Raw genomic sequence first — 55,482 nt, forward strand, 5'->3', positions numbered from 1 at the left:
CTCGATTTCCTCGCCGGCAACCTGTTGAAGAAGAAGCCGCAGCTGGTCTCGGGCACCGCCGTGTTCCTAACCAGCGATCCCTTGAGCGCACCGACCGCGCTGATGCACAGCCTGAAGCATTACAAGGTGCTGCACGAGCAGAACGTCATCCTCTCGGTGGTCACCGCTCCTCAGCCGGTGGTGCCCGACAGCGACCGGGTCAAGATGGAGACGGTCAACGAGCTGTTCATGCGGGTGACGCTGACCTTCGGCTACATGGAGCAGCCCAACATTCCGCGCGCGCTGGCGATTTGCCGCAAGCAAGGCTGGAAGTTCGACATCATGACGACGTCCTTCTTCCTGTCGCGGCGCTCGCTGAAGGCCTCGCCCAATTCCGGCATGCCGATGTGGCAGGACAGGCTGTTCATCGGCCTAGCGCGCACGGCGGCCGACGCCACCGAATATTTCCAGATTCCAACCGGACGTGTGGTAGAAATCGGTACGCAGGTGGCGATCTGACGAGGTCGATCGCCTCGGCCTGAACGGGGAGGCGGGGATGAGCGGCGAATTGGTGCTTGTCACCGGCGGGTCGGGGTTCCTCGGCGCTCACTGCATCCTTGCCCTGTTGAAGGCGGGCTATCGCGTGCGCACGACGCTGCGCTCCGCCAGGCGTGAAGCCGATGTTCTGGCCATGCTGAAGGTTGGTGGCGCCGAGCCCGGCGACCGGCTTTCCTTTGCCATTGCCGACCTCATGAGCGACGCCGGCTGGCCGCAAGCGGTTGCCGGCTGCGACTATGTCCTGCATGTCGCCTCGCCATTTCCCTTCGGCGTGCCGAAGCATGAAGATGACCTGATCATCCCGGCTCGCGAAGGCGCCTTGCGCGTGCTCAGGGCGGCGCGAGACGCAGGCGTCAAACGCGTCGTGCTGACCTCATCCTTCGCCGCTATCGGCTATGGCAAGATGCCGCCGGACGGCCGGCCCTTCACCGAAGAGAGCTGGACCGATCCGACGGCCAAGGTCAGCGCCTATGTGAAGTCGAAGACGCTCGCCGAACGCGCGGCCTGGGATTTCATCGCCGCCGAGGGTGGCAGCCTGGAGCTGGCAGTCGTCAATCCGGTCGGCATTTTCGGGCCTGTCCTGGGGGCCGACCATTCGACCTCCACCGCATTCGTCCAGCGCATGATGAACGGTGCCATGCCGGGGCTGCCGCGCCTGTCCTTCGGTGTGGTCGACGCGCGCGACGTGGCCGACCTGCATGTGCGCGCCATGACCAATCCCGCTGCCAAGGGCGAGCGGTTTCTGGCCGTAGCCGGCGATTTCATGACCGTGCGGGAGATCGCGCAGGCCGTGAAGACGCGGCTCGGCGCGGCCGCCTCGCGTGTCTCGACGCGGGAGCTTCCCGATTGGCTGGTGCGGGCGGTGGGGTTGTTCAACGCGGAAGCCGCGCAGCTGGTGACGGAACTCGGCAAGGTCAAGAACGCCACCAACGCCAAGGCGGTGCGCATGCTCGGCTGGGCGCCGCGCTCGCGCGAGGATGCCCTGGCCGCCACCGGAGCAAGCCTGGTTCGGCTTGGGCTGGTCAAGACCCCGAAATAGCGCGGCGGGACAAAGCCTTCCCGCCGCGCGGGTTTCAGCCGGCCAGCGCGGCCTTGTTGGCCTTGAGGAACTGCTTCAGCGGTACCGACTTCCGGCCGGAAAGGGTCTCCACCGAGTCCGTTACCATGCCAAGGTCGCCGGCGCGTGTGGCAGCATCGAAGGACACCAGGAGCTTGGCGATCGGCTCGGGGAGCCCGGCCGCCTTCATTCCCTCGTTCAGCGCTTCGTCGGAGAGCTGGACGACCTGGATCGGCTTGCCGGTGACTTCGGTGACGAGTGCGGCGACTTCGGCTGGTGTATAGGCCTTGGGGCCAGTCAGCGTGTAAGTCGTGCTTTCGGTGTCGTCCGAAGCCAGCCCCGCGGCTATGGCCGCGGCCAGATCGCTCCGCGCGCCGTAGGAAATGGCGCCATCGGCCGCGGACGTATACCATTGGCCCGATGCGAGGATTTGCGGCATCGCCATGAACAGGTTCTCGTCGTACCAGCCATTGCGGAAGATCGTGTAGGGAATGCCGCTCGCCTTGATCGCCTGTTCCGTGTCGTAGTGGTCGGGCGCGAAGAGCACCGGCGACCCCGGCTCGGTGTTGGGCATCGAGGTGTAAAGCAGGTGGCCGACGCCTGCCTTGCTGGCCGCAGCGACCGCCGCGAGCTGCTGTTCGCGCCGCTTTCCCTGGATCGCCAGCTCGTTGGTCGAAATGATGAGCGCCCGGTCGGCGCCGGCGAAGGCTTTGGCAAGCGAGGCCTGATCGTCGAAGTCGGCCTCGCGAACAGTGACGCCGCGCGCTGACAGGTCGGCAAGATTGGCGGGCGTGCGGGTCGTGGCGATGATTCGGGCCGCCGGTATCTCGAACGTGTCCAGTAGATGGTTGATGACGCTGCGGCCGAGCTGGCCGGACGCGCCGGTGACGAGAAGAGTTGCGGTCATGGGGGATCCTGACTTTGCGCCGGAAGGGCGGTTCGAGTGGTGGTCTCAAAAAGAGACCAGCACTAAAATAGGAATTGACCCGATGCCGTAAAGAAGGCAGTTTTTGGGGAGGTAGGCACAGGCAGGGAACCAGTCATGGACAGCCGAACCGTCAATCTGAGATCCAAACTCGAAGTCTACAAAGCGATGACCGACGGCGGAAGCATCGCCGATTGCCCGGTCCGCGACGTCATCCAGGGGCTCAATGGCAAATGGAGTTCGCTGTTGACGGCGGCCTTGGCTGAGCAGCCCTATCGCTTCGGCGAGCTGCGGCGGCTGGTTCCCGACATTTCGCAGCGCATGCTGACCCAGACGCTCTACGATCTGCAGCGCGACGGCTATGTGCGTCGCGAAGTGTTTCCGACCAAGCCGCCGAGTGTCGAATACAGCCTGACCGACCTCGGGCGCTCGATGTTCGATGCCTTGCAGTATTTGTTGCAGTGGGCTGAAAACAACCATGACGCGGTGCGCGACGCGCGCACTGCCTTCGACGCGACCCAGGCTTGAACAACCGGACAGTGCGCGGCTCCGCGGCTTGATTTCGCCCGGCCGCTGAAGGATTGTCCGGCCAGTTCGGCATGGGGGCATCGGCATTTCCTACGACATCGCAATTGCAGGCGCCGGTCCGGCAGGGCTGGCCATGGCGCTTTACCTCAAGCGCGCCGGCCACAGGGTCACCGTCTTCGAACGCTTCGAGGAACCCAGGCCGGTCGGCTCCGGCCTGATCCTGCAGCCGACCGGGCTGACGGTGCTGGCCGATCTCGGCCTGCTCGATGATGTCATGGCACTTGGTGCCCGCATCGACCGGCTGCATGGCGCCGATGCCTCGACCGGCCGCACCGTGCTCGATGTCCGCTACGACGCCCAGCAGGGCGGCCGCTTCGGCCTGGCGGTGCACCGGGCTGCCCTGTTCGGCGTGCTGTTCCGTGCTGCCCGGCGTGAGACCCTCGCCATCGAAACCGGCGTCGAAATCGAGACCCTGGAAACCGGCGAACGGGCAACGCTGATCCACAGCGGCGGGCGAAAGGCGGGGCCGTTCGATCTGGTCGTCGATGCCAGCGGCGCACGCTCGAAACTGCGGCAATGCGCCGGCAATGCCGCGGCACCACGACCACTCACCTATGGCGCGTTCTGGGCATCGCTGGATTGGCGAGGCGAGGGCTTTGACGAGCACGCGCTCTTGCAGCGCTACGACAAGGCCAGCGTGATGATCGGCGTGCTGCCGATCGGCCGGCCGGAACCCGATGCCGAAAGGATGGCGGCTTTCTTCTGGAGCCTGAAACCGGCGGATGCCGATGCCGTGCGCAACCTCGGCATCGATGCCTGGAAGGAGCGGGTGCTGCGGCTGTGGCCGCAGGCCGAGGCGTTCACCGGCCAGATCGACAGTTTCGACCAGCTCTCGCTGGCCCGCTACGGCCACCATACGATGAAATTTCCGGCTGGCCGGCGGCTGGCCGTGATCGGCGACGCCGCGCATTCGACCAGCCCACAGCTTGGCCAGGGCGCCAACATGGCGCTCCTCGACGCCGCCGCGCTCAGCCATGCGCTGGCGCGAGCGGACGGCGTGGAGGCAGCGCTGGAAGCCTATGCGAGAGCGCGGCGCTGGCATGTGCGGGCCTTCCAGGCACTGTCGCTGGCATTCACGCCCTTCTACCAGTCGGATTCGGCGGCGCTGCCCTTCATCCGCGACAGGCTGGTGGCGACGATCGCCAAAATCCCGCCGGCGCCGCGGTTTCTCGCCTCGATGGTGGCCGGCACGGTGATCGATCCGTTCAGGCGGGCAGGGCTTGCCGAAGCGCGGTGGCCGGATCGCCTTGCCGAATGAGACTCGATAGGAAAGACCCCTTCGCCCGCAGGAAAGCATGCAGGCGCTGCGGATAGTCAGGCGCCACGGCTTGCCTGATCGACGGACGGCCGCTCAACGCCTTGCGCCAGGCCTGGACAAGCGGCTTGCCTTCCAGGATGCCGAAATCGCCGATCCGGTCGAAGGCGTCGAGGTAGCGAAAGACCGGACCGTAAACGGCATCGACGAGGGAAAAGCGGCTGCCAGCGAACCATGGCCCGCGCCGCGGGGTATCGTCCGCGAGTTCAGCCTCGAGGCGGCCAAACATCGCCGACAGCGCACTAGACTCGGCGAGGAAGCCGGCCTCGCTCGGCGCTGAATAGAAGCGACCGATGGCGTTGAGGATGGCCGAGCCGTATTCGATCCAAGCCCGGTGCCGGGCGCGGGCATAGGGGTCGGCAGGGTGGAGGGGATTGGCCTGCGTCTCCTCGAGGAATTCGAGGATGACCGCCGATTCGAAGATTATCGTCTCGTCGCCAGCTTGCCGCACGCGCAGCAGCGGCACCTTGCCGAGTGGCGAGATCGCCTTGAACCAGTCCGGCTTGTCGGCGAGGTCGATGTCGACGCGCTCGAACGGGACGCCCTTCTCGGCCAACGAGATCGCGGCGCGTTGGACATAGGGGCAAAGGGGGTGGCTGACGAGAATGAGGGTGTCGGTATGTTGCACCGGGATGTGCCTTTCGATATCGATGCGGTTGCATTTATGTAGATGCATGTGCATTGATCGTCAAGCTTGATGCAATTGCATCTACCTCGTATGGTGCGGCCATGACAGAGACAGCCATGCCTTCGCCTGAAGCCATCAAGGTCTGGGCCCGCCTGATGCGGGTGTCGCGCCAATTGATGGAACGCGCCGAGGACGCTCTGAAGGAGGGCGGCCTGCCGCCGCTCGCATGGTATGACGTGCTACACGAGCTTGCCGAGGCCGGCGAGGGCGGTTTGCGGCCGTTTCAATTGATCGAGCGCACCTTGTTTGCGCAATACAACATCTCGCGGCTGTTGGCGCGGCTCGAGGCCGACGGGCTGGTCGAGAAACTGCCGGTGGCCGATGACGGCCGTGGGCAAACCATCCGCGTCACGGCCACGGGACGTGAGACGCGCCGCCGGATGTGGGCGGTCTACGGGCGCTCGATCGCGGACCTGGTTGGCGCCAAACTGTCAACCGTTGAGCTGAACACAGTCTCGGCGATGCTCGGCCGGCTGCGTGATCCGCCTGTGGACCATTGAGGTTGGATCAGTACTGAGCGGCTGTTGCGCACCGTCGCCTTTTGCCGCCAAATATTTCTACTTTTTCCCCTTGCGTCGGATGGCGGATCGCGCAATATGCCGAACCGTAACGTACGGTACGCTGTGGTTGACACCGAACTGTACCCTTCGAACAGGAACCGAACGTGTTGCAGGCCAACGCCGACATCGACAACAGCCAGACGCTGACGGAGCGGCAGCAGACCGTCCTGGACGCGGCGCTGCGGCTGCTGGTCGAGGAGGGCGACAACCTGACCATGACTGCCGTGGCGCGGCGCGCCAGCTGTTCCAAGGAAACCCTCTACAAATGGTTCGGCGACCGCGACGGGCTTTTGACGGCAACCGTGCAGTGGCAGGCCTCCAAGGTCCGGGTGGCTCCGGTCGACGGCAAGGGGCTTGACCTTGCCTCGCTGGCGGCGAGCCTAGAGCGTTTCGCTTCCGATTGGCTGAGAGTGATCTCCAGCGACACCTCGATTGCGCTCAACCGTGTCGCGGTCGGCCATGCCGGGTCGGGCAAGGACAATCTCGGCGCCGTCGTGCTGGAGAATGGGCGCTTTGCCCTGGCCAAGCGGCTGAAGCCGGTGCTTGAGGCCGGCCGGCAGGCGGGACTCCTTGAATTTTCGGATGCCGAGATGGCGTTCCGTACCTTTTTCGGACTGGTTGGCCGGGATGTGCAGATCCGTCTGCTCCTCGGTGACCGGCTGGAATTGACTGAGGCGGCGATCGGCGGCGATGCCATCCGCGCGACGCAGCAGTTTCTCGCTCTTTTCGGAGCAACAAACGGCCGCAAGGCCTCTTCATAAAAACGGGAAGGAAGTAAAGATGCGCGTCTATTACGATCGTGATGCTGATCTCAACCTGATCAAGGGCAAGAAGGTCGCCATCATCGGCTATGGCAGCCAAGGCAGGGCGCATGCGCTCAACCTCAAGGACTCCGGCGCCAAGGAAATCGCCATCGGCCTCAAGGCCGGCTCGGCGACGGCCAAGAAGGTCGAGGCCGACGGGCTCAAGGTGATGAGCGTCGCCGACGCCGCCAAATGGGCCGATCTGATGATGATGGCGACGCCAGACGAATTGCAGGCCGACATCTACAAGAACGAGATCGCGCCGAACATCCGCGACGGTGCCGCGATCGCCTTCGCGCACGGCCTCAACGTGCATTTCGGCCTCATCGAACCCAAGTCGACCGTCGACGTGGTCATGATCGCGCCGAAGGGTCCCGGCCACACGGTGCGCGGCGAATACCAGAAGGGCGGCGGCGTGCCGTGCCTGGTCGCCGTCAACCAGGACGCCTCGGGCAACGCGCTCGACCTCGCTCTCTCCTATGCTTGCGGCGTCGGCGGCGGCCGTTCGGGCATCATCGAGACCAATTTCCGCGAAGAATGCGAGACCGACCTGTTCGGCGAGCAGGTCGTGCTGTGCGGGGGCCTGGTCGAACTGATCCGCGCCGGCTTCGAGACGCTGGTGGAAGCCGGTTACGCGCCGGAAATGGCCTATTTCGAGTGCCTGCACGAGGTCAAGCTGATCGTCGACCTGATCTATGAAGGCGGCATCGCCAACATGAACTACTCGATCTCCAACACCGCCGAATGGGGCGAATATGTCTCGGGTCCGCGCATCATCACCGCCGAGACCAAGGCCGAGATGAAGCGCGTGCTGAAGGACATCCAGACGGGGAAATTCACCTCGGAATGGATGCAGGAATACCGCGCCGGCATGTCGCGCTTCAAGGGCATCCGCCGCAACAACGACAGCCACCAGATCGAGGAAGTCGGCGCCAAGCTGCGCGCGATGATGCCTTGGATTTCGAAGAACAAGCTGGTGGACAAGGCCAAGAATTGAGCGAAATCTATCCGCTCGAAGCCCCTCCAACTCTTGGTTTTTACGCAATTCCGGATGGAAAACCGCTACGCACTTTTCTGGAATTGCTCTGACTTCGAACGGTCAAAAACCAAAAACGGCGCCACGTGGCGCCGTTTTCATTTCTGGTGTCAGCCGCAGGCAGCTCAACTATAGGGCGACCAGCACTGCTGGCGCGGCCCGTTATAGGGCTGGAACGTGTTGTCGTAAGCGCGGTACGACCGGTAGCGGTTGTAGCACCACCGGACATGGGCGCTCGAAAGCCGTCCCGCGCGGTAGTAGCGGCGTGGCGCCGGCGCATAGTAGTCGTAGTTGTTATAGTTGTTGTACATGCTGCCAAGGCCGAGACCCAGGCCAAGGCCGAGGATCGCGGCGGCGCCATCGTCGTAGTAGCCGCCGTGATAGTAGCGGCGGCCATGGCGCCAGCGCCAGTCGTCGCCGCGGTTCCAGTTGCCGCCACCATTCCAGTGGCGGCCGTTCCAGTTCCCCGACCGGCGCCATCTCCAATCGTTGTTGAAACTCCGGTTGTTGCCGCCGGCCCAGCCTTCGCGGACCGGGGTAACCGTTGGCGCGGCGGTGCTGGCCGGGATCGACACATCCGGCTGTAGGATCGGCCCGGCAGCGGACGGCGCCGTGACGCCGGAGACAATACCAAGCGCTATCAGCCCGGATTTGACAGTGGAAGAAAAAAGCGCGTTCATTGCACTTCTCCAAGAGAACAGGCCCCACGCCCTACCCAGGGGAATGGGACCACTGTGGATCTTTGCGTCTGAACGGCGGATGAACGGAAAGGTTCCGTCAACCATGGCGCGAACGCCGTCAGGACCAAACGATCCCTGCTTGTGGTCTTGCGATCTTGTCTTCCGCCGCTCTTGCAGGCAAAGGTCAGCGCATGTCGCTGCGCCTTGCCACCTTCAATGTCGAGAACCTGATGAACAGGTTCGACTTTTCCGGCTATCGCAACCAACTCAACGAGGACCGGACACTGGCGCTGTTCGATATCCAGAGCGAGGCCGAATACAGGATGCTGGAACAGGCGCGCGCCATCGCGCAATCCGATGACACGCGCCAGCTGACGGCGCTGGCCATCGCCGCCACCCGCGCCGACATCATCTGCATGCAGGAGGTCGACAACATCGAAGCGCTGAAGGCGTTCGAGTACGGCTATCTGTTCAAGATGGTGGGGCAGGGTTACCGCCAGAAATACACCACGTCGGGCAATGATTCGCGCGGCATCGATGTCGCGATAATGATGCGCAACGAGACTGCGCAGGGACAGCCGATCGAATTCGTGCGCATGACCAGCCACGCCTATGTCACCTACGAGCAGTTCGGCTTGCACACGCCGGAACTCGCGGCGCTTGGCAACCAGGCCAATGAACGCATCTTCCGGCGCGACTGCCTGGAAGTCGACATCAAGGTGGGCGGCGCGCCGATAACGCTCTATCTCGTGCACTTCAAGTCGATGGGGTCGCCCCGCAACGGGCTCGACGGACGCGAGGCGACAATGCCGGTGCGCATCGCCGAGGCGCAGGCCGTGCGGCGCATCATCGAGGAGCGCTTCGGTGGGGATCACGCTGCCGACAAGCGCTGGGCGATCTGCGGCGACATGAACGATTACCGCCAGCGCGTGAAGATCGCCGGCGATGAGGTCGACGGCTACCGTTTCGAGGTGGTCGACGAGAACCTGTCCTGCATCAACGTGCTGACAGCGGGCGGCTTCTGCGAAAACGTGGTCGAGCGGCGGCCGGAAATGAACCGCTGGACCTTCTATCACACACGCGGACCCGAAGAGCGGCATTTGTGCCAGCTCGACTATATCCTGCTTTCCAGGGGACTGGCGGCCAAGAACGCCACCGCCGTTCCCGACATCATCCGCAACGGCCAGCCCTGGCGCACGATCTTTCCCGCGGGCCAGGAAGTCGAGCGCTTCCCGCGTACCGGCTGGGATCGGCCCAAGGCCTCGGACCATTGCCCGGTGGCGATCACGCTGGACATGGCCTGATGGGCAGGATCGGGACCTGAGCCGACATGAGCTTCGATCTTCCGCGCAATGTCATCCTGCCGGTCGATGCCATCGACGTCCGTCTCGATCCCGGCCCGCATCCCTTCGCGGTGGATAATGCCGAGGCGATCGCCAAGAATTGGCAGAGCGAGATCGCGGCCAATCCGGCGCTATTCGACGGCACGGTGGTTCTGCTTTCGGAACTCGCCTATCGCGACCGCAGCCTCATTGGCCGCTGTCATGCGATCAACTACTCGACCTTCATGCTTTGGCGCAAACGACGGGAGAATTCCGGCGCCGAGCACGCCTATGGGCACGCCATGCTGGTGGCCGGGGACAACGCTCTGGTGGCGATCCGCATGGGACGACACACAGTGGGTGCCGGGAGCGTCTATTTCGCCGCGGGCTCGTTCGAGCCGACCGATTTCCGCGACGGTCTCGTCGATGTCGATTTCAACATGATCCGCGAGGTGCGCGAGGAGACCGGCCTCGACCTGTCGGATGCCAGGCGCGGTGTGCGCTGGCACGCCCTGTCGACGACAAGCGGCACGGTCATCTTCCGCCGCTATCATGTCGATGAGGCGGCTGACGAGATCGCATCGCGCATCCGCGCCTTCGTCGCCTCCGAAGCCGATCCGGAGATCGAGGGGCCAGTGATCATCCGCCATGCCGGCGACCTGCCGGACGGTCTGTCGCCGCATATGAAGCCGCTGATCGAGTGGCATTTTGCGAACGAGGGCTAAATCCCCTTGCATGCGCCTTACGGAGAAGCGCCGAGAGATTGCGCTCTGATATCAATCTTTATAAAATGCTATCAACGATGTCACGTAAGTAGGTTTGCTATCGATGAGCGCTGTCACCATCCGCAATTTGCCAGAGGAAACGCTCCGCGCCTTGAAGGTGCGGGCGGCCCACCACGGCCGCAGCACTGAGGCCGAAATGCGAGAGATCCTGGAAACGGCCGTGCGGCCGGCCAATCGGGTCAAACTCGGCTCGCTGCTCGCCGCCATCGGTCGCGAGGCCGGATTGTCGCAAGAGGATGTCGATACCTTGCAAAGGCTCCGCGACAAGACACCGGGCGAGCCGGTACGGTTCGAATGATCCTCATCGATACCAATGTAATTTCCGAACCGTGGAAACCCGCGCCCGATCCGCGCGTCATCGCGTGGATCGACGCTCAGGCCGTTGAAACCCTGTATCTTTCGGCCGTCACCGTGGCCGAGCTGCGTTTCGGTGTCGCGGCGATGCCTGCCGGCAAGCGCCGCACGATCCTGCAGGATCGTCTGGAGCAGGACGCGCTGCCGCTGTTTGCTGGCCGTATTCTGCCCTTCGATCTCGATGCGTCGCGCGCCTATGCCATCCTCATGGTGCAGGCGAGGGCCGCGGGCAAGGCCATCGGCAACGCGGATGGTTACATCGCCGCCACAGCCGCTGCGCACGGCCTCACGGTCGCCACCCGCGACACCAGCCCGTTCGCGGCCGCCGGGTTGAATACCGTCAATCCGTGGGAAGTAGCGTTGTAACCGTGCCTGCCACTCGAAACCGCACGTTGTCGCCGCGGTCGGGATGAATGATCCGGGGAGAGGCGGACAGGGCTCTATGATGTCTTGCTCGTGAGTGCCTTGCGTTCGTTGCGCGCGGCGATGAAAAACAGAATGAAGCCGACGCCCAGCAACCCGCCATCGCCATACCCATGGTCTGGCCGACGACCGCTTGGAAATCCGGTTTGACGCGATCGGGGTTGGTCATCCCGTAATCGGCGAGATACCACCAGATCCCTGCCAGGACAGCTTCGATAATCACCATGGTCAGGATCACCCGCGCCTTCTTGCTCATCAGCTGCTCCTCGACCAGAAATGCCTTGGCATAACATCGCCGACACAGTGACGACAGGGGCAGGGCGGAAACGTCCAAGGTTGCGCAAAAACCGGCGCGGCGTGCCGGGCGCCTTTGCAGCTTGCTCCCTTACTCGTGCCTTAGCGCGTCGATCGGATCGAGCCTGGCGCCGCGCAGGGCCGGGAAGAAGCCGAACACCATGCCGATCAGGGCGGAGAAGCCGACTGCGAGCAGGATCACCGCGGGGCTTGGCGCAAAGGGTATGGTCAAGGTCACGGAGGCGAGGCCGGCCAGCGCCAGCCCGATCAGGATGCCGATGATGCCGCCGAGCAGCGACAGCACGGTCGCCTCGACCAGGAACTGGATGAGGATGTGCTTTTCATGCGCGCCGATGGCGAGCCTGATGCCGATCTCGCGCGTTCGCTCGGTGACGGACACCAGCATGATGTTCATGATGCCGATGCCGCCGACCAGCAGGCTGACGCCGGCTACCGCGCCCAGCATGCCGGTCATGGTGGTGGTGGCACTGGCCATGGCATCGGCGATCTGGGTCATGTCGCGAATGGCGAAATCGCTTTCGCGGTCGGGGGTCATATGGCGCGCATCGCGCAAAATGTCCTCGACGCGCGGCTGCAATTCGGTGGTCGGCGTGCGGTCGTCGGCGGCGATGTAGATGTTGTCGATGTCGCGGTTGCCGGCGATGCGGCGCTGATAGGCGGCGAGCGGCATCAGCACGACATTGTCCTGGTCCTGGCCGAAGCCGGTATAGCCCTTTGGCTCGAGCAGGCCGACGATCTTGCAGGAGGTGCGGTTGACGCGGATGATCTCGCCCTCGGGATCGCCGGCGCCGAAGAACTGCTCGCGCACCGTTTCGCCGATCAGGCACACGCCGGTGCCCGACCGGGTTTCGGAATCGCTGAACGGGCGGCCCGAGACCAGTTTCCAGTCGCGTGCGTCGAGATAGGCGCTGTCGGTGCCGGTGACGCCAGAGGTCAGGCTTTCGGTGCCGAAGATGACGCGCACCTGCTTCTGCGATGCCGGCGATATGGCGCGCGCGCCGGTGAGATGCGCAACCAGCGCCGCCAGGTCCTTTTCGGCCAGCGGCCGCACCGCCTGGTCGAGCCCGCCCGGACCGCCGGGGCCGGCCGGGCGCCCGGCACGCACGACCAGCAGATTGCTGCCGAGCTTGGAAATGTCGGCCTTGACCTTCTGCGTGGTACCGGAGCCGATGGTCAGCATGGCAATGACGGCGGCAACGCCGATGACGATGCCGAGTAAGGTCAGGAACGAGCGCAGCACGTTGCGGCGGATCGAGCGCAGCGACAGGCGTACGGTTTCCCAGATCATGGCCTATGCCACTTCCAGGTTCATGGAATCGGAGGCCACGTGGCCGTCGAGGAAGCGGATGGTGCGCTCGGCGTATTCGGCGACATCGGCCTCGTGCGTAACCATGGCGATGGTCAGGCCAAGCTCCCTGTTCAGCCGCGTCAGCAGCTCCATGATCTCATGCGTGCGCGCGGTGTCGAGATTGCCGGTCGGCTCGTCGGCGACGAGCAGTGTCGGCCTGGTGACGATGGCGCGGGCGATCGCCACGCGCTGCTGCTGGCCGCCGGAAAGTTCAGCCGGCGTGTGGTGCTCGCGGCCGACGAGGCCGACCTCGGCCAGCGCCTGCATGGCGAGGTCGCGGCGCTCGCGGGCAGCGACGCCGCGATAGATCAGCGGCAGTTCGACATTCTCCGCCGCCGTGGTGCGGGCCAGGAGATTGTAGCCCTGGAAGACAAAGCCGACATAGAGGTTGCGCAGCATGGCGCGGCGGTTGCGGTCGAGCCGGCCGGCATCGACGCCCATGAAGGAATAGGTTCCGGCCGTCGGCGTGTCGAGGCAACCGATGATATTCATCGCCGTCGACTTGCCGGAGCCGGACGGACCCATGATGGCGACGAATTCGCCGCGCTTGATGGCAAGGTCGACGCCGGCCAGCGCATGCACCTTGGCTTCGCCCTGGCCGTAGCTCTTCCAGACCTTGTCGAAGGTGATGAGGGCGGCACCGGCGGCCATGGCCTCAGCTCCGCGACTGCGAGGCGGTGATCACCTGCGCGCCTTCCTCCAGGCCGGAGGTGATCTCGGTCAGCTCGCCGTCGGTGGAGCCGATCTTGACGTTGACCGGATGCGGCCGCCCGTTATCCAGCACATAGAGCGTGCGGGAACCATCGGTCGGTGCCTTCGCGGCCTGGCGCTGGCGGTTGCCGCCGGGGCGGCCCATGCGGCCGGTGAATAGGTCGCTCAAGCTCCAGCCGCGTGCCGCTTGCTGCGCCGGGCGGTAGCGGAAGGCGGAAGAAGGCACGGTGAGCACGTCCTTGGCCTGCCGCGTGACCACCGAAACTGTGGCGGTCATGCCGGGCCGCAACAGAAGTTCGCCGTTGTCGACCTCGAGCCGTGCATTGTAGGTGACGACGCCATCCGTCGTGACCGAGGCATAGGAGATGTCGCGAATTTCGGCATCGAACGGCCGGTCGGGGAAGGCGTCGACGGTGAAGCGGGCATGCTGGCCCGACTTGACCGCGCCGATGTCGGCTTCGTCGACCGCGGCCACCAACTCCATGTTTCTGAGATCGGCGGCGATGACGAACAGCACCGGCGCCTGCAGCGAGGAAGCGACCGTCTGGCCGGGGTCGACCGAACGGGTCAATACGATGCCGTCGATCGGCGCGTAGATGGTGCTCTTGGCAAGGTCGGTCTGCTGCGCCTTGAGGTCGGCCTGGGCGATGGCGAGATTGGCTTGCGCACTGTCGAGCGCCGCCTTGGCGCGGTCGCGGGTCGCGGTTGCCGCTTCGAGCGACTGGTCGGTCGCCATGCCGCGTTTTGTCAAGGCCGCTGCGCGTACCAACGCGCTTTCGGTCTCGGCCAGCGTCACCGTGGCGTCTTCGACATTGGCTGCGGCGCCCTTGGCGGATGCCTCAGCGCGTTCGATCTGGACCTCGAGTTTCACCGTATCAAGCGTCGCCAGCACGTCGCCCTTCTTGACCTGCTGGTTCTCCTCGGCGGAGACCGAGCGGATGATGCCGGACAATTCGCTGGAAATGTCGACTTGGGTGAGCGGCTGCAGCGTGCCCGTCGCCGACACCTGGACGGTGAGGTCGGCCTTGGCGGCCGGCACTGTCGTATAGTCGATCCTGGTCGGCGTGCCGGCATACCATTGATAGCCGGCAAAAGCCGCGACGAGGACGATCAGGGTCAGCAGCGCGTAGAGCCAACCGCGGCGGCGCGTCCTGCGCCGGCCGGCATGGTCGAGCCCCAGCGCCGTCTCGATGGCGGAATCCGATTCCGTCTTTGGCAGATTGACAATCTGGTCCACCTCGGACCCCTATGATGCGCAATGTCCCTATCTGTGCACAGATCAGGCTTACCGGTTCAAATATCAAATTAAATTTCGCCCATGTTGGGATTGAGGCAGGAATGCAAACCCGGAATTACTTGCTTTACGATGTGTTCACGACCGAGCGACTGGCCGGCAACCCGCTGGCGGTGGTGTTGGATTGCAAAGGTCTGGACACCGCCGCGATGCAAGCCATCGCGCGCGAGTTCAACCTGTCCGAATCGGTTTTCGTGCTGCCGCCGGACAATCCCAAGCACCGAAACCGCATCCGCATCTTCACGCCCGACTATGAAATGCCGTTCGCGGGCCACCCGACGGTGGGCTCGGCCATTGCGCTGGCGGAATTGGCCGGTGAGGGCGGTGCCGGCATCTTCGTGCTGGAGGAAAATATCGGACCGGTGCGTTGCGCCGTGAGCCAGCACGATGGCGCCACCTTCGCCGAATTCGACCTGGCCAAGCTGCCGGAGCCGCTGAAGCTCGAAGCCGATCCGGTGGCGATCGGCGCGGCGCTTGGCCTGGCACCGCATGAAATCGGCTTCGAGAATCACCGTGTCGCCTTCTGGTCGGCGGGCGTGCCCTACGTGACCATTCCGGTCGCCAATATCGAGGCGGCGGGCCGGATCCGGCTGGACAATCAGGCGTGGTCGGAACTGGCGCCGCGCAAGAGCGAATGGGCCTTTGCCAGCCCCTATGTCTATTGCCGCGAGACGGTAAACCACGAAAGCGCTTTCCACGTGCGCATGATCGTGCCGGGCACGCCGTCCTATGAAGACCCGGCGACGGGTTCGGCGGCGGCGGCCTTCGCCGGCGCCATCATGCATTTCGACGCTCCGACCGACGGGGTTTCGCAATTGTGGATCGAGCAGGGACTGGAGATGGGGCGGCCATCGCGCATCCGCCTCGAATTGACCGTGCAGGGCGGAAAACTGGCCTCCGCGCGCATTGGCGGCAATGCGATCAAAGTCGCGGAAGGCAAGCTTTTCCTCTGATCGCCTCCGGGCTTTGTCGATTTGTCGGGAAATGATTCCGGCAGGGCTGGACAGGACCAGTATCGGCGGCTATATGGCCGCCAACGCCGGTTTTTACTGGCCGAGTGGGTGCGTAGCTCAGTTGGTAGAGCAGCTGACTCTTAATCAGCGGGTCCACAGTTCAATCCTGTGCGCACCCACCAAAAATCTAACAAAATCAATTTGTTGGACGAGGTGAGGGACCCTGACGGATGCAGGCGGAAGTCGGTATCCGCGCTATGTCTGAATATTTTGGGCAGCATCGAAGTTGCGTCCTGGTTTCTTTCCCGCTCAATCCGACCAAAAAGCCCCGTCGGCCTCTCCGGAAATTCAAAGCTTGCGAAACCCATCCGCCTCTAAATCAAAGAGATGGAGCATGATGTCGTCCGAAAACCGCGTCACACTTGTTCGGCATCATGCTCTAGATGCGCGTCATGTCATGCTTCCGGCTACCAAAATGTCGCGCTGGCGGTCGGTCGGTGCTTGCCCCTTGATCTGGTCCACAGCCCACTTCGATGATTCCCACCAGCGCGTGAACAAACTCAACCATATCGTTTGCCGTGATGGCTGCCTTGTCGGGGTTTTGCCCGATGTGCTCGGCTGCTTCGCAGCATGCGCGGCGGATGAGATCGTAGTGTACATCCCTTTCATCCTCCGGCAACGCCGCCAACTTCATGGCTCGGCTATGAATCAACCGTAGCAATAGTTCGAGAGCTGCTCCGACACTCATGCGTTTGCTCCGCATTGGTCGAGCGTCCCGGCGCTTGAGGGCGCGCGTTTGGAACGTCCGATGAGGAGGCGTTTCCCATCCCCTTATGGAAGGCTGCATCACAGCCGTTAATATATTCTTTCTTGCTAATATGCGTCCTTGGAGCCTGCAGAAGGGGCCGAGCGCGCCCGTGCCTTCTCTTGCTGTCGAAATTTCAGTCGGTTCGAGCAAGGACATCGCGCCCCCCTGTTTCGGGGTCTTCGAAAATTTAGGTAGTGGGTCAGTTTGAAATTCCGCCCCGATCACAATAGGCGCTTTCGCCTACGCTCTGTCTGGAAATAGGCTGAAGCGCATGCCATCTTCAAGCCATGACAGAGAAGCACCCAAAGCGCCCGCGCGATCCTAACCAGTTGGCGAAGTCGATTGTCTCGCTCGCCACGGGCGAGGCTGAAGATAAGGAGCCGCTCGCCTGGCGCACGCAAAGAGACGGTCGAAGGCAATCCCGATCCTAAGCACGTCAGCACGTCATTTGCCGAGCGCCAGAACCTCACCATGCGGATGCACATGCGCCGCTTCACCCGCCTGACCAATGGCTTTTCCAAAAAGGTTGAAGCTCACGCTAATGCGGTCGCTCTGCACTTCATGTATTACAATTTCGTCCGCATCCATAAGACGCTGCGCGTCACCCCGGCGATGGCCGCTGGCGTGACTGACAAGCTTTGGGAGATCGGTGATATTGTCGCGTTGATTGAAGCGAAAGAAGCCGAGAAGCCAATGGCTCGCGGGGCTTATCGAAAGAAGCTTAATTGAGACAGCGAACGTTCAGCGACAGTCAAATCGAAGAGTTTATGCATCTGCATCTGACCAAATACCCAGATGCCGTTGAACGTATGCATTTCGTCATGAAGCATCCGTTTCGGGATAATGACGAGCAAATGTCCAGAACCAGGCGGGAGATTTTGGACACCGCGAAACACCTAGCGTTCTTTCACGCCCATGCGCAGGAAATACCCAAGGATCGCCTCGCGAAGGTCGCTGATCCATATTATCACGCGCGCCACGACATCCTATCCGATGTGATCGCCCATGTCGCTGCCATGCTGGGCCCTATAGGTTCCTATGAGATCGAGGAATGATGCTCGCAATTTCAAACTGACCCACTACCAAAATTTATGAGGGTTTGTACCTCAAGGCGATCCGCGCATTACTTCTCCGACACGCCAGCCTCGGCAAAGCTCGCCATTCTCGCATGGCATTCCAGCGCCGAGCGCACGATGTTGACGGCCAGGCACGCGCCTGAGCCTTCGCCGAGCCGCATGCCAAGATCAAGCAGCGGCGGCAGGGCAAGCGCTTCGAGCAGGCCGCGATGGCCCGATTCGGCCGAGACGTGGGCGGCGATGGTGTGAGCGAGGCCGGTCGGGTGCAGCTTCGCCAGGGGTGCCGCGGCAGCGGTGCAGACGAAGCCGTCGAGCAGTACGGGTATGCCCAGATGCCGTGCGGCCAGCGTCGCGCCGAAGATCGCGGCGAGTTCGCGTCCGCCGAGGCCGGCCGCGATCCCCAGCGGATCGGCAAGGGCGGCGGCGTGGCGCTTCAGGCCGGCTTCGATGGCGACCACCTTGCGCTTCAGGCCGGCATCGTCGACGCCGGTGCCGCGTCCAGTCCATTTTTCCGCGCCGCCGCCGAACAGGGCAGCCGAGATGGCGGCGGCCGGCGTGGTGTTGCCGATGCCCATTTCGCCAAAGCAGACGAGATCGATGTCCTTGGTCACCGCGTCATAACCGGCGGAAACCGCGGCGAGAAAGGCTTTCTCATCCATCGCCGATGTCTGCGTGAAGTCGCCAGTGGGCTGGTCGAGGTCGAGCGGGATGACGTCGAGTTCGGCGCCGGCGATGCGGGCCAACTGGTTGATGGCGGCACCGCCGCCGGCGAAATTCGCCACCATTTGAACGGTGACTTCCGAAGGGTAGGCCGACACGCCCTGCGCGGTGACGCCGTGGTTGCCGGCGAAGACGAAGACTTTCACGCGGTCGAGCTTGGGCATGTCGCGGCCCTGCCAGCGCGCCAGCCAGGCGGCGATGGTTTCCAGCCGGCCGAGGCTGCCTTGCGGCTTGGTCAGCGTGTCCTGACGGCGGGCAACGGCATCGGCCGCCGTCTCGCTGCCGGCGGGCAGATTAAGGCAGGCAGCGCGCAGTTCATCGAGGGATTTGAAGGGCATGGGGGCAAGGTCTCCAGAAGGGAATCAGGTCAAGGGATCAGGAAAGGGCGACGGAAGCGACGAGAAGCACCGCGATTTCGCTCACCTGCTGCAAGGCGCCGATCGTATCGCCGGTCTGGCCATCGATCTGGTTGAGGCAAAGAGCGTGGAAAGCGGCAAACAGCAGGCCAAGCAGGACGAGCGCGGCGATGGCGCCGCCGGGGCCAAGCAACAGCAAAGGGATCGCGCCGAGCACGCCGCCGGCTATGGCGGTGCCGAGCGATACCGTGCCGGCGTCGGCCGACAGGCCGTCGGATCGTGCCGGCGGCAAGAGGTGCATGAAGGCGCCGAGCACGCCACGCGAGGCCGCATGCGCGGCCACCAGAGCGAAGAGGGCTTGCGTGGGATCGGGGAGTTCCGACAGCGTGCTCCAGCGGGTCAGCAGCGACAGCGCCAGCGCCATCGCACCATAGGCGCCGATGCGGCTGTCGCGCATGATCTCGAGCTTGCGTCCGCGCGACTTGCCGCCACCGAAGCCATCGGCGACGTCGGAGAGGCCATCCTCGTGCAGGCAGCCGGTGGTGAGCACGGTTGCAGCAAGGGCCAGGGCGGCCGACGGCCCAATGGCAAGGCCAAAGCGTTCCGCAGTGGCAAAGACGATCGCGCCGATCAAGCCGACGGCAAGGCCGGCGATCGGAGCGGCCCAGATCGCGGCGGCGAGGCTGCGGCCACGAAAATCGAGCACGGGCAGCGGCAGGCGCGTGAAGAAGATCAGGCAGAGCGCGATGTCATCGAGGACTTGCCGAGGCGACAGGGTGATTCTTGGGAGCTTCATGGCCTAGCTCTTCGCAATCGCATGAAAGAAGGTGCCGCTGACATGGCCGCGCCGGTAGCCGGAAGCGCCGAGCGGATTGCCCTGGCCGTCGGCGAGGTCGGCCAACGGCTCGTCATTGCCGGCGGCCGTCATCTGCGCATAGTGGAATTCGTGACCTCGGATCAGCGCACCTTGCGGCCCCAGCGGACAGTCGGCGCGCAGCCGCGCCTCGCGGTAGCCGAGATTCATCTTGCGCCTGGCGAAGCTGGTGGAATGGCCGAGCAGGCCGAGCATGCGATGCGTCTCGCCGCCAGCATCCTCCAGCGCTTCACCAAGAACCATGAAACCACCGCACTCGCCATGGACCGGCTTCTTCGCGGCGAAACGCGCCATTCCCGCATGGAAATTCATTGCGGCTGCGAGTGTGCCGGCGTGAAGCTCGGGGTAGCCGCCGGGCAGCCAGCAGACATCACAATCCTCGTCGGGCGCTTGGTCGGCGAGCGGCGAGAACGGAACGATTTCCGCGCCGGCCTTGCGCCAACACGCGGCGACATGCGGATAAAGGAAGCTGAAGGCGGCGTCCTCTGCCAGCGCGATGCGTTGGCCGGGCGGCCGCAGCGCGTCGGCAAAGTCGCCAACTGCCGGGGCGAGGGGTGTTGCCAGCGCCATGATCGCATCGAGGTCGAGCGACTTCTCGGCCATGTCGGCGAGCCGATCGAGATGCGCCACCAGGTCGTCATATTCGCCGGCCTGGACGAGGCCGAGATGGCGTTCGGGCAAATTGAGCGTGGGATCGCGCAGGATGGCGCCGACGACGGGCAGTCCGATCGCCTCGATGGCGTCGCCGGAGAGCCGACGGTGGCGCTCGCTACCCAGCCGGTTCAGCACCACGCCCGCCATGTGCACATCCGGATCGTAGGTGGCAAAGCCCTTGGCGACGGCCGCCGCCGTGGTCGACTGGCCCGACACGTCGAGCACCAGCAGCACCGGCAGGCCGTAAAGCCGCGCCAGATCGGCGGCCGAACCGGTGCGCCCCTGCGCGGCCGGGATGCCGTCGAACAGACCCATGGCGCTTTCGAGGATGACGAAATCGGCATCGTCGGCCGCCTGTGCGGCCAGCGCATTGAGCAGCGACGGCGACATCGCCCAGCTGTCGAGATTGACGCCGGACAGGCCGGTGGCGGCGGTGTGGAAGCCGGGATCGATATAGTCAGGGCCGGATTTGGCGCCGCGCACCTTCAGGCCGCGCCGGGTCAGCGCGCGCAAGATGCCGATGGTGACGCTGGTCTTGCCAGAACCGGAGCGTGGCGCGCCGATGATGATCGCGCGCGCGGTCATGCTTGCCCAGCCAGTGCCGCGCGCATGGCGACGATGCCGCCGACGACGATCAATGCCGGTGAGGCAAGCCCGGCCGCCGCCGCTGCCTCGGCAATGGTGGCGAGCGTGGCGACGACGGTCCGCTCCTGCGGCGTCGTCGCGGCGACGATCACGGCCGCCGGCGTCGATGGCGCAAGCCCGCCGTCGAGCAGGGCTGCCGCTATGACAGGCAGATTGGCCATGCCCATATAGACGACGACCGGCTGGCCGGTACGGGCGATTGCCGCCCAGTCGATGTCGTCGTCGGTGCCAGCGGCGTGGCCGGTCGCCAGAATGACAGCCTTGTTGATGCCGCGCATGGTGGCCGGGATACCGGTGGCGGCCAATGCGCTGAGGCCCGATGTCAGGCCCGGCAGCACCCGGAACGGGATGTTTTCGCGCGCCAGTGCCAGCGCCTCCTCGCCGCCACGGCCGAAAATATAGGGGTCGCCGCCCTTCAGCCTGACGACGCGGCGGCCTTCACGCGCCAGCCGCACCAGCAGGGCGGTGATGTCATCCTGCTTCATCGAAGGTTGGCCGCCGCGTTTTCCCGCAAAGAAAAGCTCGGCATTTCCGGCAACCGAGACCACGTCAGGCGAAACCAGCGCGTCGTAGACCAGTGCGTCCGCTTCCGCCAAAGCCGCCAGCACTTCCAGGGTCAGGCAGCCGGGATCGCCGGGACCGGCTCCGGCCAGCCAGACATGGCCGGGCTCGAGCGGACGCGACTTGAAGTTCAGGCGCGCGAGCGCCTGTTCGAGCGTGGCGTTTTCGCCTTTGTTTTTGGTGCTGCCGCTCACAATCCGTCCCGTCCGCGAAAACGCCGCTGATAATGGGCGTCGTACAATGAACTCTCGCCAAAGCCTTCCGCCGCCAGCGAGCGGCCGACGAAGATAAGCGCCGTACGCTCCATCGGATCGGCGGCGAGCTTTGCCTCGATGGTCTCCAACGTGCCGGTCAGCACGCGCTCGTCCGGCCAGGAGGCGCGGAAGACGATCGCGACCGGGCAATCGCCGCCATAGTGCGGTGTCAGTTCGGCGACGACGCGGTCGATGGCATGGATGGCAAGATGAATGGCCAGCGTGGCGCCGGTGCGGCCGAAACCGGCCAGCGTTTCGCCAGGCGGCATTTTAGAGGCGCGGCCGGAAACGCGGGTCAGCACCAGGCTTTGCGCGACTTCGGGAATGGTCAGCTCGCGGCGAAGTGCGGCGGCCGCCGCCGCGAAGGAAGGGACGCCCGGCGTCAGCGTGTAGGGAATGCCATGCTTTTCCAGCCGGCGGATCTGCTCGGCAACCGCGCTCCACACCGACAGGTCGCCGGAGTGCAGACGGGCAACGTCATGGCCGGCCTTGTGGGCCGCCACATATTCAGCCTCGATCTCGTCGAGCGACATCGGCGCGGTGTCGATCAGCTTCGTTCCCGGCGCGCAATGCTGCAGCAATTCCGGCGCGACGATGGAGCCGGCATGGAGGCAGACCGGGCAACTCGCCAAGAGCCTTGCGCCACGCAGCGTGATGAGGTCGGCGGCACCGGGACCGGCGCCGATGAAATGGACGGTCATTCGGCGTCTCCGCTGATGGCGATGGCGCAGGTGACCGCGCCGAGCACCGTGCGCGGACCAAGCAGGCTGGCGCCTTTGCCGGCGACGGCAAGGGCCGACGCTTCGGAAACCGATGGTGTGCCGGCCAGGTCCCGCGAGAGGCTGGAGCTGCTGAGCGTCCGTGGCGAGGCTGCCTGGAGAGCTGCGTCATCGACGATGATGACCGGAAGGTTCAGCGCGCGGCCGGCGGCAGCGATCGCGTCTTCATCCTTCTTGAGCGCCGCGGTGGCCAGGGCCGAAAGAGCCGACATCGCCAGCCCATGCGCTTCGAGCGCGGTTTCTATCGCCGCGAGCACGTCCTCGACGGTGACGCCTTTTCGGCTGCCGATGCCCGCGACCATCATGGCTTGACCCAGCTCCATTGCGTGACAGGCATGGCCGGCCGCCACGCCTGCATCGAGCCGACAGGCGAAGCGCGGGAAATGCCTATCCTGACAAGATCGCCGCCGCGCCTGGTGTGCTGGGCGAGAAGCAGGGCTTCCATCTCCAGCGTCACCGCGTTGGCGACGAGACGGCCGCCGGCGCGCAGCGCCTTGATGGCGGCGTTCAAGACACCGGCGTCGCTGCCGCCGCCGCCGATGAAGATGGCATCGGGCGTCGCTAGTTTGGCCAGTGCCTTGGGCGCGCTGCCTTCCACAATGACGAGGCCGGGAACACCACAGGCGACGGCATTGTGGCCGATGCGGGCGGCGCGGGTCGGGTCGGCCTCGATGGCGATGGCGCGCAGCGAAGGGTGGGCGAGCATCCATTCGATGCCGATGGACCCTGAGCCGGCGCCGATATCCCACAGCACTTCGCCGCGCCTCGGCGCCAGCGCCGACAAGGTGATGGCGCGGATTTCGCGTTTGGTGATCTGGCCGTCGTGCTCGAACAGATGATCGGCAAGGCCTGATGTGAGGGGCAGCACGCGCGCTTGCGGAGCCGAATCAATCTCGATCGCCAGCACGTTGAGTGGATTGATGTTTTCCAGATTGAAGGCATCGGCACGCGCTGAGTTCAATGTCTCCTTCGGTCCCCCCAACGCCTCGAGCACCGTCAGCCGTGAAGCGCCGAAGTCGAGCTCGGTGAGCAGGCGGGCAATTGCAGCGGGCGCGTCGCCATCCGACGTCAGCGCCAGGATGCGCGCGTTGGGCTGCAGCAGCGGGCGGATCAGGTCGACCGGGTGGCCGTGCAACGAGATGATCTCGATGTCCTGCAGCGCCCAGCCGAGCCGCGCCGCGGCCAGCGAAATCGCCGAGGGCGCTGATATGACATGCATCTCGCGCGGCTTGACCTTGCGGGCGAGGGTGGCGCCGACACCGTGAAAGAACGGGTCGCCGGAGGCAAGCACACAGACGTTCCTGCCGGCAAGCGCCAGGACATCGGCCATCCCGGTATCGAAAGGAACCGGCCAGGGGCACGGCTTACCCCTGGCGAAGGAAGCAACCAGCGCCAGGTGCCGCTTGCCACCGAAGATGAACTCCGCCTCGGCGATGCGCCGCTTGGCCTCGTCGCCGAGACCCGCTAAACCGTCTTCGCCGATGCCGACTATCGTAAGCCATTTTGGCGTTGGCTGATTTTTTGACATGTCGCGCCGCCCCTCATCCGCCTGCCGGCACCTTCTCCCCGTATAGTGACGGGGAGAAGGGAGAAGCTCCGGCGCCGACGCCTCCCTCTCCCCGTCCTTCACGGGGAGAGGGTAAGGGTGAGGGGCAGCGCCGACGATGTTTGACATGGTGCCCATGAAGAAGATTCTGATCCTCGGCGGCACAACAGAAGCGCGCCAATTGGCCGGAAAACTGGTGGAGGATTTCCTCGTCACGCTTTCTCTGGCCGGCCGCACGGAAAGCCCGGTTGCGCAGGGCGTGCCGGTGCGAAGCGGTGGATTCGGCGGCGCCGATGGACTGGCCGCATATCTCAGGGAGACCGGCACTGGTCTGCTGATCGACGCCACGCATCCCTATGCGGCGCGAATCTCCGCCAACGCGGCAATGGCCGCGCGCAAGACCGGCGTGCCGATCCTTGCCTTGCGGCGCCCGGGGTGGGAGGCCGTAGAAGGCGACCGCTGGCTTGAGATCGATAGCGTTGCTGGCGCCGCGCGGGCGCTTAGCGATGTGCCGCGCCGCGTATTTCTGGCGCTTGGCCGGCAGGAGGTCGCCGCCTTCGAGGCAGCACCCCAGCACCACTATCTCATCCGCAGCGTCGATCCGGTCGAGCCGAAGCTGGGTGTGCCCGACGCCGACTATCTGCTGGCGCGGGGCCCGTTTCACGAGAGGGAAGAACGCGCTTTGCTCGAAAAGCATCACATAGATGTCGTGGTGTCGAAGAACAGCGGTGGCGCGGCGACATACGGGAAGATTGCCGCGGCGCGAACGCTCGGCATCGAGGTGGTCATGGTGCGCAGGCCGGCCTTGCCGGAGGTGCCTTCGGCTGAAACCGTCGAAGCGCTGGCCGCCATGATCGATCATTTCGTCGAACCCGACGCCGAGCGCGGCGTGTAGACCAGCGCCGGCTTGTCGCCGCGCTTGATGATCCGGGTCTCCGGCGAGCCGATGATGATGCAGGTCGCCATGTCGGCCTTTTCAGCGTCGACGTCGGCCAGCAGATAGACCTCGATGCGCTCGTCTGGCCGGCCCGCGGCGCGGCCGAAGATCACCGGCGTCGTGCCGGGGAGGATGGCGGTCAGGCATTCGAAGGCGCGGCCAAGCTGCCAGGGACGCGCCTTGCTGATCGGGTTATAGAGCGCGATGACGAAGCCGGCGCCAGCCGCCGCCAGAAGACGCAGTTCGATCAAATCCCAAGGCTTCAGATTGTCGGACAGCGAAATGGCGCAGAAGTCGTGGCCGAGCGGCGCACCGATGCGGGCGGCGACCGCCAGCATGGCGGTGACGCCAGGCACCACGGCGACATCGACCGCACGCCATTCGGCCGGACCGGCCTCGATCGCCTCGAAGACGGCGGCGGCCATGGCAAAGACGCCGGGATCGCCGCCGGACACCACGGCGACGTCGTGGCCTTCGGCTGCCTTGGTCAGCGCGTCCTTGGAACGGGCGAGCTCCTCGCGATTGTCGGAAGCGACGCGGGTCTGGTCGGGGCGCAGGTCAAGCCGGTCGAGATAAGGCTTGTAGCCGTAGAAGAATTTCGCCTCGGCGACAGCGCGGCTGGCTTGCGGCGTGACCTGGTCGGCATTGCCGGGGCCGAGGCCGATGACGGTGAGACGGCCGCTCATGTCTGCGCTCCAGTCGGGCGGCCGGACCAGCCGGCGACCAGCACGATTGCGAAGTAGGGCGCCTTGTCGTCCGCCTTGTCGGCAAGCCGCATCGAGACGCTGCCGGCCATGGTGCCGCGCTCGACATAGACGGCGCGCGTCAGCTTTCCGGTCGCTTCCAGCGCGCGCCTGATCTTGGGCAGGTTGCGGCCGACCTTCATGATCACGGCGGCATCGGTGTCGGCGAGGCGTCGGGTCAACTCGAACTCGCTCATCGTGCCGGGCAGCACGGTCAGCACGTCGTCACCCTGGACGATCGGCACGCCGGTCTGCGACCAGCAGCCGGACATGGCGGTGATGCCGGGAATGACTTCAGTCGGGAAACGATTGGCGAGACGGACGTGCAGGTGCATATAAGAGCCGTAGAACAGCGGGTCGCCTTCGGACAGCACGGCGACCATCCGGCCAGCATCGAGGTGCTCGGCGACCTTGTTGGCCGACTCCTCGTAGAAACCTGATATCTGCGAGCGGTAGTCGTCGTGATCCTTGTCGATCTCGGTGGTGACGGGATAGAGCAGCGGCAGTTCCAGCATGTCGGGCCGGAAGCGCGCCTCGACGATGGCGCGCGCATTGCTGTTGTTGCCGCGCTTGGCGAAATAGGCCACGACATCGGCCTCGGCCAAGGCTCGCGCGGCCTTCAGCGTCAGCAATTCGGGGTCGCCGGGACCGGTGCCGACACCGACGAGCCTGCCTTTGGAAATCGCGTTCACAGGCCGGGCCTCGCCAGTGAATTGAGCGCGGCGGCGGTCATGGCGCTGCCGCCGAGCCTGCCGCGCACGATGGCGTAGGGCACGCCATAGGAATTCTCGGCCAGCGCATCCTTGGATTCGGCGGCGCCGACAAAGCCGACTGGCATGCCGATGATGGCAGCTGGCTTCGGCGCGCCATCGCGCAGCTTCTCCAGGAGGTAGAAGAGCGCGGTCGGGGCATTGCCGATGGCGACAACCGAACCGGCCATGCGCTCGCCCCACAGGTCGATCGCGGCGGCCGAGCGGGTGTTGCCGATCTCCCTCGCGATGTCATGCGTGCGCGGGTCGCGCAAGGTGCAGATCACCTCATTGCCGGCCGGCAGCCGGGCGCGGGTGACGCCATGCGAGACCATCTCCGCGTCGCAGAAGATAGGCGCGCCCGCCGCCAGGGCTTTGCGGGCGGCGGTGACGAAATCGGGGGAGAAGACAAAATTCCTGGCGGCTTCGACCTGGCCGCAGGCATGGATCATGCGGATGGCGACATCGGCCTCGGCCTCCGAGAAGCGCGAGAGATCGGCCTCGGCGCGGATGATGGCGAAGGAGCGCTCGTAGATCGCCGTGCCGTCGTGGATGTAGTCGTAGGCGGCCATGCTCATTTCCGTTGGTAAGGTTGGGCCCGTTGGTAAGTTTCGGCGATGCCGGCCGTGCCCAGCCTTGTCAGGCAAGCGGCGGCGGTCTCGCCCTGATATCGAGCGCCGCGGATCACCGCGGCGACGCGGCCGATGCCGCGCGCGGCGTCATAGCCCGGCCTGTAGCCGGCAGGAAGAGCCTTTGCCGTCGCGTTCACGACAAGTCCGGCTCCGTTTTCGCCGCCGACCAAAGTCAGCGCCGCCGGGCCGGGATGCGCGCAGCCCTTGGCGCAGCCGGAAATGTGCAGGGTGAGGGAGGGATCGAGGATGTCGGCGTTTTCGGTGGCGATCGTCTCGGCGATATCGCGGGTGGCGATGCGGCCGGACGCGCAGGCCGGCGTACCCGGGCAAGCGGCGATGCGCGTACGCGGGTCGGCGGCTGAGGTGACGAAGCCGAGGGTGGCGGCTGTGTCTTGCAGGGGCTGGTTGGCGGTCGCCGGCTGGCCGAGGAAAAGCAAGGCGCGGCCTGGGGCGAGGCGGATTTCGGTGGTGCCGAGGGCGAGGGCGCTTTTTGCGAGGGCGATGATTTTGTCCGCTGGGATGCTGCCATAGGGCAGGCCGATGCCGAGGGCGAAAGTTTCACCGGCCAAGGGGAAAAGCCCGATAGGTTTGCGCGAGGCGCCCCCCTCTGTCCTGCCGGACATCTCCCCCTCAAGGGGGGAGATTGCGCTGTCACCGATGGTTTCGCCAATCTCCGGTGTTGTTGAAAAGCCAGCGTCGAAGCCGTTGATCTCCCCCCTAGAGGGGGAGATGTCCGGCAGGACAGAGGGGGGCGCCGTAGAGTGCCAGCTTGCGAGAGACTCCAATTGCCGCCCCGACAAATCCCGCGTGTGTGCGTCCCGGCCTTTCTCGGCAACCATCCGCAGCGCCGCGACAGCAATGTCGCGTGCCGCATCCTCATCCGCCACGGTGAGCCGCTTGGCGGTCCGCCCGTCACCCGCGACGGATACAAGCCAACGGCTGGCTGTATCGGCTCGCACCGCCCTCAGCCGCACTTCGGCCGTTACCGCATCCAGCGTCAGTTGTCCGCCACCGTCAACGATCACCGAAACCTTCGGTCCCAGCCGCTGCGTCAACCCGGCTTCCTCGACGGCCACGCGAATCTCTTCCGCCATCGGCCGGGGATCAGCGATCTCCTGCGGGTCAATGCCTGCCAGCGGGCCGGTCTCGACCGGCACCCCGGTGCGCACCGCGATTCCCAATGCATCCACCTCCGCCGCCAGCAACGCAGCGCTGTCCGCCGTGAGGCCGCGTATCTGCAGGCTGCCGCGCGCGGTGACTTCCATGATGCCGTTGCCGTGCCGCAAGGCGGATTCGGCGATCCCGATCAAGAGCTTCGGCGACAACCCTCCGGAGGATGGACCTCCGGCGACCGGGTTCAGGCGCACCAGCAGGCCGTCGCCTGTCTGCATCGGCGCGGACAGAGCGGGGCAGGCGCCACGGCGCGAGAAGGCGTTCATGCCGCGACCCCGGGCGCGTTGGCTTCCGCAATCAGCGCGGCGAGATCGTCGTCGATGGAATTGCGCAAAGGATGCCAGAGGCCGCGGCGGCGCGCCGACAGGAAGCGCTCGGCGATGACTTTGGCGGCGGCGGGATTTTCGCGCAGGATGAAGGCGCGAACGTCCGGATCGCCGAGATAGGCATCGTGCACGGCCTCGATCAGCGCGCCCGAAATGGCATGCGTCGTTTCGGCGAAGCCGACCAGCCGATCGACCGTTTCGGCGAATTCGGAGGCGCCACGCGGGCCGTGCCGCATCTGGCCTGAGATGAAGCGTGCGTTGACGGCGCGGGCACGCACCACGCGCGACACGGCCTCGCCGACCGATCGCGGTTTCGGTTTTTGCGGGTCCGTGGTGTCGAGCACGATGACGTCGGCGTTCCTGCCGAGTGCGGCCAAGGCGGCCGAAAAGCCGCCGATGAAGGCGACGTCGGCGGAACCTTCGAGGATGTCGCGACCGGGGTCGTCGCCGGTGTGGACCAGAAGATCGGCTTCGGCGATGCGGCCTTCAAACGCTCCGGGCGCCGAGACGCCTTCGCCGCCGGCGCCGCCATAGGCATGCGAGGTGGCGTCGAGATAGGCGCGGCCGATCTCTTCGCGTGCGCTCCAGTCGCCTCTCGACAACAGATCCTCGACGCCGGCGCCGTAAGTGCCGGGCGATGTGCCGAAGATGCGCGGGCTGATCTTGCCATCGGCGCGGGTCTTGGCGGCGAGCGGGTTTTCCGAATCGTCCTCGTCGCGCGCGGAAACGGCGTTGGCGGCGGCGTCGATCAGGGCGATCTGGGTCGGGAACATGTCGCGGAACAGGCCTGATATGCGCCAGGTGACGTCGACGCGCGGACGGCCGAGCATAGCTGGCGGCAGCACCTCGATGCCGGTGATGCGGCCGGTGGCAGTGTCCCATTGCGGCCGGCAGCCCATCAGCGCCAGGCCCTGCGCGATCTCCTCGCCGCCGGTGCGCAGCGAGGCCGAGCCCCAGAGGTCGATAACCAGGGAACGCGGCCAGTCGCCATGCGACTGCAGGTAGCCGCGCACCACTTCCTCCGCCGCCGCCTTGCCCAGGTCGTAGGCGGTCGGCGTCGGCATGGTGCGCGGGTCCGAGGTGAACAGGTTGCGGCCAGTGGGCAGCACGTCGGAGCGGCCCCGTGCGGGCGCGCCAGCCGGGCCGGCCTTGACGTGACAGCCATCGAGCGCGGCGAACAGCGCCGACTTCTCGGCTGCCGCGCTTTGGCGGCGCATGGCATCCGGCTCGCCCTCGGGCGCGCGGCCGTAGATATGCAGCCCGTCCTTGATAGCGAAGTCCTTGAGATCGCAGAGCCAGGCGTCGATGCGGCGCAGCGCTTCGTCGGGCGCATCGGTTTTGGCGACGCCGGCTTCGGAGGCAAGGCCGGTCTTTTGCGCGGTTTCGACAATCAGCCTGGCGAGACGGTCGCGGCGGCGGCGGTCGAGGCCATCGGCCTGGGCGTATTCATCGACCAGGCGTTCGAGCTTGTGCTGGTGCTCGTCGAGACCTGCACCGGCGAGCGGCGGCGGCAGATGGCCAAGGGTGACGGCGGCGATGCGCCGTTTGGCCTGCGCCGCCTCGCCTGGGTTGGAGACGATGAAGGGATAGATGACGGGCAGGGATCCGGTCACGATCTCGGGGAAGCAGTTTTCCGAAAGCGCGACGGTCTTGCCGGGCAGCCATTCCAGCGTGCCGTGGGCGCCGACATGGATGAGCGCATGGACGCCGAGCGATTTGCGCAGCCAGAGGCCGAAGGCGATCAAGGCATGGCGTGGCGGCAGTGTCGGGTCGTGATAGTCGGCGCGGCGATCGGCGGAACGGCCACGATCGGGGGCGAGTGCCACGGTGATGTTGCCGAAGGTTGCGGCACGGAAGGGGAAGTTTGTCGAGGCTGGCGCTTGAGCGCCCCCCTCTGTCCTGCCGGACATCTCCCCCACGAGGGGGGAGATTGGCAACTTCGGCGCCCGTTCTTTAACCTTCGAGATTGGCGAAAGCGGAGATGCGGGCACAATCTCCCCCCGTGTGGGGGAGATGTCCGGCAGGACAGAGGGGGGCGCCTCGCGCAAACCTGTCTCCTGATCTGCTCTGCCCCACGCGGCGTCTACCGCGGCAATTGCGGATGTCGGAAGCTCAATAGAAAAGGCACGATAGTCGTCGAACCCCAGCCCGCTGTCGCCCCGCTCCAACAAATCCAGCAATTCACGCGGTGTTTGCGGAATCCCGTCAACGGCATAGCCCTGTTCGCTCAAGTCGTGCAGCATCACCAGCACACTGGACGGCACATCCAGCCCGACCGCATAGCCGGTGCGGCCAGGACCGCTGGGATAGTCGGGAATCAGGATCGCCAATTTGCGCTCTGCGCGCGATGTCTCCCGCAGGCGGATGAAGGCCGCAACGCGCTTAACCACCTGCGTCACACGATCAGGTTCCGGCCGGTTGGCCAACGCACGATGGCCAAGCGCCGGATCGACATCGCTCTCGTCCTTGAAGGAAATGGCGCCGGCGAGGATGCGGCCATCGAGTTCGGGCAGCACGACATGCATGGCAAGGTCGGCCGGCGCCAGGCCGCGCTGGTTGTTTTCCCAGATGTCGCGACGCGTGGTGGCGACGATGACCTGGAAAACCGGCACGCCGGCGCGGTCGAACAGGGTTTCGACACCGGGTTCGGCACCCGAAGCGAAGGCGGTCGCGGTGATGATGGCGGCGGGTTTCAGCGATGCGATGGCATTTTCGACGAACGCCAGGGACACAGGATCCTGGAGGCTGGAAACGAAGATCGGGACCGCTGCCAGTCCCTGGGAGCGCAAGGCCTCGGCCAGCGCATCGATCGGGGCAACGTCGGCCGCGAGCAGCATCGAGCGGTAGAAGAGGATAGGGACGATGGGAGCACCGACATCTGAAAGGTCCGGCTCCTCCGCGACCCCCAATCCAGACTGATAGTAACCGGCCTTCGGCACGCTGACCGGACTGGCGACGGACGTATCCTGTCCAGCCAGGCCTGCCAGCCTCCGAACCAGCGCGCTCATATTGGCCGGGCCGCCCTCTCGGAAATAGCCAAGCAGGCCGTCGAGTTCGGCGCGTGGCAGCGTCGAGGCTTCGATCAGCCTGAGATCCTCGTCATGGCTTTCACCCGGAAGCAGCGCCAGTTTGATGCCGCGCTCACGGGCAATCACCGCCAGCTGGTCGCAGCCATAGCGCCACCAGTCGTTGCCGCCGAGGATGCGCACCAGGATGACCTTGGCATGGCGGGCGACGCTGTCGATCCAGAGGTCGACGGACATGGGATGGCGCAGATCGCGCAGTGCCGCAAGCCGCATGGAGGGCAGGCGGTCGGCGTCCGCCTTCCACGCCGCCGCCAGTCCGGCGAGATCGCTGTCGGTGAAGGACAAGGCCACGATATCCGCCGGCGTCTGCCTGAGATCGACAGGCTCGGCGAGGTCGTCAAGCGAAGCGGAGGTCGTGGTGAGGATGTGCATCGCGGTCCGTGTCTGAAATCAGCCGGCGAGGATACCTTCGATCGCCGGACGGTTCAGCCCCTTGAGACCAATGACGACCAGGCGCGAGCGGCGGTCGTCCTCGGCGCTCCAGGCACGGTCATAGTAATGATTGACGCGTGGGCCGACGGCCTGCAGCAGGAGCCGCATCGGCTTGCCGCCGACCTCGACGAAGCCTTTTACACGCAGCACGTTTTCGTGTTCGGCGGCCTCTGCGACACGTTTTGCCAGATCGTCGGGATTGGCAATCGAGGGAATGTCGACGATGAATGTGTCGAAGTCGTCATGCTCGTGGTCGAATGCGCCGTCGTGATGGGACTTGCGGTTCTCGATGTCGTCCTCGACGGCAAGACCAAGCCCGAGCAGCACCGAGGGATCGACCTTGCCATGCGACGTCGGCACGATCTTCACCGCGCGGGCGGAGTGTTCGTTGACGATGGCGTTGGCGCGGGCCGAGCCCTCGGCGTCCATCAGGTCGCTCTTCGACAGGATGATCAGGTCGGCGCAGGCGATCTGGTCCTCGAACACCTCTTCGACCGGATCGTCATGGTCGAGGCTTTCGTCCCCGGCGCGTTGCGCCTGCAGGGCTTCCATGTCGTTGGCGACGCGGCCTTCCGCAAGTGCGGGACCGTCGACCACGGCGATGACGCCATCGACGGTGACGCGGCTTTTCACCGTCGGCCACTGGAACGCCTGGACCAGAGGTTTGGGGAGGGCGAGACCGGAGGTTTCGATCAGGATGTGGTCGACCTTCGGCGTCAGCGACAGGATCTGGTCGAGCGCTGGCACGAAATCGTCGGCGACGGTGCAGCAGATGCAGCCATTGGCCAGTTCGACGATGTTTTCCTCGGGGCAGGTGTCGATACCGCAGCCCTTGAGGATTTCGCCGTCGATGCCGATATCGCCGAATTCGTTGACGATGATGGCAATCCGCTTGCCGCCGGCATTTTCCAGGAGATGGCGGACCAGCGTCGTCTTGCCGGCGCCGAGGAAGCCGGTAACGACGGTGCAGGGAACGCGGGAGAGATTGCCGGCCGAATTTGGAGCGGTCATATCAAGTCCTTCAGCATGTCGAGAGGAGGGATGCGGGCAACGAGGCCGCGCTTGAGGCTATCGGGCCGGCCGCGCCAGGGAATGAGGCCGTCGGTCGAGGTGGCGAAGAGTTTCGCGCCGGCGACGAGATCGGCGCCGCTGGTTGTGGTCAGGTCGCCGAACACATAGCTCCAGCATCCGTCGCGCAGGATCGCGGCGCTCAGCCTGCGCTTGCAATTGCCGAGGCATTCGACCGTGCGGATGCGAATTTGCTCGCCCGAGGCGGCTTGGCGGGTATCTTCAGCCAAAAGTTCGCCGGCCCGGGGATGGGCGTCGGAACCGGTCTCGTCGCGACAGGAGGCGCAGACGATGACAGTGATGCCGGCCAGGGAATCATCCCCGCCGGACGAAATGTCCGTTGTTTCAGCCGAGAAACTGCTGTCGCGATCCAAATCAGGCTCCTTGCCCGGAAAACCCGCCGGGCGATCGGATTCTTGCATTCCAGACGGCAGGTCTCCTGGCTCGCGGGTCATCGCCTTGGGTAGCCGCCTTCCCGGGACAATCCCAGTGGCTTTCGGCCTTGGCTCTTCGCTTACAGTTGCGGGGACAGCCGCGGATTTGGGCTTTTCGGCCCGCACCGCATTCCCTCTTGGCTCCTCCCTTTGCCGAGAGGAGACCGTCTGGATCGGATTTAGGCTCTTGCGGGCAGCGGTGTCAACGCGAGCTTACGACACCGCGATGTCGGACAGCGCCGGGCCGAGGTCGCCGGCAGGCGTCACTTCGATGCGTTCAAGCCCAAGCCAGCCCTGCATCTGCTTCAATTCCTCGAAAAGTTCAGCGGCGGTTTCAGGCGGCGCGCCGGGCTCGGCATAGGCGGCATGGACGCGCAGGACACTGGCCGGCCGGTCGGCTTTGAGGTCGACGCGCGCCACGATCTTGTCGCCAAGCAGGAAGGGCAGGACATAGTAGCCGTATTGGCGCTTCTCGGCCGGGGTGTAGATTTCGATGCGATAGTGAAAATCGAACAGCCGCTCCGAGCGCGAGCGCGCGAAGACGACGGGATCGAACGGCGCCAGCAGGGCGCGGGCCTCGATCTTGCGTGGCAAACGCGCATCCCTATGAAGGTAAGCTGGCTTGTCCCACCCCTCGACACGGACCGGCAACAACTCGCCGAGTTCGACCAGTTCCTCGAGCCGGCCTTTCATGTCGGCGGGGGAGAGCCGGAAATAGTCGCGCAGGTCGCCTGATGTGGCGATGCCGTGGGCGCGGGCGGAAATGCGCAGCAATTCGCGATGTGCATCCTCGGCCGCCGGTACCGGCAGGTCGAGGATCGCTTGCGGCAGCACCCGCTCCGGCAGGTCATAGAAGCGCTCGAAACCGCGCCGGTGCGCCGTGGTGATGCGGCCGGCCCAGAACAGCCATTCGAAGGCGTGCTTGGCGCGGCTCCAACCCCACCAGCCGCCGGAGCCTTTCTGGCCTTCCAGCGCCGAAGCGGCGATCGGGCCACGATCGACGACCTGGCGGTAGATCTCTTCTATATAGGCAGCGTGCTCACGGCCCCATTTGGCCAGCCCCAGATACATTTCATCGCCTTGCTCGGCGCGCTGCATGCGCCAGCGCATCAGCGGGTACGTCTCGACCGGCAGGAATGAGGCCTCGTGTGCCCAATATTCGAACACCGTGCGCTTGCGCGTCACGGCGGCGTTGTCGAGCAAGGCGACGGGATAGGGACCCAGACGCGAATAGAGCGGCATATAGTGGGCACGCACCACCGCACTGACGGAATCGATCTGCAGCAGGCCGGTGCGGGACAGAACGCGGGCGAAATGGCGGCGGTCGGGCATGCCGGCGGGGCGGGGATCGAGAAATCCCTGAGCGGCGAGCGCGATGCGCCGGGCGGCGGCTAGCGAGATCTTTTCCTTCATGCAGGCGTCACTCTGAGGGTGCTTTGACAAAGATGTGATGGGTGATTCCAGCCCATGCTAGCAGGGTTTTGGCGGCAACCCTGTCAGGAGAGAAAAGTGGAGTAAAAAGAGAAGGAAATCAAACAGGAGCCTATGAGACCAGTTTCTCCCGGAATGCCGTCCAGCTCGTTGTTTTGAACAAGGTTTGACTTGCTTCGCTGGAAGTGCTGCGCTAACCCTCGCCGCGTTGCAGCATAGGCTCCTTAAAACGGTTCAGCGGTTAAACTGTCACGCTTCCGCATTAAGGTCCGGTGCTGTAATCAACGTGGATTGGCGCCAACGGAAAGCCGCTGCATGAACGCACTCCTCAGTTCGTACCTGCCCATCGTCCTGTTCATCGGCGTGGCGCTGGTGGTCGGCCTGGCGCTGCTGGTCGCACCGTTCCTGGTGGCCTACCGCAACCCCGATCCCGAAAAGCTGTCCGCCTACGAGTGCGGTTTCAACTCGTTCGACGATGCCCGCATGAAGTTCGACATTCGTTTCTACCTGGTGTCGATCCTGTTCATCATCTTCGACCTCGAAGTGGCCTTCCTGTTTCCCTGGGCAGTGTCCTTCTCGAAGATCGGCATGCTCGGCTTCTGGTCGATGATGGTGTTTTTGGCGGTGCTGACCATCGGCTTTGCCTATGAATGGAAAAAAGGAGCGCTGGAATGGGATTGAACGACAGTTCAGGCACCCTCGTCGCGCCAAAGCCCAAGGGCATCATCGATCCCAACACCGGCAGGCCGGTGGGGGAGGACGATCCCTTCTTCCTCGAAATCAACAATGAGCTTGCAGACAAGGGTTTTCTGGTCACCTCGACCGAGGCGCTGATCACCTGGGCGCGCAGCGGCTCGCTGATGTTCATGACCTTCGGTTTGGCGTGCTGCGCGGTCGAGATGATCCACACCTCGATGCCGCGTTACGATTCGGAGCGCTTCGGTGTCGCGCCGCGCGCGTCTCCGCGCCAGTCCGACATCATGATCGTGGCCGGCACGCTGACCAACAAGATGGCGCCGGCGCTGCGCAAGGTCTACGACCAGATGCCGGAGCCGCGCTACGTCATCTCGATGGGCTCCTGCGCCAATGGCGGCGGCTATTACCACTATTCCTATTCGGTGGTGCGCGGCTGCGACCGGGTCGTGCCGGTCGACATCTATGTGCCCGGCTGCCCGCCGAGCGCCGAAGCCCTGCTCTACGGCATTCTTCTCCTGCAGAAGAAGATCCGCCGCACCGGCACGATCGAACGGTAAATCCATGGCCGCATCCCTTAGCGAACTGTCGACCTATCTCGGCGAGAAGCTGCCTGGCCGCTTCAGCGACGCTGTGCTCGCTTATGGCGAGCTTACCGTTCACGTCGAGCCGCAAAACCTGATCGAGGTAATGACCTTCCTGCGCGACGATGCGCGCTGCCAGTTCATTTCGATCATCGATGTCTGCGGCGCCGACTATCCGTCGCGGGCCAAGCGCTTCGACGTCGTCTATCACCTGCTTTCGCCGAAGCAGAATGTCCGCATCCGCATCAAGGTGCAGGCCGACGAGGAGACGATGGTGCCGTCGGTCACCGGCGTCTATCCCGGCGCCGACTGGTTCGAGCGGGAGACCTACGATCTCTATGGCGTGCTGTTCTCGGGCCATCCGGACCTGCGCCGCCTGCTGACCGATTACGGGTTCGAAGGCCATCCGCTGCGCAAGGATTTCCCGCTGACCGGTTTCGTCGAAGTGCGCTACGACGACGAAGCCAAGCGCGTCATCTACGAGCCGGTCGAGCTCAAGCAGGAATTCCGCAATTTTGATTTTCTTTCCCCTTGGGAAGGCACCGATTACGTGCTGCCCGGGGACGAAAAAGCCAAGACGAATTGAGGCGCCAGAATGGCTGAAACCTCCGTCCGCAATTTCAACATCAACTTTGGACCTCAACACCCTGCGGCGCATGGTGTATTGAGGTTGGTCCTTGAGCTCGACGGTGAAGTCGTCGATCGCGTCGATCCGCATATCGGCCTGCTGCATCGCGGCACGGAGAAGCTGATCGAGGCCAAGACCTATCTGCAGGCGGTGCCTTATCTCGACCGGCTCGACTATTGCGCGCCGATGAACCAGGAACATGCCTTCGCGCTTGCCGCCGAGCGCCTGCTCGGCATCGAGGTGCCGAGGCGCGGCCAACTGATCCGCGTGCTCTATTGCGAGATCGGCCGCATCATGTCGCACATCCTCAATGTGACGACGCAGGCGATGGACGTCGGTGCGCTGACACCGCCGCTGTGGGGCTTCGTCGAGCGCGAAAAGCTGATGGTGTTCTATGAGCGCGCTTCCGGTTCGCGCATGCATGCGGCCTACTTCCGGCCTGGCGGCGTCCACCAGGACCTGCCGCGGCAGCTGGTCGAGGACATCGGCAAATGGATCGACCCGTTCCTGAAATCGCTCGACGATCTCGACAAGCTGCTCACCGGCAACCGCATCTTCAAGCAGCGCAATGTCGATATCGGCATCGTTTCGCTGGCCGATGCCTGGGCCTGGGGCTTTTCGGGCGTCATGGTGCGCGGCTCGGGCTCGCCGTGGGATCTGCGCAAGTCGCAGCCCTATGAATGCTATTCCGAGATGGATTTCGACATCCCGATCGGCAAGAATGGCGACTGCTTCGACCGTTATCTCGTGCGTATGGAAGAAATGCGCCAGTCGGCGCGGATCATGCGCCAGTGCGTCGATCTTCTGCTCGGCAAGGAAAGCACCGGTCCGGTGTCGAACCTCGACGGCAAGGTGGTGCCGCCGAAGCGCCAGGCGATGAAGCGTTCGATGGAAGCGCTGATCCACCACTTCAAGCTCTACACCGAGGGCTATCGCGTGCCGGCCGGCGAGGTCTATGCGGCCGTCGAGGCGCCGAAGGGCGAGTTCGGCGTCTATCTCGTCTCCGACGGCACCAACAAGCCGTACCGCTGCAAGCTGCGCGCCCCCGGTTTCGCGCATCTGCAAGCCATGGATTTCCTGTGCCGCGGCCACATGCTGGCCGACGTCACCGCCGTTCTTGGCTCCCTCGACATCGTGTTTGGTGAGGTCGATCGCTAAATGTCAGTCCGCCGTCTCGCAGAAGCCAGCGTCCAGCCAGCGTCCTTCGCCTTCAACAAGGCGAATGCGGCGGCGGCCAAGCAGTGGATCAAGAAATATCCGAAGGGGCGCGAACAGTCGGCGATCATCCCGCTTCTGATGATAGCGCAGGAGCAGGAAGGCTGGGTCACCAAGGCGGCGATCGAGACGATCTCGGACATGCTCGGCATGCCCCGTATCCGCGGGCTCGAGGTCGCGACCTTCTACACGCAGTACCAGCTCAATCCGGTCGGTACCCGCGCGCACATCCAGGTTTGCGGCACCACGCCCTGCATGCTGCGCGGTTCGGAAGCGCTGATGGATGTGTGCCGCTCGAAAATCCATCACGACCAGTTCCACACCAACGACAAGGGCACCTTGTCGTGGGAGGAGGTCGAGTGCCTCGGCGCCTGCGTCAACGCACCGATGGTCATGGTGTTCAAGGATACGTTCGAGGATCTGACGCCTGAACGGTTGGCCGAAATCATCGATCTCTATGATGCCGGCAAGGGCGCCTCGGTGGCGCCGGGACCGCAGAACGGCCGCAGCGGCTCGGAGCCAGCCTCCGGCCTCACCACGCTGAAGAGCGAAAAGGCGATCCTCAAATCGACCCGCGACCGCGAAGCCCGGGAAGCAGCCAAGGCCGCCAAGGCAGCGCCCGGCGCGATCATCGCGACGGCCGTGCCGGCCCCCGCGGCTGTAGCTCCCACGCCCCCTGTCGCGCCGTCCAATGCCAGCAAGCCGAAAACCGATGCGCCCGAGACCAGCCCGGCGCTGAAGACGCCTTCAAAGACCAAGGTGGCGCCGGCGGCGGAAAAGGCGGCGAGCGTTTCGGCGCCGCTGCATTCGGCGGCCAACGCGAATACGACAGCGCCTGAGGTCGAGAAGGTTTCCAAGCAGCGCAATGGGCCGACGGCCAAGGCCGAACCGGCATCGGCCTTCAAGGCGCCGGAAGCCAAGGTGCCAGCCGCGAAGCCGGCAAAGCCGTCGCTGGAGGACAAGAACCGCCCGGCCGGTATCGACAGGCCGGCCGCGGTCGACGATCTCAAGCTGATCTCCGGCGTCGGCCCGAAGATCGAGGGCATCCTGCATACGCTTGGCGTCTTCACCTTCGCGCAAGTCGCGTCGTGGAAGAAGGCCGAGCGCGAATGGGTCGATGGCTATCTCTCCTTCCAGGGCCGCATCGACCGCGACAACTGGGTTGCCCAAGCCAAGGCGCTCGCCAAGGGCGGCGTCGCCGAATACATCCGCGTCTTCGGCAAGAAGCCGGTCTGAGGGACGAAAAATGCTTCAGGACAAAGACCGCATCTTCACCAACATCTACGGCCTCTTCGACAAGTCGCTGGCCGGCGCCATGGCACGCGGCGCCTGGGACAACACGCCCGGCATCATCGCCAAGGGGCGTGAGTGGATCGTCAACGAGATGAAGGCGTCGGGCCTGCGCGGCCGTGGTGGCGCCGGCTTCCCGACGGGCCTCAAATGGTCGTTCATGCCCAAGCAGAGCGACGGCCGGCCGAGCTATCTCGTCATCAACGCCGACGAGTCCGAGCCCGGTACCTGCAAGGACCGCGACATCCTGCGCAACGATCCGCACACGCTGGTCGAGGGCGCGTTTCTGGCCGGCTTCGCCATGGGCGCGATTGCCGCCTATATCTATGTGCGCGGCGAGTTCATCCGCGAGCGCGAGGCGCTGCAGCGGGCGATCGAAGAGGCCTACGAGGCCAAGCTGATCGGCAAGAACAACACGTCGGGCTACGATTTCGAAATCTACATGCATCACGGCGCCGGCGCCTATATCTGCGGCGAGGAAACCGCGCTGCTCGAAAGCCTCGAAGGCAAGAAGGGCCAGCCCCGGCTGAAGCCGCCATTCCCGGCCAATGTCGGCCTCTATGGCTGCCCGACCACGGTCAACAATGTCGAATCGATCGCGGTGGCGCCGACCATCCTGCGCCGCGGAGCCGCGTGGTTCTCGTCCTTCGGCCGGCCCAACAATGTCGGCACCAAGCTGTTCTGCGTTTCCGGCCACGTCAACAATCCGTGCACCGTCGAAGAGGCGATGTCGATCCCGTTCCGCGAGCTGATCGAGACGCATTGCGGCGGCATCCGCGGCGGCTGGGACAATCTGCTTGCGGTCATTCCGGGCGGCGCCTCGGTGCCGCTGGTGCCGGCCGAGCAGATCATCGACACGCCGATGGATTTCGACGCGCTGCGCGACCTCAAATCCGGCCTCGGCACGGCGGCCGTCATCGTCATGGACAAGTCGACCGATGTCGTGAAGGCGATCGCGCGGTTGTCCTACTTCTACAAGCACGAGAGCTGCGGTCAGTGCACGCCATGCCGCGAGGGCACAGGCTGGATGTGGCGGGTGATGGAGCGGCTAGTGCGCGGCGAGGCGCAGAAGCGCGAGATCGACATGCTGCTCGACGTCACCAAGCAGGTCGAGGGCCACACGATCTGTGCGCTGGGCGATGCCGCGGCCTGGCCGATCCAGGGCCTGATGCGGCATTTCCGTGGCGAGGTGGAGCGGCGCATCGACGAGTTTTCGCGCAACGCGCACCGGGCCGAACCGGTGATGGTGGCGGCGGAATAAAAAGAAACTTTTGAACTCGGGAAGAAAACAGGGCGGGGCGGACGAAGAAACGACCAGGAGAACTCTATGGCGCCGTATTCGACACCCTACTCATTGATGCCCAATTTGGACCAGATCGAGAAGATGAACCAGGACCTGACCAGGATGATGCCGAAGGAGATGGCCAGCGCCGTCAACCTTTTCGCGCATCCTGTCGCGGGTGCGGTGGCGATGTCGGCGCTTGGCATGGGGCTCGCCAATCATGCCTTCGGCGTCTGGATGGGAGCGCTTTCGGGAGCCGCCGAGGCGTCACATCGGCTCATGCAGCCGTTGATCGAGGATTTCGAGGCACGCGTCGAGCAATTCGAGGGCGCGAATTCGTCGTCCGCCAGGGCGCGGGCGACGGCGAAGACCATGATTGCCGAGGCGCAGTCCTTCGCCCAGGAGGTCACCGATATCGCAGCCAGGGAAGCCGCTGTCATCGTGCCGACCGCGAATGCCGCTCCGGCAGCGGGTGAGGCCTCCGATGTGCTGCTGCCGGAAGATTTCAGGCAGCCCAAGGCCATGGAGAAGCCGGCGAAACCGTCCGACCTCAAGGCGATATCGGGCGTCGGTCCGAAGCTGGAAAAGGTGCTGAACGGCCTGGGTATCTGGACCTACGCCCAGATCGCCGCATGGTCGCCGCAGGAGATCGCCTGGGTCGACGATTATCTCTCGTTCAACGGCCGTATCGGCCGTGACGACTGGACTGCCCAGGCCGCGGCGTTGGCCGCCAAGAAGTAAACGAAATGTCGGGCGCTGCTCCTGCCGCGCCCGGGAAATGAGATTGCGGGAAATCCGCAGGGGTTTGAGACGAATGGCAAAGCTCAAGGTCGACGGGAAAGAAATCACTGTACCCGACCACTACACGCTGCTGCAGGCGGCGGAAGACGCGGGCGCGGAAGTGCCGCGCTTCTGCTTCCATGAGCGGCTGTCGATCGCCGGCAACTGCCGCATGTGCCTGATCGAGGTGAAGGGCGGGCCGCCCAAGCCGCAGGCCTCCTGCGCCATGGGCGTGCGCGACCTGCGCCCCGGTCCGAACGGCGAGCCGCCGGAAATCTTCACCAACACGCCGATGGTCAAGAAGGCCCGGGAAGGCGTGATGGAATTCCTGCTGATCAACCACCCGCTGGATTGCCCGATCTGCGATCAGGGCGGCGAGTGCGACCTGCAGGACCAGGCGATGGCTTTCGGCGTCGATTCCTCGCGCTATCACGAGAACAAGCGCGCGGTCGAAGACAAGTATATCGGCCCGCTGGTCAAGACGGTGATGAACCGCTGCATCCATTGCACGCGCTGCGTCCGCTTCACCACCGAGGTCGCCGGCATTTCCGAACTCGGCCTGATCGGCCGTGGCGAGGATGCCGAGATCACCACCTATCTCGAACAGGCAATGACCTCGGAGCTGCAGGGCAATGTCATCGATCTCTGTCCGGTCGGCGCGCTGACCTCCAAGCCCTTCGCCTTCCAGGCGCGGCCGTGGGAGCTGACCAAGACCGAATCCATCGACGTCATGGACGCCGTCGGCTCGGCGATCCGCGTCGATAGCCGTGGCCGGGAAGTGATGCGCATCCTGCCGCGCGTCAACGAGGCCGTGAACGAGGAATGGATTTCCGACAAGACCCGCTTCATCTGGGACGGCCTGCGCACGCAGCGCCTCGACCGCCCCTATGTGCGCAAGGACGGCAAGCTGGTTCCGGCGAGCTGGGCCGAAGCCTTCGCATCTATCAAGGACGCGGTGTCGAAGACGACGCCTGAGAAGATCGGCGCGATCGCAGGCGATCTCGCGGCGGTCGAGGAAATCTTTGCGTTGAAGCTCCTGATGGCTTCGCTCGGTTCGAAGAACACCGATTGCCGCCAGGACGGCGCCGCGCTCGATCCGGCGCTCGGACGCGCCAGCTATATCTTCAACCCGACCATCGAAGGCATCGAGCAGGCCGACGCGGTGCTGATCATCGGAGCCAATCCGCGCTTCGAGGCCTCTGTGCTCAATGCCCGCATCCGCAAGCGCTGGCGCCTCGGCAATCTGCCGGTCGGCGTCATCGGCGATGTCGGCGACACGCGCTATGACTACGAACAACTGGGCGCCGGGCCGGACTCGCTCAAGGATCTGGCGGACGGCAACGGCAAGTTCTTCCAGACGCTGAAGAAGGCGACGCATCCCCTGATCATCGTCGGCCAGGGCGCGCTGGCGCGCGCCGACGGTGCGGCCGTGCTCGGCCAGGCGGCCAGGCTCGCCGCTGCCGTGAATGCTGCTCGCGCCGACTGGAACGGCTTTGCCGTGCTGCACAATGCGGCGGCGCGCGTCGGCGGCCTCGACCTCGGCTTCGTGCCGGGCGAGGGTGGCAAGAACGTTGCCGGCATGCTGGGCGAGACGGATGTGTTGTTCCTGCTCGGTGCCGACGAGATCGACATGAGCAAGACCGGCGGCGCCTTTGTCGTCTATGTCGGCACGCATGGCGACGCAGGCGCGCACCGCGCCAACGTCATCCTGCCGGCGGCGGCCTATACCGAAAAGTCCGGCACCTACGTCAACACAGAGGGACGTGTGCAGCAGACCAACCGCGCCGGCTTCGCACCGGGAGATGCGCGCGAGGATTGGGCCATATTGCGGGCGCTGTCCGACGTGCTGGGCAAGAAACTGCCGTTCGACTCGCTGCCGCAGCTGCGCGCCAAGCTCTATGGCGAATACCCGCATCTGGCCCGCATCGACCAGGTCGCTGTCGGCAATGCCGAGGATATCGCCAGCGTGGCGAAGCTCGGCGGGCGGCTGAACAAGGGCGCCTTCACCTCGCCGGTCAAGGATTTCTATCTGACCAACCCGATCGCGCGGGCATCGGCCGTGATGGCGGAATGCTCGGCACTGGCCAAGAGCGGCTTCAAGCAGGCGGCGGAATAAGCATGGACACCTTCTTCTCCTTCTACGTGCTGCCGGCGCTGCTGATCCTTCTGAAGTCGGTCGTGCTGATCGTCGTGCTGCTGATCTTCGTCGCCTATATCCTCTACGCCGACCGCAAGATCTGGGCGGCCGTGCAGCTTCGCCGGGGCCCGAACGTCGTCGGCCCCTGGGGCACGCTGCAGGCCTTCGCCGACCTGTTGAAGTTTGTCTTCAAGGAACCGGTCATCCCGTCCGGCGCCAACAAGGGCGTCTTCCTGCTGGCGCCGCTGGTCTCGGCCGTGCTGGCGATCTCGGCCTGGGCGGTCATTCCGGTCAGCCAAGGCTGGGCGATCGCCAACGTCAATGTCGGCATCCTGTATGTCTTCGCCATCTCCTCGCTGGAGGTTTATGGCGTGATCATGGGCGGCTGGGCGTCCAACTCGAAATATCCGTTCCTCGGCGCGCTGCGTTCGGCCGCGCAGATGGTATCCTATGAAGTCTCGATCGGCTTCGTCATCGTCACCGTGCTGCTCACCGCCGGCTCGCTCAACCTCAGCGATATCGTGCTGTCGCAGCATGACGGAATTGGCACACGGCTCGGCCTGCCCAACACGTTCCTCGACTGGAACTGGCTGGCCCTGTTCCCGATGTTCATCATCTTCTTCATCTCGGCGCTGGCCGAGACGAACCGGCCACCCTTCGATCTGGTCGAAGCCGAATCGGAACTGGTCGCCGGCCACATGGTCGAATATTCGTCGACGCCGTTCTTGCTGTTCTTCCTCGGCGAGTATGTCGCGATCGTCTTGATGTGCGCGCTGGCCACCATCCTGTTCCTCGGCGGCTGGCTGCCGCCCTTCGACTTCGCGCCCTTCATCTGGGTGCCCGGCGTCATCTGGTTCGTGCTGAAGGTCTGCTTCGTGTTCTTCGGCATCTCCATGGTGAAGGCCTTCGTGCCGCGCTACCGCTACGACCAACTGATGCGGCTGGGCTGGAAAGTGTTCCTGCCGATCTCGCTGTTCATGGTCGTCGCCACCGCGGCCTTCCTCAAGATCACGGGGTTTGCGTGATGTCCGCTTTGTCCCAGGCCGCAAAATCGCTGCTGCTGCAGGATTTCGTCAGCGCTTTCTTCCTGTCGATGCGCCAGTTCTTCGCGCCGAAGGAGACGATCAACTATCCGCACGAGAAGGGGCCGGTCAGCCCGCGCTTCCGGGGCGAGCACGCGCTGCGCCGCTATCCCAATGGCGAGGAGCGCTGCATCGCCTGTAAATTGTGCGAGGCGATCTGCCCGGCGCAGGCCATCACCATCGAAGCCGGCCCGCGCCGCAATGACGGCACGCGCCGCACGGTGCGTTACGACATCGACATGGTGAAGTGCATCTATTGCGGCTTCTGTCAGGAAGCCTGCCCGGTCGACGCCATCGTCGAGGGGCCGAATTTCGAGTTCGCGACTGAGACGCGCGAGGAACTCTACTACGACAAGGACAGGCTGCTGGCGAATGGCGACCGGTGGGAGCGCGAACTGGCGCGCAACATCTCGCTGGACTCGCCCTATCGCTGATATTTGACGCATGGACGGGGCGAAGGGCCTCGTCTAGAGGATGATCCCGAAAAGTTGCAGACTTTTTGGACAAGATCATCCTCCGGAAGACAAAAGTGTCGCATGTTTCTTTCGATCGGGTATTTCAACCCGATCGGAACATGCGATAGGACAACGCGGCTTCGGTACGACGAAGCCAGAGACAACGAACAGGGCGAGTGTCCTGTTTGGACAGGAACCCGGGGGATCCCCAATGCTGAGTGGACTAGAGGCGGCCTTTTTCTACCTCTTCGCCTTTGTCGCGGTGGCATCGGCGTTCATGGTCATTTCGTCGCGCAACCCCGTGCATTCGGTGCTGTTCCTGATCCTGACCTTCTTCAACGCCGCCGGCCTGTTCATGCTGACCGGCGCCGAATTCCTGGCGATGATCCTGCTCGTCGTCTATGTCGGGGCGGTCATGGTGCTGTTCCTGTTCGTCGTCATGATGCTCGACGTCGACTTCGCCGAGATGAAGGAGGGAGCCCTCCAATACGCGCCGATCGGCGCGCTGGTCGGGCTGATCCTGGCGGCGGAGCTGATCATCGTGCTGGGCGGCTACACATTCGCCCCGAAGCTCGCCGCGACGGTCGCAAAGCCCATCCCGGATCTCGCCGCGCGCTCGAACACGGCAGCGCTCGGCGACATCCTCTATACCGACTACCTCTACTACTTCCAGATTTCGGGCCTCATCCTGCTGGTTGCCATGATCGGCGCCATCGTCCTGACGCTGCGCCACAAGGAAGGGGTCAAGCGGCAGTCGATCGCCGCCCAGGTCGGCCGCACGGCGGCGACCGGCATGGAAATCCGCAAGGTCAAGTCGGGCGAAGGAGTCTGAGATGGTCGTCGGCATCGCACATTATCTGACCGTATCGGCTGTTCTGTTCACGCTCGGCGTGTTCGGCATCTTCCTCAACCGCCGCAACATCATCGTCATCCTGATGTCGGTCGAATTGATCCTGCTCGCGGTCAACATCAACTTCGTCGCCTTCTCGGCGGCGCTCGGCGATCTGGTCGGCCAGGTGTTCGCGCTGTTCGTGCTGACGGTCGCGGCGGCTGAAGCCGCCATCGGACTTGCCATTCTCGTCGTCTTCTTCCGCAACCGTGGCTCGATCGCGGTCGAAGACGTGAACACCATGAAGGGTTGACGGGGCGACTATGTATCAAGCGATCGTCTTCCTTCCACTGCTCGGCTTCCTGATCGTCGGCCTGTTCGGCAACGCGCTCGGTGCCAAGGCATCCGAATACATCACCTCCGGCTTCCTGGTGATCGCGGCCGTGCTGTCATGGGTCGCCTTCTTCAGCGTCGGTTTCGGCCATGGCGAGGTGTTCACCGTGCCGGTGCTGCACTGGATTCAGTCCGGCGGGCTGGACGTCTCCTGGGCGCTGCGGATCGACACGCTGACGGTGGTGATGCTGGTGGTGGTCAACACCGTGTCGGCGCTGGTTCACATCTATTCGATCGGCTACATGCACCACGATCCGAACCGGCCGCGCTTCTTCGCCTATCTGTCGCTGTTCACCTTCGCCATGCTGATGCTGGTGACGGCTGACAACCTCGTGCAGATGTTCTTCGGCTGGGAAGGGGTGGGCCTCGCGTCCTACCTGCTGATCGGCTTCTGGTACAAGAAGCCATCGGCCAATGCCGCGGCAATAAAGGCCTTCGTCGTCAACCGCGTCGGCGATTTCGGTTTCGCGCTCGGCATTTTCGGCCTCTTCGTGCTGTTCGGCTCGGTCAATCTCGGCACCATCTTCGCCAATGCGGCGACGTTCATTCCCGCTGAAGGCGCGCCACAGGGTGCCGCCGCGCTCACCTTCCTCGGCCATGCGCTCGACAAACAGGCGGCGATGACCGTCGTCTGCCTGCTCTTGTTCATGGGCGCCATGGGCAAGTCGGCGCAGGTGCCGCTGCACACCTGGCTCCCCGACGCCATGGAAGGCCCGACCCCGGTGTCGGCACTCATCCATGCCGCCACCATGGTGACGGCCGGCGTGTTCATGCTGGCGCGGCTGTCGCCGCTGTTCGAGCTGTCGCATTCGGCGCTGACGGTGGTGACCTTCATCGGCGCCTTCACCGCATTCTTCGCCGCGACCGTCGGTCTCGTCCAGAACGACATCAAGCGCGTGATTGCCTATTCGACCTGCTCGCAGCTCGGCTACATGTTCGTGGCGCTCGGCGTCGGCGCCTACGGCGCGGCGATCTTCCACCTGTTCACGCATGCCTTCTTCAAGGCGCTGCTTTTCCTCGGCTCGGGCTCGGTCATCCATGCCGTCTCCGACGAGCAGGACATGCGCAAGATGGGCGGCTTGAGGAAGCTGATCCCGACCACCTACTGGATGATGGTGATCGGCACACTGGCGCTGACCGGCGTCGGCATTCCGGTGACCGTCATCGGCACCGCCGGCTTCTTCTCCAAGGACGCCATCATCGAGACGGCCTTTGCCGGGCACAATTCGGTTGCGGGCCTGGCCTTCGTGCTGTTGGTGATCGCCGCCGGCTTCACCTCCTTCTATTCCTGGCGGCTGATCTTCATGACCTTCCATGGAGAGCCGCGGGCGAGCCACGAGGTGATGCATCACGTCCATGAATCGCCGCCGGTGATGCTGGTGCCGCTGTTCATCCTGGCGGCCGGCGCTTTGTTTGCAGGCATCATCTTCCACGGCGCCTTCATCGGCGAGGGCTATGCCGAATTCTGGAAGGCGTCGCTGTTCACCCTGGCGGACAACCATATCCTGCACGAAATCCACGAATTGCCGCTGTGGGTCGAGCTATCGCCCTTCATCGCCATGCTGATCGGCCTGGCATTGGCCTGGAAGTTCTACATCCGCTCGCCGGAAATGCCGGTCGATCTCGCCGGGCGGCACCGCGGGCTCTACGCCTTCCTGCTCAACAAGTGGTACTTCGACGAGCTCTACGACTTCCTGTTCGTGCGGCCGGCCAAGCGCCTCGGGTCCTTCCTGTGGAAGACCGGCGACGGGACCATCATCGATGGCCTGGGGCCTGACGGCGTTTCGGCCCGCGTCGTCGACGTCACCAACCGCGTCGTCAAGCTGCAGACCGGCTACCTCTACCACTATGCCTTCGCCATGCTGATCGGCGTTGCCGCACTCGTCACCTGGATGATGCTCTGATGACCGCTTGGCCAATCCTCTCGCTGGTCACCTTCCTGCCGTTGGTTGGTGTGCTGCTGATCCTGTTCATCAACGATGACAGCGAAAACGCACGCCGCAACATCCGCGCCATCGCGCTGTTGACCACGACGTTCACATTCATCATCTCGCTGTTCATCTGGACCGGCTTCGACAATTCGCAGGCTGGCTTCCAGTTCGTCGAAAAGGTCGCCTGGCTCGACTCCGGCATTTCCTACCATATGGGCGTCGACGGCATTTCCATGCTGTTCGTCATCCTGACGACCTTCCTGATGCCGCTTTGCATCCTGGCGTCGTGGGAAGCGATCGAGAAGCGCGTCAAGGCGTACATGATCGCCTTCCTGCTGCTGGAAACGCTGATGATCGGCGTGTTCTGCGCGCTGGACATTGTGCTGTTCTACGTCTTCTTCGAGGCCGGCCTGATCCCGATGTTCATCATCATCGGTGTGTGGGGCGGCAAGCGGCGCGTCTACGCCTCGTTCAAGTTCTTCCTCTATACGCTGGCCGGCTCGGTGCTGATGCTGCTCGCCATCATGGCGATGTTCTACCAGTCCGGCACGACCGACATTCCGACGCTCCTGACGCACAGCTTCCCGGCCAACATGCAGACCTGGCTGTGGCTTGCCTTCTTCGCCTCCTTCGCGGTGAAGATGCCGATGTGGCCGGTGCACACCTGGCTGCCCGACGCACACGTCGAGGCGCCGACGGCCGGTTCGGTCATCCTGGCGGCCATTCTCTTGAAAATGGGCGGGTACGGCTTCCTGCGCTTCTCCTTGCCGATGTTCCCGCTGGCGTCCGAAATGTTCGCGCCGCTGGTGTTCACGCTGTCGGTCGTCGCCATCATCTACACCTCGCTGGTGGCGCTGATGCAGGAGGACATGAAGAAGCTGATCGCCTATTCGTCGGTCGCCCATATGGGCTTCGTCACCATGGGCATCTTCGCCATGAACCAGGAAGGCGTGCAGGGCGCGATCTTCCAGATGCTCAGCCACGGCCTGGTCTCGGGCGCGCTGTTCCTCTGCGTCGGCGTCATCTATGACCGCATGCACACGCGTGAGATCGCCGCCTATGGCGGCCTCGTCAACAACATGCCGAAATACGCCACCGTGTTCATGGTCTTCACCATGGCCAATGTCGGCTTGCCGGGCACGTCAGGCTTCGTCGGCGAGTTCCTGACCATGCTCGGCGTGTTCCGGGTCAACACCTGGGTGGCGTTCTTCGCCGCCACCGGCGTCATCTTGTCGGCCGCCTATGCGCTCTGGCTCTATCGCCGGGTGATTTTCGGCGCGCTGACCAAGGACAGCCTGAAGGGGCTGCTCGACCTGTCGACCCGCGAGAAGGCGATCATCTATCCGCTGGTCGTGCTGGTCATCTTCTTCGGCGTCTATCCCGCACCCGTCTTCGACGCGACGGCCCAGTCGGTCAAGTCGCTCGTCACCAATGTCACCGCATCCATCGGCGCCGCGCAGACCGCGGCGGCGAACTGACCCAGGGGTTTTGCGAACCATGACGCCGGACCTTCTCTCCAGCCTGTCGCTCTCGACGCCCGAGCTGATCCTTGCCATCGGCGCGCTCGCGCTGCTGATGGTCGGGGCCTATTCGCGTTCCAAATCCGCAAGTACGGTGACCGGCCTTGCCGTGGCCGTGCTGGTGATCGCAGGCGCCTGGCTGATCTTCCACGCAGGGCAGGGCAGCGCCTATGGCCACGCCTTCATCCAGGACTCCTTCGCCCGCTTCATGAAGGTGCTGGCCCTGGTCGGCTCGGCGGTGACGCTCATCATGTCGATGCGCTTTGCCAAGGCGGAGCGTTTCGACAAGTTCGAATATCCGGTGCTGATCCTGCTTTGCACGCTCGGCATGATGCTGATGATCTCGGCCAACGGCATGATCGGGCTCTATCTCGGCCTCGAACTGCAGTCGCTGGCGATCTATGTGCTGGCGGCGATCAACCGCGACAATCTGCGTTCGACCGAAGCCGGCCTGAAATATTTCGTCCTCGGCGCGCTGTCCTCGGGCATGCTGCTCTACGGCATCAGCCTGGTCTACGGTTACACCGGCAACACCGGTTTCCAGGAGATCGCCACCGCGCTGGGCGGCGGCGAGCGCCAGCTTGGGCTCGTTTTCGGCCTCGTCTTCGTGCTGGCCGGGCTTGCCTTCAAGATCTCGGCGGTGCCGTTCCACATGTGGACGCCGGACGTCTATGAGGGCGCGCCGACCCCGGTGACGGCTTTCCTGGCGGCGGCCCCCAAGATGGCGGCGATGGCGCTGATCGTGCGCGTCACCATGGGCGCGTTCAAGCCGATCGCTTCCGACTGGCAGCAGATCATCGTCTTCATCTCGATCGCCTCGATGGCGCTTGGCGCCTTCGCAGCGATCGGCCAGACCAACATCAAGCGGCTGATGGCCTATTCCTCGATCGGCCATATGGGTTACGCGCTGGTCGGCCTTGCCGCCAACAGCCAGGCCGGCGTGCGCGGCGTCGCGATCTATATGCTGATCTACCTGGTGATGACGCTCGGCACCTTCGCCTTCATCCTCGCCATGCGGCGCAAGGAAGGCAATGTCGAACAGATCAGCGATCTCGCCGGCCTGGCGTCGACCAACCCGGTCATGGCGACGATCCTGACCATCCTGATGTTCTCGCTGGCCGGCATTCCGCCGCTCGCCGGCTTCTGGGGAAAGTGGTACGTCTTCCTCGCCGCCATCAACGCCAATCTCTATGCGCTGGCGATCATCGGCGTGCTGGCCTCGGTGGTGGGCGCCTACTATTATCTGCGCATCATCAAGATCATGTGGTTCGATGAGCCGGTCGGCGGCTTCGTGCCGATGGCCAGCGAATTGCGTGTCGTGCTCGGCGTCAGTGGCGCCTTCGTGCTGTTCTATGTGCTGATCGGCGGGCCGATCGGCACCTATGCCGAAGCCGCCGCCAAGACATTTTTCTGACGGGATGGCATTTCGGCTGGCTCCAACCTCGGCGTCGGAAGGGTTCCGGCTCGAGGCGCATGACAGTGTCGGCTCCACCAACGCGCTGGCGCTGGACCATGCCCGCGCCGGCGACCCCGGCAAGCTCTGGGTCGTTTCCAAGAAGCAGGAAAGCGGGCGCGGCCGGCGTGGCCGGGCCTGGGCAACGCCGGAAGGCAATCTGGCGGCGACGCTGCTCGTCATCACCGGCGGCGAACTGCGCCTTGCCGCGACGCTCGGTTTCGTCGCCGGGCTGGCACTGGCCGCCGCGCTCGACGCGGTGGTGCCGAAGGGCCGCATTTCCGTAGGCCTCGACGGCGCGAGCCAGGGACAGAACCGCTTCGAGTTGAAATGGCCGAACGATGTGCTGGCGTCCGGGGCCAAGCTGGCCGGCATCCTGCTGGAGTCGGCGATGCTCGACGGTGGCCGCTTCGCGGTGGCGGTCGGCATCGGCGTCAATGTGGTGGCGCACCCGCAGGATTTGCCCTATCCCGCGACATCGCTTCATGCATTGGGCGCTGCCTGCGATGCCGAGACGCTTTTTCTGGCGCTGTCGGATGCCTGGAGCGAGAATGCCCGCCTTTGGGACGAAGGACGAGGCCTTGCCGCGATCAGAAAGCGCTGGCTGGCCCGTGCCGCGGGCCTTGGCGGCGAGGTTGCTGTCAGAATTGACGGTAATGTGGTGCGTGGCGTGTTCGAGACCATTGACGAGGACTGCCGTTTCGTGATCCGCGACGATGAGGGGGCTGTTCTGACGGTCGCCGCCGGCGATGTTCATTTCGGTGCGGTCGCGTCCGCGCGGGTTTAGTTTTGTTTTTTGGGCAATTCCGGACTGAAAACCGTTAGACACCTTTGCCGGAATTGCTTTAACGGCTTGGCCTGAGGGCCAGGAAGGGAAAAATCATGGCGAAAGCGGACAACGCCGAACTCGTCTTCGTGCCGCTCGGCGGTGTCGGCGAGATCGGCATGAACTTCGCCCTCTACGGCTACGGCCCGCCGAGCGCGCGCGAGTGGATCGTCATCGATGTCGGCGTCACCTTTCCCGACGCGGCGCATCCGGGCGTCGACCTGATCCTGCCCGACACGCGCTTCATCGAGGAGAACCTCGCCAATCTGCGCGGCATCATCATCACCCACGCGCATGAGGACCATTACGGCGCGCTGCTCGACACCTGGCCGAAGCTGAAGGCGCCGGTCTGGATGACGCCGTTCAGCGCCGGGCTGCTGGAAGCCAAGCGGCAGGGCGAGCAGGGCGCGCCGAAGATCCCGCTGACGATCTACCGGGCGGGCGAAAAGTTCACTGTCGGTCCCTTCGAGATCGAAGCCATTCCGGTGGCGCACTCGATTCCCGAACCCATGTCGCTGGCGATCACGTCGCCTGCCGGCACCGTCATCCATACCGGTGACTGGAAGATCGATCCGGAACCGACGATTGGACCCAAGACCGACGAGGCGCGGTTCCGCGCCTATGGCGACAAGGGCGTGCTGGCGCTGATCTGCGATTCGACCAATGCGCTGCGTGAAGGCGAGTCGCCTTCGGAAGTGGCGGTGGGCGAGGGCCTGAAAGGCGTCATCCAGGCCGCCAAGGGCCGCGTCGCCGTCACCACCTTCTCCTCCAATGTCGGACGTATCGTCTCGATCGCCAGGGCAGCGCGCGATGCTGGCCGCCAGTGCCTGGTGCTCGGCCGCTCGCTGAAGCGCGTCATCGATGTGGCTGACGAGCTTGGTTATATGGACGGGCTGCCGGAGTTCATCGCCGAGGAGGATTTCGGCTTCATCCCGCGCGAGAACCTGGTCATCATCTGCACCGGCAGCCAGGGCGAGCCGCTGGCGGCGCTGGCGAAACTGTCGCGCGAGGAGATGAAATCGGTGTCGCTGACGGCGGGCGACACGGTGGTGTTTTCCTCGCGCACCATTCCCGGCAACGAGAAGGCGATCCTCGAAATCAAGAACCGCCTGATCGATCTCGGCATCAAGATCATCGAGGACGGCGACGCACTGGTACACGTCTCCGGCCACCCGCGACGCAGTGAACTGCGCAAGATGTACGAATGGGTGCGTCCGCAGATCGGCGTTCCCGTGCATGGCGAGGCCGCGCATCTGGTGGCGCAGGGTTCGCTGATGTCGACCTCTGGCATCGGCCAGGTGGCGCAGGTGCGCGACGGCGACATGCTGCGGCTCGCGCCAGGTCCCGCCACCATCATCGACCAGGTGCCGTTCGGCCGCGTCTACAAGGACGGCAATCTGATCGGCAGCGATCAGGCGATGGGTATTCGCGACCGGCGCAAATTGTCCTTTGCCGGTCATGTCGCGGTCAATGTCGTGCTCGACGAGAAGTACGAGCTGGCCGGCGATCCCGATCTGGTGGCAATCGGCGTCGCCGAGGCCGATGCCCGAGGCGAGACGCTCGAGGACCTGATGATAGACGCGGCCGTAGGCGCGGTCGATTCGATCCCCCGTCAGCGCCGCAAGGACCTCGACCTCGTGCAGGAGGCGGTGCGCCGCGCGGTGCGCGGCGTGGCCAACGAAGCCTGGGGCAAGAAACCGCTGGTGACGGTTTTCGTCACCCGCTGAAGGCGGCGGCGGCTGGTCAGACGTTCAGCTGATAGCTGACCGGAATCCAGCGAAAGGACCCGCCTGTCTGCCCGACATGGCCCAGGCCCGGAAACGGCATGTGATGGCCGGCGACGAGCAGGCGCCGCTCCGCAGCCATGTTCAGCAGCCGCTTGCGGGTTTCGACCGCCTTTTCCTTGTCGTCGTCGAAATCCGCATGCCACTCCGGACGCTGGATGGACACGACATAGTGCAGGAAAGCGTCCGACCAGATCAGCAATTGCTGTCCGCTGCTTTCGACCAGGAATGCCAAGAGCCCGGGAGAGTGACCGGCCGCGTCGATGGCAGTGATGCCCGGCACCACTTCGTCTCCAGGCGCGATGAATGTCGCGTGGTCGGCCAGGCCGGTGCAAATCCGCCTGAACAGATCACGATTGGCCAACCTTGCCGAGCGCACCGCATTTCCTTCGGTCCAAAAGGCGAACTCGGCCGCGCCGAATACGTATCGCGCTCGGCTGAAGACAGGTTGGCCATTCCTGACCAGCCCGCCAATGTGGTCCGGATGCCCGTGCGTGATGACCACCACGTCGATGTCATCGGGGCCGAGCCCAAGGGTTTGCAGGCAGTCCGGGAGTGAACCGCCGTCATCTCCGCAGCCTGTGTCAAACAGGATTTTCAGAACCGGTGTCGATCAGCGTCGGGATGAAGCAATGCTCGTAGCGATCCTGGTCGATGAAGTTCGAGGCCGCGAGTTCGAGCACCGCAGCCGGCGGCTGCCCGGCCGCGAAGGCCGATGCAAGCTCGTCCCTGATGTCGACGGCATCGAGCAAGGCGGCAACTTTGAACGACCCGAGATCGAAGGTAAAAACACGGGGGCGGGCAGAGCTGATTCCAGACATCGCCGTTTGTACTTCGCCGATATCGGTTGGAACAGGTGCGACAGTGCGCGCTTCCCGAATGGCTGTTGATCGCGGCTGATTTAACGTATGACGCCAGTCATTGGATCTGGGAGAAAGAAGCTCGCACATGCTCGGACGGCTGAACCATGTCGCGCTTGCGGTGCCGGATCTGGCTGCCGCCATTGCAGCTTACCGCAACACGCTCGGCGCCGAACTGACCGAGCCGCAGGCTTTGTCGGAGCATGGTGTCACCGTGGTGTTCGTCAATGTCGGCAACACCAAGATCGAATTGCTGGAGCCGCTTGGCGAGGGCTCGCCGATCGCGGCATTCCTAGCAAAGAACCCGTCAGGAGGTATGCATCATCTCTGCTACGAGGTCGACGACATCCTGGCGGCGCGCGACCAGCTCAAGGCCGCCGGCGCCCGCGTGCTTGGCGACGGCAATCCCAAGATCGGTGCGCATGGCAAGCCGGTGTTGTTCCTGCATCCGAAGGATTTCTTCGGTACGCTAATCGAACTGGAGCAATCATGAGCTGGGTCTCGTTCACCGCCCTGTTTTTCGCGACCTGGTGGGTGGTGCTGTTTGCCGTTCTGCCGTTCAGCGTCAAGACGCAGGACGATGATCACGACGTGACGCTGGGCACGGTTCCGAGCGCGCCGCGCGGGCCGCATATGTTGCGTGCCGTGATCCGCACCACCATCGCGACGGCGATCCTGATGGGCATTTTCTACGGTCTGACGCACGGGCTGGGATACAGCCTCAACGACATCCCGCACATCGTGCCGGATTTCGGCCAGACC

Annotated in this window: 56 protein-coding genes, 1 tRNA gene, 3 pseudogenes and 1 riboswitch (1 of these 61 running past the window's edge); of the genes and pseudogenes, 35 read left to right on the plus strand and 25 right to left on the minus strand. The window is 64.4% G+C overall.

Annotation, left to right across the window (positions count from 1 at the left end):
- Positions 1-498 (plus strand): KUP/HAK/KT family potassium transporter (locus EN845_RS15550; protein WP_189522878.1); only part of this gene is annotated, 498 nt, incomplete at its 5' end.
- Between the two features lie 37 nt (positions 499-535).
- Complete coding sequence (locus EN845_RS15555) at positions 536-1,576, plus strand: aldehyde reductase (protein WP_127871615.1); 1,041 nt, start codon at positions 536-538, stop codon at positions 1,574-1,576.
- Between the two features lie 34 nt (positions 1,577-1,610).
- On the opposite strand, the gene EN845_RS15560 is transcribed toward EN845_RS15555, so the two are convergent.
- Entirely contained in the window at positions 1,611-2,501 is an 891-nt protein-coding gene (locus EN845_RS15560) for an SDR family oxidoreductase (protein WP_127871614.1), read from the minus strand.
- 135 nt (positions 2,502-2,636) lie between these two features.
- Here EN845_RS15560 and EN845_RS15565 point away from each other — a divergent pair, with 135 nt between their 5' ends.
- Together EN845_RS15565 and EN845_RS15570 are read left to right on the plus strand one after the other, a co-directional pair.
- Positions 2,637-3,047, plus strand: coding sequence for a helix-turn-helix domain-containing protein (locus EN845_RS15565; RefSeq protein WP_127871613.1), 411 nt, complete (start codon positions 2,637-2,639; stop codon positions 3,045-3,047).
- 52 nt (positions 3,048-3,099) lie between these two features.
- On the plus strand, positions 3,100-4,365 hold the full coding sequence (locus EN845_RS15570) for an NAD(P)/FAD-dependent oxidoreductase (protein WP_127871612.1): 1,266 nt from the start codon (positions 3,100-3,102) through the stop codon (positions 4,363-4,365).
- Here EN845_RS15570 and EN845_RS15575 read toward each other — a convergent pair.
- A complete protein-coding gene (locus EN845_RS15575) occupies positions 4,313-5,098 on the minus strand; it encodes a glutathione S-transferase family protein (protein WP_245511749.1) in 786 nt (261 codons plus the stop codon). The two genes, EN845_RS15570 and EN845_RS15575, sit on opposite strands and share 53 nt — an antisense overlap.
- A 53-nt stretch (positions 5,099-5,151) precedes the next feature.
- On the opposite strand from EN845_RS15575, the gene EN845_RS15580 reads away from it, so the two are divergent.
- The 3 genes from EN845_RS15580 to ilvC all read left to right on the plus strand — a co-directional run bounded on the left by EN845_RS15580 (position 5,152) and on the right by ilvC (position 7,470).
- Complete coding sequence (locus tag EN845_RS15580; protein ID WP_127871738.1) at positions 5,152-5,610, plus strand: MarR family transcriptional regulator; 459 nt, start codon at positions 5,152-5,154, stop codon at positions 5,608-5,610.
- Between the two features lie 164 nt (positions 5,611-5,774).
- The gene (locus EN845_RS15585) at positions 5,775-6,431 is read left to right on the plus strand and encodes a TetR/AcrR family transcriptional regulator (RefSeq protein WP_127871611.1); all 657 of its coding nucleotides are present in this window, start codon (positions 5,775-5,777) and stop codon (positions 6,429-6,431) included.
- 19 nt (positions 6,432-6,450) lie between these two features.
- Positions 6,451-7,470, plus strand: coding sequence for a ketol-acid reductoisomerase (gene ilvC, locus EN845_RS15590; protein WP_013531065.1), 1,020 nt, complete (start codon positions 6,451-6,453; stop codon positions 7,468-7,470).
- 164 nt (positions 7,471-7,634) lie between these two features.
- Here the strand turns inward: ilvC and EN845_RS15595 are convergent, their stop codons facing one another.
- Complete coding sequence (locus tag EN845_RS15595) at positions 7,635-8,189, minus strand: BA14K family protein (RefSeq protein WP_127871610.1); 555 nt, start codon at positions 8,187-8,189, stop codon at positions 7,635-7,637.
- Between the two features lie 191 nt (positions 8,190-8,380).
- Between EN845_RS15595 and EN845_RS15600 the strand changes: the two genes are divergently transcribed.
- The 4 genes from EN845_RS15600 (at position 8,381) to EN845_RS15615 (ending at position 11,016) form a co-directional block, all read left to right on the plus strand.
- Positions 8,381-9,493, plus strand: a complete 1,113-nt coding sequence (locus EN845_RS15600; protein WP_127871609.1) for an endonuclease/exonuclease/phosphatase family protein — start codon at positions 8,381-8,383, stop codon at positions 9,491-9,493.
- 26 nt (positions 9,494-9,519) lie between these two features.
- On the plus strand, positions 9,520-10,236 hold the full coding sequence (locus EN845_RS15605) for a hypothetical protein (RefSeq protein ID WP_127280731.1): 717 nt from the start codon (positions 9,520-9,522) through the stop codon (positions 10,234-10,236).
- Between the two features lie 103 nt (positions 10,237-10,339).
- A complete protein-coding gene (locus tag EN845_RS15610; protein WP_127280732.1) occupies positions 10,340-10,594 on the plus strand; it encodes a plasmid stabilization protein in 255 nt (84 codons plus the stop codon).
- Positions 10,591-11,016 carry a type II toxin-antitoxin system VapC family toxin gene (locus tag EN845_RS15615; RefSeq protein WP_127871608.1) on the plus strand — a complete coding sequence of 142 codons (426 nt, stop codon included), beginning with the start codon at positions 10,591-10,593 and terminating at the stop codon, positions 11,014-11,016. Before EN845_RS15610 ends, EN845_RS15615 begins: the two co-directional genes overlap by 4 nt.
- A 74-nt stretch (positions 11,017-11,090) precedes the next feature.
- On the opposite strand, the pseudogene EN845_RS15620 reads toward EN845_RS15615, so the two are convergent.
- From EN845_RS15620 to EN845_RS15635, 4 genes and pseudogenes are all read right to left on the minus strand, one after another.
- Positions 11,091-11,329 (minus strand): annotated as a pseudogene (locus tag EN845_RS15620) (hypothetical protein).
- A 129-nt stretch (positions 11,330-11,458) separates the two neighbouring features.
- Positions 11,459-12,676: an ABC transporter permease gene (locus tag EN845_RS15625; RefSeq protein WP_127871607.1), complete on the minus strand. Its 1,218-nt coding sequence runs from the start codon at positions 12,674-12,676 to the stop codon at positions 11,459-11,461.
- A gap of 3 nt (positions 12,677-12,679) precedes the next feature.
- Positions 12,680-13,387, minus strand: a complete 708-nt coding sequence (locus EN845_RS15630; protein WP_127871606.1) for an ABC transporter ATP-binding protein — start codon at positions 13,385-13,387, stop codon at positions 12,680-12,682.
- Between the two features lie 4 nt (positions 13,388-13,391).
- Positions 13,392-14,684, minus strand: coding sequence for an efflux RND transporter periplasmic adaptor subunit (locus EN845_RS15635; protein ID WP_127871605.1), 1,293 nt, complete (start codon positions 14,682-14,684; stop codon positions 13,392-13,394).
- A 101-nt stretch (positions 14,685-14,785) separates the two neighbouring features.
- Between EN845_RS15635 and EN845_RS15640 the strand changes: the two genes are divergently transcribed.
- Positions 14,786-15,694: a PhzF family phenazine biosynthesis protein gene (locus EN845_RS15640; protein ID WP_127871604.1), complete on the plus strand. Its 909-nt coding sequence runs from the start codon at positions 14,786-14,788 to the stop codon at positions 15,692-15,694.
- A gap of 106 nt (positions 15,695-15,800) precedes the next feature.
- A tRNA-Lys gene (locus EN845_RS15645) sits at positions 15,801-15,876 on the plus strand.
- A 257-nt stretch (positions 15,877-16,133) separates the two neighbouring features.
- On the opposite strand, the gene EN845_RS15650 is transcribed toward EN845_RS15645, so the two are convergent.
- Positions 16,134-16,442: a hypothetical protein gene (locus EN845_RS15650; protein ID WP_127871603.1), complete on the minus strand. Its 309-nt coding sequence runs from the start codon at positions 16,440-16,442 to the stop codon at positions 16,134-16,136.
- Between the two features lie 450 nt (positions 16,443-16,892).
- Between EN845_RS15650 and EN845_RS15660 the strand changes: the two are divergent.
- Positions 16,893-17,231: pseudogene (locus tag EN845_RS15660) on the plus strand (IS1 family transposase); the annotation flags it as partial.
- Positions 17,232-17,269: 38 nt separating this feature from the next.
- On the plus strand, positions 17,270-17,557 hold the full coding sequence (locus EN845_RS15665) for a hypothetical protein (protein ID WP_127871602.1): 288 nt from the start codon (positions 17,270-17,272) through the stop codon (positions 17,555-17,557).
- Positions 17,558-17,625: 68 nt separating this feature from the next.
- Here EN845_RS15665 and cobT read toward each other — a convergent pair whose 3' ends face one another.
- From cobT to cbiE, 7 genes are read right to left on the minus strand one after another with little or no spacing between them, the layout of a single operon-like run.
- A complete protein-coding gene (gene cobT, locus EN845_RS15670) occupies positions 17,626-18,636 on the minus strand; it encodes a nicotinate-nucleotide--dimethylbenzimidazole phosphoribosyltransferase (protein WP_127871601.1) in 1,011 nt (336 codons plus the stop codon).
- A 37-nt stretch (positions 18,637-18,673) separates the two neighbouring features.
- Positions 18,674-19,450, minus strand: coding sequence for an adenosylcobinamide-GDP ribazoletransferase (gene cobS, locus EN845_RS15675; RefSeq protein WP_127871600.1), 777 nt, complete (start codon positions 19,448-19,450; stop codon positions 18,674-18,676).
- Positions 19,451-19,453: 3 nt separating this feature from the next.
- Complete coding sequence (locus EN845_RS15680; protein WP_127871599.1) at positions 19,454-20,767, minus strand: cobyrinate a,c-diamide synthase; 1,314 nt, start codon at positions 20,765-20,767, stop codon at positions 19,454-19,456.
- On the minus strand, positions 20,764-21,582 hold the full coding sequence (cobA, locus tag EN845_RS15685) for a uroporphyrinogen-III C-methyltransferase (RefSeq protein ID WP_127871598.1): 819 nt from the start codon (positions 21,580-21,582) through the stop codon (positions 20,764-20,766). Before cobA ends, EN845_RS15680 begins: the two co-directional genes overlap by 4 nt.
- Positions 21,579-22,343, minus strand: a complete 765-nt coding sequence (gene cobM, locus EN845_RS15690) for a precorrin-4 C(11)-methyltransferase (protein WP_127280203.1) — start codon at positions 22,341-22,343, stop codon at positions 21,579-21,581. The genes cobA and cobM overlap by 4 nt, the downstream gene beginning before the upstream one ends.
- Positions 22,340-22,726: a cobalamin biosynthesis protein gene (locus EN845_RS15695; protein WP_127280202.1), complete on the minus strand. Its 387-nt coding sequence runs from the start codon at positions 22,724-22,726 to the stop codon at positions 22,340-22,342. The genes cobM and EN845_RS15695 overlap by 4 nt, the downstream gene beginning before the upstream one ends.
- Positions 22,723-23,949, minus strand: coding sequence for a precorrin-6y C5,15-methyltransferase (decarboxylating) subunit CbiE (cbiE, locus tag EN845_RS15700; protein ID WP_127871597.1), 1,227 nt, complete (start codon positions 23,947-23,949; stop codon positions 22,723-22,725). Before cbiE ends, EN845_RS15695 begins: the two co-directional genes overlap by 4 nt.
- Positions 23,950-24,103: 154 nt before the next feature.
- On the opposite strand from cbiE, the gene EN845_RS15705 reads away from it, so the two are divergent.
- Positions 24,104-24,862 carry a cobalt-precorrin-6A reductase gene (locus EN845_RS15705; protein WP_127871596.1) on the plus strand — a complete coding sequence of 253 codons (759 nt, stop codon included), beginning with the start codon at positions 24,104-24,106 and terminating at the stop codon, positions 24,860-24,862.
- Here EN845_RS15705 and EN845_RS15710 read toward each other — a convergent pair.
- The 8 genes and pseudogenes from EN845_RS15710 to EN845_RS15745 all read right to left on the minus strand — a co-directional run bounded on the left by EN845_RS15710 (position 24,826) and on the right by EN845_RS15745 (position 34,960).
- Positions 24,826-25,590: a precorrin-3B C(17)-methyltransferase gene (locus EN845_RS15710; protein ID WP_127871595.1), complete on the minus strand. Its 765-nt coding sequence runs from the start codon at positions 25,588-25,590 to the stop codon at positions 24,826-24,828. The two genes, EN845_RS15705 and EN845_RS15710, sit on opposite strands and share 37 nt — an antisense overlap.
- On the minus strand, positions 25,587-26,339 hold the full coding sequence (locus tag EN845_RS15715; RefSeq protein WP_127871594.1) for a precorrin-2 C(20)-methyltransferase: 753 nt from the start codon (positions 26,337-26,339) through the stop codon (positions 25,587-25,589). Before EN845_RS15715 ends, EN845_RS15710 begins: the two co-directional genes overlap by 4 nt.
- Positions 26,336-26,968, minus strand: coding sequence for a precorrin-8X methylmutase (locus tag EN845_RS15720; protein WP_127871593.1), 633 nt, complete (start codon positions 26,966-26,968; stop codon positions 26,336-26,338). Before EN845_RS15720 ends, EN845_RS15715 begins: the two co-directional genes overlap by 4 nt.
- Positions 26,969-26,973: 5 nt before the next feature.
- Positions 26,974-28,467: pseudogene (gene cobG / locus EN845_RS15725) on the minus strand (precorrin-3B synthase); the annotation flags it as partial.
- Entirely contained in the window at positions 28,464-31,985 is a 3,522-nt protein-coding gene (locus EN845_RS15730; RefSeq protein WP_127871591.1) for a cobaltochelatase subunit CobN, read from the minus strand. The gene EN845_RS15730 and the pseudogene cobG, both read right to left, overlap by 4 nt.
- Positions 31,986-32,003: 18 nt before the next feature.
- On the minus strand, positions 32,004-33,056 hold the full coding sequence (gene cobW / locus EN845_RS15735) for a cobalamin biosynthesis protein CobW (RefSeq protein WP_127871590.1): 1,053 nt from the start codon (positions 33,054-33,056) through the stop codon (positions 32,004-32,006).
- Positions 33,053-33,487, minus strand: coding sequence for a DUF1636 family protein (locus EN845_RS15740; RefSeq protein WP_127871589.1), 435 nt, complete (start codon positions 33,485-33,487; stop codon positions 33,053-33,055). Before EN845_RS15740 ends, cobW begins: the two co-directional genes overlap by 4 nt.
- Before the next feature lie 37 nt (positions 33,488-33,524).
- Positions 33,525-33,731, minus strand: a riboswitch (cobalamin riboswitch).
- A 29-nt stretch (positions 33,732-33,760) separates the two neighbouring features.
- Positions 33,761-34,960, minus strand: a complete 1,200-nt coding sequence (locus tag EN845_RS15745; RefSeq protein ID WP_127871588.1) for a winged helix-turn-helix domain-containing protein — start codon at positions 34,958-34,960, stop codon at positions 33,761-33,763.
- A 333-nt stretch (positions 34,961-35,293) separates the two neighbouring features.
- Here EN845_RS15745 and EN845_RS15750 point away from each other — a divergent pair, with 333 nt between their 5' ends.
- The 17 genes from EN845_RS15750 to EN845_RS15830 all read left to right on the plus strand — a co-directional run bounded on the left by EN845_RS15750 (position 35,294) and on the right by EN845_RS15830 (position 53,803).
- The gene (locus tag EN845_RS15750; protein WP_006335683.1) at positions 35,294-35,659 is read left to right on the plus strand and encodes an NADH-quinone oxidoreductase subunit A; all 366 of its coding nucleotides are present in this window, start codon (positions 35,294-35,296) and stop codon (positions 35,657-35,659) included.
- Positions 35,650-36,231 carry an NADH-quinone oxidoreductase subunit B gene (locus tag EN845_RS15755; RefSeq protein ID WP_015317338.1) on the plus strand — a complete coding sequence of 194 codons (582 nt, stop codon included), beginning with the start codon at positions 35,650-35,652 and terminating at the stop codon, positions 36,229-36,231. Before EN845_RS15750 ends, EN845_RS15755 begins: the two co-directional genes overlap by 10 nt.
- Positions 36,232-36,235: 4 nt before the next feature.
- Positions 36,236-36,841, plus strand: a complete 606-nt coding sequence (locus EN845_RS15760; protein ID WP_127871587.1) for an NADH-quinone oxidoreductase subunit C — start codon at positions 36,236-36,238, stop codon at positions 36,839-36,841.
- A gap of 9 nt (positions 36,842-36,850) precedes the next feature.
- The gene (locus EN845_RS15765) at positions 36,851-38,041 is read left to right on the plus strand and encodes an NADH-quinone oxidoreductase subunit D (protein WP_127871586.1); all 1,191 of its coding nucleotides are present in this window, start codon (positions 36,851-36,853) and stop codon (positions 38,039-38,041) included.
- Positions 38,042-39,334 carry an NADH-quinone oxidoreductase subunit E gene (locus tag EN845_RS15770; protein WP_127871585.1) on the plus strand — a complete coding sequence of 431 codons (1,293 nt, stop codon included), beginning with the start codon at positions 38,042-38,044 and terminating at the stop codon, positions 39,332-39,334. It abuts the gene before it with no gap.
- 10 nt (positions 39,335-39,344) lie between these two features.
- Positions 39,345-40,649, plus strand: coding sequence for an NADH-quinone oxidoreductase subunit NuoF (gene nuoF / locus EN845_RS15775; protein ID WP_127871584.1), 1,305 nt, complete (start codon positions 39,345-39,347; stop codon positions 40,647-40,649).
- Between the two features lie 66 nt (positions 40,650-40,715).
- Positions 40,716-41,411, plus strand: a complete 696-nt coding sequence (locus EN845_RS15780) for an NADH-ubiquinone dehydrogenase (RefSeq protein ID WP_127871583.1) — start codon at positions 40,716-40,718, stop codon at positions 41,409-41,411.
- 73 nt (positions 41,412-41,484) lie between these two features.
- Positions 41,485-43,566: an NADH-quinone oxidoreductase subunit NuoG gene (nuoG, locus tag EN845_RS15785; protein WP_127871582.1), complete on the plus strand. Its 2,082-nt coding sequence runs from the start codon at positions 41,485-41,487 to the stop codon at positions 43,564-43,566.
- Between the two features lie 2 nt (positions 43,567-43,568).
- Positions 43,569-44,612: an NADH-quinone oxidoreductase subunit NuoH gene (gene nuoH, locus EN845_RS15790; protein ID WP_127871581.1), complete on the plus strand. Its 1,044-nt coding sequence runs from the start codon at positions 43,569-43,571 to the stop codon at positions 44,610-44,612.
- A complete protein-coding gene (gene nuoI, locus EN845_RS15795) occupies positions 44,612-45,103 on the plus strand; it encodes an NADH-quinone oxidoreductase subunit NuoI (RefSeq protein WP_023763316.1) in 492 nt (163 codons plus the stop codon). Before nuoH ends, nuoI begins: the two co-directional genes overlap by 1 nt.
- A gap of 232 nt (positions 45,104-45,335) precedes the next feature.
- Positions 45,336-45,956, plus strand: a complete 621-nt coding sequence (locus EN845_RS15800; RefSeq protein ID WP_127871580.1) for an NADH-quinone oxidoreductase subunit J — start codon at positions 45,336-45,338, stop codon at positions 45,954-45,956.
- Position 45,957: 1 nt separating this feature from the next.
- Positions 45,958-46,266, plus strand: a complete 309-nt coding sequence (nuoK, locus tag EN845_RS15805) for an NADH-quinone oxidoreductase subunit NuoK (RefSeq protein ID WP_127276500.1) — start codon at positions 45,958-45,960, stop codon at positions 46,264-46,266.
- A gap of 10 nt (positions 46,267-46,276) precedes the next feature.
- Positions 46,277-48,250, plus strand: coding sequence for an NADH-quinone oxidoreductase subunit L (gene nuoL, locus EN845_RS15810; RefSeq protein WP_127871579.1), 1,974 nt, complete (start codon positions 46,277-46,279; stop codon positions 48,248-48,250).
- On the plus strand, positions 48,250-49,755 hold the full coding sequence (locus EN845_RS15815; protein WP_127276496.1) for an NADH-quinone oxidoreductase subunit M: 1,506 nt from the start codon (positions 48,250-48,252) through the stop codon (positions 49,753-49,755). Before nuoL ends, EN845_RS15815 begins: the two co-directional genes overlap by 1 nt.
- 19 nt (positions 49,756-49,774) lie before the next feature.
- A complete protein-coding gene (nuoN, locus tag EN845_RS15820) occupies positions 49,775-51,211 on the plus strand; it encodes an NADH-quinone oxidoreductase subunit NuoN (protein WP_127871578.1) in 1,437 nt (478 codons plus the stop codon).
- 4 nt (positions 51,212-51,215) lie between these two features.
- The gene (locus EN845_RS15825; RefSeq protein WP_127871577.1) at positions 51,216-52,037 is read left to right on the plus strand and encodes a biotin--[acetyl-CoA-carboxylase] ligase; all 822 of its coding nucleotides are present in this window, start codon (positions 51,216-51,218) and stop codon (positions 52,035-52,037) included.
- A gap of 95 nt (positions 52,038-52,132) precedes the next feature.
- Positions 52,133-53,803: a ribonuclease J gene (locus EN845_RS15830; protein ID WP_127871576.1), complete on the plus strand. Its 1,671-nt coding sequence runs from the start codon at positions 52,133-52,135 to the stop codon at positions 53,801-53,803.
- A gap of 16 nt (positions 53,804-53,819) precedes the next feature.
- On the opposite strand, the gene EN845_RS15835 is transcribed toward EN845_RS15830, so the two are convergent.
- A complete protein-coding gene (locus EN845_RS15835) occupies positions 53,820-54,461 on the minus strand; it encodes an MBL fold metallo-hydrolase (RefSeq protein ID WP_348631099.1) in 642 nt (213 codons plus the stop codon).
- Positions 54,445-54,810 carry a hypothetical protein gene (locus tag EN845_RS36105; protein WP_245511751.1) on the minus strand — a complete coding sequence of 122 codons (366 nt, stop codon included), beginning with the start codon at positions 54,808-54,810 and terminating at the stop codon, positions 54,445-54,447. The genes EN845_RS15835 and EN845_RS36105 overlap by 17 nt, the downstream gene beginning before the upstream one ends.
- On the opposite strand from EN845_RS36105, the gene mce reads away from it, so the two are divergent.
- Positions 54,809-55,213, plus strand: a complete 405-nt coding sequence (gene mce, locus EN845_RS15840) for a methylmalonyl-CoA epimerase (RefSeq protein WP_127276488.1) — start codon at positions 54,809-54,811, stop codon at positions 55,211-55,213. The genes EN845_RS36105 and mce overlap by 2 nt on opposite strands.
- On the plus strand, positions 55,210-55,482 hold the 5' portion of the coding sequence (locus EN845_RS15845) for a DUF1467 family protein (protein ID WP_127276486.1). 12 nt of this gene lie beyond the right edge of the window; 273 of the gene's 285 nt are visible here — the first part of the coding sequence; its start codon is at positions 55,210-55,212; its stop codon lies beyond the right edge, outside the window. The genes mce and EN845_RS15845 overlap by 4 nt, the downstream gene beginning before the upstream one ends.

The organism is Mesorhizobium sp. M8A.F.Ca.ET.202.01.1.1 (assembly GCF_004791595.1).
Taxonomy (GTDB): domain Bacteria; phylum Pseudomonadota; class Alphaproteobacteria; order Rhizobiales; family Rhizobiaceae; genus Mesorhizobium.

Coding starts and splice junctions, on each gene's coding strand:
- EN845_RS15555 (WP_127871615.1), top strand. CDS start 536: ATGAGCGGCGAATTGGTGCTTGTCACCGGCGGGTCGGGGTTCCTCGGC.
- EN845_RS15560 (WP_127871614.1), bottom strand. CDS start 2,501: ATGACCGCAACTCTTCTCGTCACCGGCGCGTCCGGCCAGCTCGGCCGC.
- EN845_RS15565 (WP_127871613.1), top strand. CDS start 2,637: ATGGACAGCCGAACCGTCAATCTGAGATCCAAACTCGAAGTCTACAAA.
- EN845_RS15575 (WP_245511749.1), bottom strand. CDS start 5,098: ATGCATCTACATAAATGCAACCGCATCGATATCGAAAGGCACATCCCG.
- EN845_RS15580 (WP_127871738.1), top strand. CDS start 5,152: ATGACAGAGACAGCCATGCCTTCGCCTGAAGCCATCAAGGTCTGGGCC.
- ilvC (WP_013531065.1), top strand. CDS start 6,451: ATGCGCGTCTATTACGATCGTGATGCTGATCTCAACCTGATCAAGGGC.
- EN845_RS15595 (WP_127871610.1), bottom strand. CDS start 8,189: ATGAACGCGCTTTTTTCTTCCACTGTCAAATCCGGGCTGATAGCGCTT.
- EN845_RS15600 (WP_127871609.1), top strand. CDS start 8,381: ATGTCGCTGCGCCTTGCCACCTTCAATGTCGAGAACCTGATGAACAGG.
- EN845_RS15605 (WP_127280731.1), top strand. CDS start 9,520: ATGAGCTTCGATCTTCCGCGCAATGTCATCCTGCCGGTCGATGCCATC.
- EN845_RS15610 (WP_127280732.1), top strand. CDS start 10,340: ATGAGCGCTGTCACCATCCGCAATTTGCCAGAGGAAACGCTCCGCGCC.
- EN845_RS15615 (WP_127871608.1), top strand. CDS start 10,591: ATGATCCTCATCGATACCAATGTAATTTCCGAACCGTGGAAACCCGCG.
- EN845_RS15625 (WP_127871607.1), bottom strand. CDS start 12,676: ATGATCTGGGAAACCGTACGCCTGTCGCTGCGCTCGATCCGCCGCAAC.
- EN845_RS15630 (WP_127871606.1), bottom strand. CDS start 13,387: ATGGCCGCCGGTGCCGCCCTCATCACCTTCGACAAGGTCTGGAAGAGC.
- EN845_RS15640 (WP_127871604.1), top strand. CDS start 14,786: ATGCAAACCCGGAATTACTTGCTTTACGATGTGTTCACGACCGAGCGA.
- EN845_RS15650 (WP_127871603.1), bottom strand. CDS start 16,442: ATGAGTGTCGGAGCAGCTCTCGAACTATTGCTACGGTTGATTCATAGC.
- EN845_RS15665 (WP_127871602.1), top strand. CDS start 17,270: ATGCATCTGCATCTGACCAAATACCCAGATGCCGTTGAACGTATGCAT.
- cobT (WP_127871601.1), bottom strand. CDS start 18,636: ATGCCCTTCAAATCCCTCGATGAACTGCGCGCTGCCTGCCTTAATCTG.
- cobS (WP_127871600.1), bottom strand. CDS start 19,450: ATGAAGCTCCCAAGAATCACCCTGTCGCCTCGGCAAGTCCTCGATGAC.
- EN845_RS15680 (WP_127871599.1), bottom strand. CDS start 20,767: ATGACCGCGCGCGCGATCATCATCGGCGCGCCACGCTCCGGTTCTGGC.
- cobM (WP_127280203.1), bottom strand. CDS start 22,343: ATGACCGTCCATTTCATCGGCGCCGGTCCCGGTGCCGCCGACCTCATC.
- EN845_RS15695 (WP_127280202.1), bottom strand. CDS start 22,726: ATGATGGTCGCGGGCATCGGCAGCCGAAAAGGCGTCACCGTCGAGGAC.
- cbiE (WP_127871597.1), bottom strand. CDS start 23,949: ATGTCAAAAAATCAGCCAACGCCAAAATGGCTTACGATAGTCGGCATC.
- EN845_RS15705 (WP_127871596.1), top strand. CDS start 24,104: ATGAAGAAGATTCTGATCCTCGGCGGCACAACAGAAGCGCGCCAATTG.
- EN845_RS15710 (WP_127871595.1), bottom strand. CDS start 25,590: ATGAGCGGCCGTCTCACCGTCATCGGCCTCGGCCCCGGCAATGCCGAC.
- EN845_RS15720 (WP_127871593.1), bottom strand. CDS start 26,968: ATGGCCGCCTACGACTACATCCACGACGGCACGGCGATCTACGAGCGC.
- EN845_RS15730 (WP_127871591.1), bottom strand. CDS start 31,985: ATGCACATCCTCACCACGACCTCCGCTTCGCTTGACGACCTCGCCGAG.
- cobW (WP_127871590.1), bottom strand. CDS start 33,056: ATGACCGCTCCAAATTCGGCCGGCAATCTCTCCCGCGTTCCCTGCACC.
- EN845_RS15745 (WP_127871588.1), bottom strand. CDS start 34,960: ATGAAGGAAAAGATCTCGCTAGCCGCCGCCCGGCGCATCGCGCTCGCC.
- EN845_RS15750 (WP_006335683.1), top strand. CDS start 35,294: ATGAACGCACTCCTCAGTTCGTACCTGCCCATCGTCCTGTTCATCGGC.
- EN845_RS15755 (WP_015317338.1), top strand. CDS start 35,650: ATGGGATTGAACGACAGTTCAGGCACCCTCGTCGCGCCAAAGCCCAAG.
- EN845_RS15760 (WP_127871587.1), top strand. CDS start 36,236: ATGGCCGCATCCCTTAGCGAACTGTCGACCTATCTCGGCGAGAAGCTG.
- EN845_RS15765 (WP_127871586.1), top strand. CDS start 36,851: ATGGCTGAAACCTCCGTCCGCAATTTCAACATCAACTTTGGACCTCAA.
- EN845_RS15770 (WP_127871585.1), top strand. CDS start 38,042: ATGTCAGTCCGCCGTCTCGCAGAAGCCAGCGTCCAGCCAGCGTCCTTC.
- nuoF (WP_127871584.1), top strand. CDS start 39,345: ATGCTTCAGGACAAAGACCGCATCTTCACCAACATCTACGGCCTCTTC.
- EN845_RS15780 (WP_127871583.1), top strand. CDS start 40,716: ATGGCGCCGTATTCGACACCCTACTCATTGATGCCCAATTTGGACCAG.
- nuoG (WP_127871582.1), top strand. CDS start 41,485: ATGGCAAAGCTCAAGGTCGACGGGAAAGAAATCACTGTACCCGACCAC.
- nuoH (WP_127871581.1), top strand. CDS start 43,569: ATGGACACCTTCTTCTCCTTCTACGTGCTGCCGGCGCTGCTGATCCTT.
- nuoI (WP_023763316.1), top strand. CDS start 44,612: ATGTCCGCTTTGTCCCAGGCCGCAAAATCGCTGCTGCTGCAGGATTTC.
- EN845_RS15800 (WP_127871580.1), top strand. CDS start 45,336: ATGCTGAGTGGACTAGAGGCGGCCTTTTTCTACCTCTTCGCCTTTGTC.
- nuoK (WP_127276500.1), top strand. CDS start 45,958: ATGGTCGTCGGCATCGCACATTATCTGACCGTATCGGCTGTTCTGTTC.
- nuoL (WP_127871579.1), top strand. CDS start 46,277: ATGTATCAAGCGATCGTCTTCCTTCCACTGCTCGGCTTCCTGATCGTC.
- EN845_RS15815 (WP_127276496.1), top strand. CDS start 48,250: ATGACCGCTTGGCCAATCCTCTCGCTGGTCACCTTCCTGCCGTTGGTT.
- nuoN (WP_127871578.1), top strand. CDS start 49,775: ATGACGCCGGACCTTCTCTCCAGCCTGTCGCTCTCGACGCCCGAGCTG.
- EN845_RS15825 (WP_127871577.1), top strand. CDS start 51,216: ATGGCATTTCGGCTGGCTCCAACCTCGGCGTCGGAAGGGTTCCGGCTC.
- EN845_RS15830 (WP_127871576.1), top strand. CDS start 52,133: ATGGCGAAAGCGGACAACGCCGAACTCGTCTTCGTGCCGCTCGGCGGT.
- mce (WP_127276488.1), top strand. CDS start 54,809: ATGCTCGGACGGCTGAACCATGTCGCGCTTGCGGTGCCGGATCTGGCT.
- EN845_RS36105 (WP_245511751.1), bottom strand. CDS start 54,810: ATGTGCGAGCTTCTTTCTCCCAGATCCAATGACTGGCGTCATACGTTA.